Origin of the sequence: Kosakonia sp. 1610 (genome assembly GCF_050435845.1) — a bacterium.
In the GTDB taxonomy this organism is placed as follows: Bacteria; Pseudomonadota; Gammaproteobacteria; order Enterobacterales; family Enterobacteriaceae; genus Kosakonia; species Kosakonia cowanii.
Genome location: NZ_JBNDKZ010000008.1, coordinates 1 through 57,671, shown reverse-complemented (window position 1 = coordinate 57,671; position 57,671 = coordinate 1). Strand labels below are relative to the sequence as shown.

General features: G+C 56.2%; 51 protein-coding genes (1 of these 51 running past the window's edge). 30 read left to right on the top strand and 21 right to left on the bottom strand.

Going from position 1 to position 57,671, the window contains the following annotated elements; translation table 11 throughout:
- The 4 genes in view from ABIC80_RS18875 to ABIC80_RS18860 are tightly spaced (at most 9 nt apart) and all read left to right on the top strand, a layout consistent with a single transcriptional unit that may run on beyond the window.
- Positions 1 to 521 carry the final stretch of a baseplate J/gp47 family protein gene (locus tag ABIC80_RS18875; protein ID WP_429178210.1) on the top strand. The gene continues 712 nt to the left of window position 1, outside the view, so only the last 521 of its 1,233 coding nucleotides appear in the window; its start codon lies beyond the left edge, outside the window; it ends in the stop codon at positions 519 to 521.
- Entirely contained in the window at positions 518 to 1,105 is a 588-nt protein-coding gene (locus ABIC80_RS18870) for a DUF2612 domain-containing protein (protein WP_429178208.1), read from the top strand. Before ABIC80_RS18875 ends, ABIC80_RS18870 begins: the two co-directional genes overlap by 4 nt.
- A 1-nt stretch (position 1,106) precedes the next feature.
- Complete coding sequence (locus ABIC80_RS18865) at positions 1,107 to 2,297, top strand: phage tail protein (RefSeq protein ID WP_429178206.1); 1,191 nt, start codon at positions 1,107 to 1,109, stop codon at positions 2,295 to 2,297.
- Between the two features lie 9 nt (positions 2,298 to 2,306).
- Entirely contained in the window at positions 2,307 to 4,643 is a 2,337-nt protein-coding gene (locus ABIC80_RS18860) for a hypothetical protein (RefSeq protein WP_429178204.1), read from the top strand.
- A gap of 15 nt (positions 4,644 to 4,658) precedes the next feature.
- Here the strand turns inward: ABIC80_RS18860 and ABIC80_RS18855 are convergent, their stop codons facing one another.
- The 3 genes from ABIC80_RS18855 to ABIC80_RS18845 are packed head-to-tail and all read right to left on the bottom strand — an operon-like array spanning position 4,659 to position 7,416.
- Entirely contained in the window at positions 4,659 to 6,140 is a 1,482-nt protein-coding gene (locus ABIC80_RS18855) for a glucosyltransferase domain-containing protein (protein ID WP_429178202.1), read from the bottom strand.
- Entirely contained in the window at positions 6,140 to 7,057 is a 918-nt protein-coding gene (locus tag ABIC80_RS18850) for a glycosyltransferase family 2 protein (protein ID WP_429178200.1), read from the bottom strand. The genes ABIC80_RS18855 and ABIC80_RS18850 overlap by 1 nt, the downstream gene beginning before the upstream one ends.
- Complete coding sequence (locus tag ABIC80_RS18845; RefSeq protein WP_429178198.1) at positions 7,054 to 7,416, bottom strand: GtrA family protein; 363 nt, start codon at positions 7,414 to 7,416, stop codon at positions 7,054 to 7,056. The genes ABIC80_RS18850 and ABIC80_RS18845 overlap by 4 nt, the downstream gene beginning before the upstream one ends.
- A gap of 113 nt (positions 7,417 to 7,529) precedes the next feature.
- Here ABIC80_RS18845 and ABIC80_RS18840 point away from each other — a divergent pair, with 113 nt between their 5' ends.
- The 3 genes from ABIC80_RS18840 (at position 7,530) to ABIC80_RS18830 (ending at position 9,032) form a co-directional block, all read left to right on the top strand.
- Positions 7,530 to 7,769: a DNA polymerase V gene (locus ABIC80_RS18840; RefSeq protein ID WP_429178196.1), complete on the top strand. Its 240-nt coding sequence runs from the start codon at positions 7,530 to 7,532 to the stop codon at positions 7,767 to 7,769.
- A 1-nt stretch (position 7,770) separates the two neighbouring features.
- Positions 7,771 to 8,157: a S24 family peptidase gene (locus ABIC80_RS18835; protein ID WP_429178194.1), complete on the top strand. Its 387-nt coding sequence runs from the start codon at positions 7,771 to 7,773 to the stop codon at positions 8,155 to 8,157.
- Between the two features lie 407 nt (positions 8,158 to 8,564).
- Complete coding sequence (locus tag ABIC80_RS18830; protein ID WP_023479051.1) at positions 8,565 to 9,032, top strand: Hsp20 family protein; 468 nt, start codon at positions 8,565 to 8,567, stop codon at positions 9,030 to 9,032.
- A gap of 76 nt (positions 9,033 to 9,108) precedes the next feature.
- On the opposite strand, the gene ABIC80_RS18825 is transcribed toward ABIC80_RS18830, so the two are convergent.
- Positions 9,109 to 9,291 (bottom strand): YnfU family zinc-binding protein, encoded by a 183-nt coding sequence (locus ABIC80_RS18825; RefSeq protein WP_023479047.1) that lies wholly within the window; start codon positions 9,289 to 9,291, stop codon positions 9,109 to 9,111.
- A gap of 339 nt (positions 9,292 to 9,630) precedes the next feature.
- Between ABIC80_RS18825 and ABIC80_RS18820 the strand changes: the two genes are divergently transcribed.
- The 3 genes from ABIC80_RS18820 (at position 9,631) to ABIC80_RS18810 (ending at position 13,542) form a co-directional block, all read left to right on the top strand.
- Positions 9,631 to 9,852 (top strand): hypothetical protein, encoded by a 222-nt coding sequence (locus tag ABIC80_RS18820; RefSeq protein WP_023479079.1) that lies wholly within the window; start codon positions 9,631 to 9,633, stop codon positions 9,850 to 9,852.
- A gap of 280 nt (positions 9,853 to 10,132) precedes the next feature.
- Positions 10,133 to 11,536 carry a glycoside hydrolase family 1 protein gene (locus ABIC80_RS18815; protein WP_429178192.1) on the top strand — a complete coding sequence of 468 codons (1,404 nt, stop codon included), beginning with the start codon at positions 10,133 to 10,135 and terminating at the stop codon, positions 11,534 to 11,536.
- 122 nt (positions 11,537 to 11,658) lie between these two features.
- A complete protein-coding gene (locus tag ABIC80_RS18810; protein ID WP_429178190.1) occupies positions 11,659 to 13,542 on the top strand; it encodes a glucose PTS transporter subunit IIA in 1,884 nt (627 codons plus the stop codon).
- Positions 13,543 to 13,690: 148 nt separating this feature from the next.
- On the opposite strand, the gene ABIC80_RS18805 is transcribed toward ABIC80_RS18810, so the two are convergent.
- Complete coding sequence (locus ABIC80_RS18805) at positions 13,691 to 14,095, bottom strand: H-NS family nucleoid-associated regulatory protein (protein ID WP_023479043.1); 405 nt, start codon at positions 14,093 to 14,095, stop codon at positions 13,691 to 13,693.
- 859 nt (positions 14,096 to 14,954) lie between these two features.
- Here ABIC80_RS18805 and ABIC80_RS18800 point away from each other — a divergent pair.
- Positions 14,955 to 16,046, top strand: coding sequence for an NADH:flavin oxidoreductase/NADH oxidase (locus ABIC80_RS18800; protein WP_429178189.1), 1,092 nt, complete (start codon positions 14,955 to 14,957; stop codon positions 16,044 to 16,046).
- Between the two features lie 59 nt (positions 16,047 to 16,105).
- Here the strand turns inward: ABIC80_RS18800 and ABIC80_RS18795 are convergent, their stop codons facing one another.
- From ABIC80_RS18795 to ABIC80_RS18785, 3 genes are all read right to left on the bottom strand, one after another.
- Positions 16,106 to 16,303: a hypothetical protein gene (locus tag ABIC80_RS18795; RefSeq protein ID WP_042717826.1), complete on the bottom strand. Its 198-nt coding sequence runs from the start codon at positions 16,301 to 16,303 to the stop codon at positions 16,106 to 16,108.
- Between the two features lie 93 nt (positions 16,304 to 16,396).
- The gene (locus ABIC80_RS18790) at positions 16,397 to 18,106 is read right to left on the bottom strand and encodes a pectate lyase (RefSeq protein ID WP_429178366.1); all 1,710 of its coding nucleotides are present in this window, start codon (positions 18,104 to 18,106) and stop codon (positions 16,397 to 16,399) included.
- A gap of 63 nt (positions 18,107 to 18,169) precedes the next feature.
- Complete coding sequence (locus tag ABIC80_RS18785; RefSeq protein WP_042717828.1) at positions 18,170 to 18,871, bottom strand: oligogalacturonate-specific porin KdgM family protein; 702 nt, start codon at positions 18,869 to 18,871, stop codon at positions 18,170 to 18,172.
- A 779-nt stretch (positions 18,872 to 19,650) separates the two neighbouring features.
- Here ABIC80_RS18785 and ABIC80_RS18780 point away from each other — a divergent pair.
- Positions 19,651 to 20,205, top strand: coding sequence for a helix-turn-helix transcriptional regulator (locus ABIC80_RS18780; RefSeq protein WP_429178188.1), 555 nt, complete (start codon positions 19,651 to 19,653; stop codon positions 20,203 to 20,205).
- Here the strand turns inward: ABIC80_RS18780 and ABIC80_RS18775 are convergent.
- From ABIC80_RS18775 to ABIC80_RS18755, 5 genes are all read right to left on the bottom strand, one after another.
- On the bottom strand, positions 20,202 to 21,134 hold the full coding sequence (locus tag ABIC80_RS18775) for a nucleoside recognition domain-containing protein (RefSeq protein ID WP_042717832.1): 933 nt from the start codon (positions 21,132 to 21,134) through the stop codon (positions 20,202 to 20,204). The two genes, ABIC80_RS18780 and ABIC80_RS18775, sit on opposite strands and share 4 nt — an antisense overlap.
- A gap of 130 nt (positions 21,135 to 21,264) precedes the next feature.
- On the bottom strand, positions 21,265 to 21,363 hold the full coding sequence (locus tag ABIC80_RS18770; RefSeq protein ID WP_042717833.1) for a YoaK family small membrane protein: 99 nt from the start codon (positions 21,361 to 21,363) through the stop codon (positions 21,265 to 21,267).
- A 118-nt stretch (positions 21,364 to 21,481) separates the two neighbouring features.
- Positions 21,482 to 21,901 carry a winged helix-turn-helix domain-containing protein gene (locus ABIC80_RS18765; RefSeq protein WP_094419584.1) on the bottom strand — a complete coding sequence of 140 codons (420 nt, stop codon included), beginning with the start codon at positions 21,899 to 21,901 and terminating at the stop codon, positions 21,482 to 21,484.
- A gap of 62 nt (positions 21,902 to 21,963) precedes the next feature.
- The gene (locus ABIC80_RS18760) at positions 21,964 to 23,199 is read right to left on the bottom strand and encodes an EAL and HDOD domain-containing protein (protein ID WP_429178187.1); all 1,236 of its coding nucleotides are present in this window, start codon (positions 23,197 to 23,199) and stop codon (positions 21,964 to 21,966) included.
- Positions 23,200 to 23,810: 611 nt separating this feature from the next.
- Complete coding sequence (locus tag ABIC80_RS18755) at positions 23,811 to 26,063, bottom strand: TonB-dependent siderophore receptor (protein ID WP_429178185.1); 2,253 nt, start codon at positions 26,061 to 26,063, stop codon at positions 23,811 to 23,813.
- A 251-nt stretch (positions 26,064 to 26,314) separates the two neighbouring features.
- Here ABIC80_RS18755 and fes point away from each other — a divergent pair, with 251 nt between their 5' ends.
- The 3 genes from fes to entF are packed head-to-tail and all read left to right on the top strand — an operon-like array spanning position 26,315 to position 31,661.
- On the top strand, positions 26,315 to 27,514 hold the full coding sequence (fes, locus tag ABIC80_RS18750; RefSeq protein ID WP_429178183.1) for an enterochelin esterase: 1,200 nt from the start codon (positions 26,315 to 26,317) through the stop codon (positions 27,512 to 27,514).
- Between the two features lie 33 nt (positions 27,515 to 27,547).
- A complete protein-coding gene (locus ABIC80_RS18745; protein WP_429178181.1) occupies positions 27,548 to 27,763 on the top strand; it encodes an MbtH family protein in 216 nt (71 codons plus the stop codon).
- Between the two features lie 10 nt (positions 27,764 to 27,773).
- Positions 27,774 to 31,661: an enterobactin non-ribosomal peptide synthetase EntF gene (gene entF, locus ABIC80_RS18740; RefSeq protein WP_429178179.1), complete on the top strand. Its 3,888-nt coding sequence runs from the start codon at positions 27,774 to 27,776 to the stop codon at positions 31,659 to 31,661.
- A gap of 488 nt (positions 31,662 to 32,149) precedes the next feature.
- On the opposite strand, the gene fepC is transcribed toward entF, so the two are convergent.
- The 3 genes from fepC to fepD are packed head-to-tail and all read right to left on the bottom strand — an operon-like array spanning position 32,150 to position 34,937.
- The gene (gene fepC, locus ABIC80_RS18735; protein WP_042713302.1) at positions 32,150 to 32,947 is read right to left on the bottom strand and encodes an iron-enterobactin ABC transporter ATP-binding protein; all 798 of its coding nucleotides are present in this window, start codon (positions 32,945 to 32,947) and stop codon (positions 32,150 to 32,152) included.
- Complete coding sequence (gene fepG / locus ABIC80_RS18730; RefSeq protein WP_429178177.1) at positions 32,944 to 33,936, bottom strand: iron-enterobactin ABC transporter permease; 993 nt, start codon at positions 33,934 to 33,936, stop codon at positions 32,944 to 32,946. Before fepG ends, fepC begins: the two co-directional genes overlap by 4 nt.
- On the bottom strand, positions 33,933 to 34,937 hold the full coding sequence (gene fepD / locus ABIC80_RS18725; protein WP_429178176.1) for a Fe(3+)-siderophore ABC transporter permease: 1,005 nt from the start codon (positions 34,935 to 34,937) through the stop codon (positions 33,933 to 33,935). Before fepD ends, fepG begins: the two co-directional genes overlap by 4 nt.
- A gap of 112 nt (positions 34,938 to 35,049) precedes the next feature.
- Here fepD and entS point away from each other — a divergent pair, with 112 nt between their 5' ends.
- The gene (gene entS / locus ABIC80_RS18720; RefSeq protein WP_128483442.1) at positions 35,050 to 36,285 is read left to right on the top strand and encodes an enterobactin transporter EntS; all 1,236 of its coding nucleotides are present in this window, start codon (positions 35,050 to 35,052) and stop codon (positions 36,283 to 36,285) included.
- Between the two features lie 317 nt (positions 36,286 to 36,602).
- Here entS and fepB read toward each other — a convergent pair whose 3' ends face one another.
- Entirely contained in the window at positions 36,603 to 37,529 is a 927-nt protein-coding gene (gene fepB / locus ABIC80_RS18715) for a Fe2+-enterobactin ABC transporter substrate-binding protein (protein WP_429178364.1), read from the bottom strand.
- A gap of 218 nt (positions 37,530 to 37,747) precedes the next feature.
- On the opposite strand from fepB, the gene entC reads away from it, so the two are divergent.
- From entC to ABIC80_RS18680, 7 genes are all read left to right on the top strand, one after another.
- Positions 37,748 to 38,923: an isochorismate synthase EntC gene (gene entC, locus ABIC80_RS18710; RefSeq protein WP_429178174.1), complete on the top strand. Its 1,176-nt coding sequence runs from the start codon at positions 37,748 to 37,750 to the stop codon at positions 38,921 to 38,923.
- Positions 38,924 to 38,932: 9 nt separating this feature from the next.
- A complete protein-coding gene (gene entE / locus ABIC80_RS18705; RefSeq protein ID WP_429178172.1) occupies positions 38,933 to 40,531 on the top strand; it encodes a (2,3-dihydroxybenzoyl)adenylate synthase EntE in 1,599 nt (532 codons plus the stop codon).
- A 10-nt stretch (positions 40,532 to 40,541) separates the two neighbouring features.
- Positions 40,542 to 41,393, top strand: coding sequence for an isochorismatase (locus ABIC80_RS18700; RefSeq protein WP_023479247.1), 852 nt, complete (start codon positions 40,542 to 40,544; stop codon positions 41,391 to 41,393).
- Positions 41,393 to 42,148, top strand: a complete 756-nt coding sequence (gene entA, locus ABIC80_RS18695) for a 2,3-dihydro-2,3-dihydroxybenzoate dehydrogenase EntA (RefSeq protein ID WP_429178170.1) — start codon at positions 41,393 to 41,395, stop codon at positions 42,146 to 42,148. Before ABIC80_RS18700 ends, entA begins: the two co-directional genes overlap by 1 nt.
- Positions 42,148 to 42,561: a proofreading thioesterase EntH gene (entH, locus tag ABIC80_RS18690; RefSeq protein ID WP_124969240.1), complete on the top strand. Its 414-nt coding sequence runs from the start codon at positions 42,148 to 42,150 to the stop codon at positions 42,559 to 42,561. Before entA ends, entH begins: the two co-directional genes overlap by 1 nt.
- Before the next feature lie 165 nt (positions 42,562 to 42,726).
- Positions 42,727 to 44,832, top strand: coding sequence for a pyruvate/proton symporter CstA (cstA, locus tag ABIC80_RS18685; protein WP_094420533.1), 2,106 nt, complete (start codon positions 42,727 to 42,729; stop codon positions 44,830 to 44,832).
- Positions 44,833 to 44,846: 14 nt separating this feature from the next.
- The gene (locus ABIC80_RS18680; protein WP_000460621.1) at positions 44,847 to 45,044 is read left to right on the top strand and encodes a YbdD/YjiX family protein; all 198 of its coding nucleotides are present in this window, start codon (positions 44,847 to 44,849) and stop codon (positions 45,042 to 45,044) included.
- 42 nt (positions 45,045 to 45,086) lie between these two features.
- Here ABIC80_RS18680 and ABIC80_RS18675 read toward each other — a convergent pair whose 3' ends face one another.
- Positions 45,087 to 45,830 (bottom strand): 3-oxoacyl-ACP reductase family protein, encoded by a 744-nt coding sequence (locus ABIC80_RS18675; protein WP_200135591.1) that lies wholly within the window; start codon positions 45,828 to 45,830, stop codon positions 45,087 to 45,089.
- 107 nt (positions 45,831 to 45,937) lie between these two features.
- On the opposite strand from ABIC80_RS18675, the gene ABIC80_RS18670 reads away from it, so the two are divergent.
- Entirely contained in the window at positions 45,938 to 46,531 is a 594-nt protein-coding gene (locus ABIC80_RS18670; RefSeq protein ID WP_233631707.1) for a TetR/AcrR family transcriptional regulator, read from the top strand.
- Between the two features lie 359 nt (positions 46,532 to 46,890).
- Here the strand turns inward: ABIC80_RS18670 and ABIC80_RS18665 are convergent, their stop codons facing one another.
- Complete coding sequence (locus tag ABIC80_RS18665) at positions 46,891 to 47,190, bottom strand: hypothetical protein (protein ID WP_429178169.1); 300 nt, start codon at positions 47,188 to 47,190, stop codon at positions 46,891 to 46,893.
- A 40-nt stretch (positions 47,191 to 47,230) separates the two neighbouring features.
- Between ABIC80_RS18665 and fic the strand changes: the two genes are divergently transcribed.
- Positions 47,231 to 48,307, top strand: a complete 1,077-nt coding sequence (gene fic, locus ABIC80_RS18660; protein WP_200135762.1) for a protein adenylyltransferase Fic — start codon at positions 47,231 to 47,233, stop codon at positions 48,305 to 48,307.
- Between the two features lie 489 nt (positions 48,308 to 48,796).
- Here the strand turns inward: fic and ABIC80_RS18655 are convergent, their stop codons facing one another.
- Positions 48,797 to 49,885, bottom strand: coding sequence for an oxidoreductase (locus ABIC80_RS18655; protein WP_429178167.1), 1,089 nt, complete (start codon positions 49,883 to 49,885; stop codon positions 48,797 to 48,799).
- 162 nt (positions 49,886 to 50,047) lie between these two features.
- On the opposite strand from ABIC80_RS18655, the gene ABIC80_RS18650 reads away from it, so the two are divergent.
- The 4 genes from ABIC80_RS18650 (at position 50,048) to ABIC80_RS18635 (ending at position 55,113) form a co-directional block, all read left to right on the top strand.
- Complete coding sequence (locus ABIC80_RS18650) at positions 50,048 to 51,553, top strand: sugar ABC transporter ATP-binding protein (protein ID WP_367163433.1); 1,506 nt, start codon at positions 50,048 to 50,050, stop codon at positions 51,551 to 51,553.
- Positions 51,546 to 52,541 carry an ABC transporter permease gene (locus ABIC80_RS18645; protein WP_023479978.1) on the top strand — a complete coding sequence of 332 codons (996 nt, stop codon included), beginning with the start codon at positions 51,546 to 51,548 and terminating at the stop codon, positions 52,539 to 52,541. The genes ABIC80_RS18650 and ABIC80_RS18645 overlap by 8 nt, the downstream gene beginning before the upstream one ends.
- 18 nt (positions 52,542 to 52,559) lie before the next feature.
- Entirely contained in the window at positions 52,560 to 53,624 is a 1,065-nt protein-coding gene (locus ABIC80_RS18640; protein WP_023479928.1) for a sugar ABC transporter substrate-binding protein, read from the top strand.
- 244 nt (positions 53,625 to 53,868) lie between these two features.
- Positions 53,869 to 55,113: an LVIVD repeat-containing protein gene (locus ABIC80_RS18635; RefSeq protein ID WP_429178165.1), complete on the top strand. Its 1,245-nt coding sequence runs from the start codon at positions 53,869 to 53,871 to the stop codon at positions 55,111 to 55,113.
- Between the two features lie 33 nt (positions 55,114 to 55,146).
- On the opposite strand, the gene mtnK is transcribed toward ABIC80_RS18635, so the two are convergent.
- Entirely contained in the window at positions 55,147 to 56,346 is a 1,200-nt protein-coding gene (gene mtnK, locus ABIC80_RS18630; protein ID WP_429178164.1) for an S-methyl-5-thioribose kinase, read from the bottom strand.
- A 102-nt stretch (positions 56,347 to 56,448) separates the two neighbouring features.
- Between mtnK and mtnA the strand changes: the two genes are divergently transcribed.
- Positions 56,449 to 57,456 (top strand): S-methyl-5-thioribose-1-phosphate isomerase, encoded by a 1,008-nt coding sequence (gene mtnA / locus ABIC80_RS18625; protein ID WP_429178162.1) that lies wholly within the window; start codon positions 56,449 to 56,451, stop codon positions 57,454 to 57,456.
- Positions 57,457 to 57,671: the final 215 nt, after the last annotated feature.

Genomic DNA, 57,671 nt, shown 5'->3' with positions numbered 1-57,671 from the left:
CGGTAGAGAAGGGGATTACTGATTACTCGCTTCTTCCCCACTCGCTCTACGTTTGTGCTTACGGCGGCGCAGCGGCAGACATAGCGAAAGCTATCTGGCAGAAGTTACCACCGGGACCGTCGATGAATGGCAATACGACCTATACCGTGGTTGATGACGTCAATTATGTGCAGCCATACCCGGAATATGAAATCAAGTGGCAGACACCGGCGGCCGTCAGCGTCTATTTCAAGGTTGAGCTGGCAGCTAATAATGCCTTGCCTGGTGATATCGTCTCCAGAGTTCGCGCTGCCATCCTTGGCTCATTCAATGGCGAGGATGGCGGCACAAGAGCCCGTATAGGGTCAACTATCTATGCTGGCCGCTACTATGCGGGCGTGCAGGCTATTGATACCGATAACGTCGACATTTTCAGTATCACAATCAGCCGCGACGGCACCACTTACCAAACCTCGGCATCTTTCGGCATTGATGAAGTGCCGACACTGGATGCCTCAAACATCTCGGTGACACTGGCATGATAAACGTCGCGGACACCATCCTGACGCAATATGCCGACAGCCCGAAACTCAAATCCCTGATTTACTCGTTCAACTCAGCCGTAGGCATTGAAGGCTTTCTCGATGATTTCTATGACGTGATATGGAACATCCAGACAGCTGATACCTACGGCCTGGACGTGTGGGGAAAAATCGTGGTTGTCAGCAGACAGCTGACGGTAACAGAGAACAAGATTTACTTCGGCTTTAATGAGGCGTCATCAGATCCGATTCTTGTAGACGACCCTCAGCCATTCAACCAAGCACCTTTCTACTCTGGCGAGCTTCTTACCTCGACCGTAACCCTGACCAACGACATATACCGCAAGCTCATCATGATGAAGGCCGCGGCAAATATCAGCGACTGCACCATCCCTAACCTGAACAAGTTGCTGATGTTCATGTTTGGCGACAGTGGCAAATGCTACGTGCGGAACGATGGCGAGATGGTCATGAGTTACGTTTTCGAGTTTCAGCTTTCTCAGGCTGAACTTGCGATTGTTCAAAGCTCAGGTGCGCTTCCTGCCCCGATCGGGGTAACGGTCAATATCGTTCAGCAGGTATGAAATGAACTCTTCTGATATCCCTTCAAGAATCACTAAAGCATTTGGTGTGAACGGGCTGAAAAATGCCATCCCTGTTGACTCAAGCTCTTCCACAGACAACAACGGTGTGGCGACATTTGATAAAGGCTTTCCCCCTGTCACCATGCAGCCTTTGAGCGCTGGAGGTATCCCGCCATCAGGAAAGGACATGAATGGTGTGCTGTATTCAACCACGATGCAGCAGCAATGGCAGAACGCAGGTATGACATACCCATTCAGTCAGTCATTTTCCGATGCGGTAAGCGGTTATCCTAAAGGAGCTATCGTCCCAAGCTCAGTTTATACGGGGCAGTGGTTAAACCTGAATGAAGCTAACGGGACCTCACCTGAATCTCCAACCGGCGCCAATACCGGGTGGGTTCCCATCAATAACTACGGCGTAACTCAAATCACGATGACATCCGGCAGTGTCGTAATGTCATCTCTCCAGGCCGCAAAAGACAGAATCATTATCAGCGGCACACTGACTGCAAACGTGAATCTGATTTTCCCGGCGTGGATAAAATCTTGGGTAGTGCATAACAATAGCACGGGAAATTTCACGATCACCTGCAGAACCGCATCAGGAGCTGGAGTTGTCGTTATTCCTGGTCTTGTATCTCGTATTTTTTGCGATGGCGTAAACATAACGGACGAAACGCTAAATCCTAACAACGATATGGTTGGGGCAGTAGTAGGATTCGCAATGAACTCAGCCCCAGAGGGATGGCTTGCAGCGAATGGCACCGCAGTAAGCAGAACGACATACTCAAGACTCTTCTCTCGAATCGGTACGACGTACGGCGCAGGGGATGGAGTGAACACATTTAACCTCCCTGATTATCGAGCCGAGTTTCTGAGAGGTGTTGATAGTGGAAGGGGGGTTGACTCAGGGAGGGCCGTAGGTAGCGCGCAGTCTCAGCAAACATTTAACCATTCACACCTGCTTCCGACCACGTCAGGGACAGGCGGCGATGGGCCGATGACTGCCGTTTTCACAGATGATACATCTGCCATGACCTATTACCCGTCAGGAACAAATAGCTACAACCCGAGCCCTGCAGCCAATACAACCCTGAGAACCTACACAGCAAACGCATCTGCAGCTCTCGCCGCATTTGGCGATGAGACGCGTCCACGAAATATCGCAGTCCTCTACTGCATTAAATTTTAAGGTCTAATCATGTCATTTTCCGACACTTCAAATGCAAAAAGATACGCATCTATAGCGGAAGTGGCTGCAGCTCAGGCAAAGGTTTATGCCTCTGAGCTTGAAGGCGCGCCTGACTATGCTGCTCAGGCTGCGGCATCTGCAGCTGAAGCAGCTGCATCAGAAAGCAATGCCGTAGCCGCAGAGTCTATTGTCAATGGCCTTGCAATATCAGCCAGCGAAGCAGCAACAAGTGCGGCAGCGTCTGCAGCTTCGGCGGGCAATGCTTCATCGGCGGCGATAGGGCGATCCGTTAAAGTCCCGGATGGTGAAACGCTGGGCGACCTTCCTGCGGCAGCTGACAGGCAGAGCAGCCTTGTTTATTTTGATGAACTGAGCGCGGCTACGGTAAAACCCATTTCAGACTTTGCCATTCTTGATGAGAACGGGAAAATACCGGTATCGGTAATCCCCGCCATTGCCCTGACGGAGCCATTCGTTGTTGACAATCAGGACGAAATGCTGGCCCTTAATGCTCAGGTCGGTGATATCGCAAAGCGCACAGACCTTGGTTATTCTTTCTGCCTCGCGTCAGAGCCATCTTCAGCGCTGTCTAACTGGGTTCAACTTACCGATGACGTTCTTGCGCAGCTTGGACAATCAACCGGAGCTGCGAGCGTTGGTGCGTTAAATGACGCAGGAAGCCCCACCACTGTTCAACTGGCTCTTAATGCAAAGGCCAATAAGGCAACGCTATTAGCCCAGACTGGCGCAACTACCATTGGAGCATCAGATAGCTCAGGAAGCCAGACAACGGTACAGGGGGCGCTTGGCTTAAAAGCTGACTCGTCAGCATTAGCATCCACAGCAGGAGCAACACTTTTAGGCACTGCTCACCGTGGAACCCTGGATTTAGATCTGAATGCTATCGACCGCAGGCCTGACGGATATGGCAATGACCCGGCAGCGGTGCTGGCTAGCGGCCCGGACGTACAGATCAATACCAACCTGTCCAGGACGACCCCTATCCTACCTGGCAATTATCAGGTAGTGCATGGTGTAGGTGGTAGTATCACCATGACGGCTGTAGCCCGCGCTGTTAATGCGGAATTTAAAAAAGGATTCACGGTCTGCGGATTAAGGATAATTGGCAACGTCGTAAATGGGCCGTCCAAAGACAACGTTGCATATGGAGTGCAACTGGAAGACAGTGAAAATTTCCAAATCCTTGGACTGGATGCAAAACAGTTCACTGGGGCCACGGAAATTCTTCGCTGCAACGATTTTGTAGTCAGGGACGTATACGCAAGGAATATGCGATATCATGATAACGTTGCGGCAGGCGGTTATGGGGTTCTCCTGGCTGGTTGTAAACGTGCGCTGATTGATGGCATAAACTTTAGAGCTAGCGCTGCGGAAGGAGATTTAGGGCGCCATTCACTATACCTATCTGTTGACTCGCTCGGTAACTTCTGCGAAGACATAGTTGTAAAAAACCTTATCGCTTCATATGTCAATATCGATAACCGAGATATGCCTGCCGCTGTTGTTCGTCGCAGCAACAGATGCATGATCGACGGTTTTAATATCAGTGGCTCAAACGGCGGGATAGGCCTTAATGCAGATAATGGGGTCATACAGGATTTTCAGATCCGCAATGGCCACATGAAAATCATTCAGTATGATGACAATGCGGTTTACGGAATCTCAGGTGGTGTTGACAACCAACCTGGCACCGTTATGGGTTTAAGAGTCGATAATTTCACTTTCGAAGGGGAAGTAAAATCCGGTGTCACACCAGCCGCAGTGCGTCTTCATGCGCTGGCTGTTACTTGCCGTGATAGCTATTTTACTAATACTCGCATTAAAAGCCATGGCAACTCAAACCCAATCCTTGTAGCAAGCGGTGTATTCAATGTCACATTCGATGGTGTAAAGGACTTTGTATCTGCTGGCTCGGCTTCCGCTGCACTTATAAGATTTATGGGCGGCAACAGCAATATAAAAGTATTTAATCTTGATACAGCTAGGCCGATTTTTGCTGGCCTTGAAAATGTAACAGACCTTACAGTCAACTGGACCAGGAGAGCAACAGTAACTATCACATCAGGGACAGCGGTTATCAGCAATGATACCTATGGCATTCTTTCAACGGTAAATCCTGGAGCGAGTGCGATTACTATTAACCTAGCCTCACATGTGACACAGGATGCAGCACTGACAGCGAGAGTTGTATCCAGAACTGCAAACCAGTTTGTCATTGCAACTACATCTAGCAAAACTCTTGGCATAAACGCATACACAATAGCGGGAGCGTCTGTAACACCATCTACGTCATCCATGACGTTTGATGTTGTCCTTAGCTCATGATCTGCAAATCAACTATTACTTCAGTATCCTGAATCCAATTTCGTCGTTTAATCGGTAAATCATTATCAGCCTATCTGAGTAAACTACTTTGCTCGCATCCATTCTTTTGTCTCTATCCCAAAAATCCGTGTTAGATGGAGGATATGAAATTACTCCATATTGTTTCATAAGGCTGTGTTTGAATCTTCCATTTGCAAAAGATGAGTAAACGAAGTCTCTCAGGAATGGTCTGGAAGAAATTGAGCGTTCAACACTAGGAGGGTATGAAGGACCGCCAAAGATGTAAACCTTCATACCCTTCCTATATCCATTCTCATATAGCTTCTCTGCAGCATACGACGCAACAAATCTATCCAGTCTCTGCATGTCGTTTACAGCACCGGAAACAGTTGATGATAATGAGAATGAGCAAAGAATAAGCACAACGGGTAAAAAATATTTCCACTTGAAGCATGAATTATCAAGCAACCAGCAAAAATAAACAAAAAAGAAACCAAAGGATATCATGACACGTGAAGATGCTACAGGGTTCTGTAATAGCAGCATTATTCCAGCAGTTAACGAGAAAAGAATAACTGGTGCAATTGAAATAACTAAAACAGAAGTTGTAGGAAGCCTTTTCTTTTTAGATAACAGAGCCCCAAGAACTATTGAAGCCAGCATTGAAGCCCAAGTAACTAAACCGTTTAGTCCCTTCATGGCATCTCTATAAATTGCAAAGAAGTTACTTGAATTTTCCCCAATACGTTTCAAACCCTCAAAGCTAAATGAAACTAAGTTTTCATGACTTTGAGTGTATTCGCTTAGCGAGATAACGTGCTTCACGCAAATCTTGTATAGTATTGCTGAGATAATAATGGAAATCGCACATCTCAAAACATAATTCGCCTGACTCCTTATATACTCCCCCCTATATAATTTGGAGCATATAATTATTAAAATTGTAGAAAATATAACATTTACAGATGCTTGATATGTAGTGAATACTACAAAACCAAGAATAACTCCGCATAAAAAGTTTTTTATTCCTGAATTCAATAGAGTTATTGAGAAAATAACGGCAGATAGTGCAGAAAGCCCCATTATGAAGGAGTCATGCCTAAACAACATGTTACCTATCCAGAATGGGCTTGTTAAAAGAGCCATTGCTGAGATAGCTACCATGGCATGTGATTTAATAGCTATTTTCTCTACAACAATCAATGCTGAAAGCACGATACAGAAAGTTGATGCTATCAAAGTAAAAGGGAATGTATCTAGCAACACGCCATCACCAAATACCTTCATCCCAGATGTGCTTAATGAGAAAAGCCACATGATGACACTGGCAAGTGGCCTGGCATTATCCTCCCAGGCTGTAACGCCAGTATCAGAACGAAGCCAGTCGTCAATAATGTAATTTTCATGAATGATAAATGGTAAAATATAAATCAATGACATGAAAGCTACTGCCGCCAATGCCCACCTATAATTCCACACAAAAGACTTACTAATCATTATATTTTACCTTTTAGTATGTATCTTGGTCTTTTCTTGACTTCAACATAAATCCTTCCGATATACTCACCTAAAACGCCAATTCCTATTAATTGAATGCCACCAAGGAATAGCACGGAAACAAGCAGAGACGGATACCCTCGCACAGCATTTCCAAATACGAGAGTGTCGAAGATCATCCACGCGCCGTAAAGGAACGCAGCGCCGGCAACGATCAGGCCAATGTAAGTCCACATGCGCAACGGGAAGGTTGAGAAGCTGGTAATACCCTCAAGAGCCAGATTCCACAGCTTCCAGCCATTGAATTTCGTGCTGCCGGCCACTCGTTCTGCGCGGGCATATTCAACGACATCAGTGCGGCCACCAACCCAGCTCAGTACACCCTTCATGAACAAGTTACGCTCAGGCATGAGCTTAATATTTTCCACAACCTCGCGAGACATGAGACGGAAGTCACCAACGTTTTCTTCGATCTTCGGGTTGCTGATTTTGTTGTGCAGCTTGTAGAACCATTCAGCAGTCTTGCGCTTCAGACGACCATCAGTGGAACGGTCAGAGCGCTTGGCAAGCACCATATCTGCCCCGGCCTGCCATTTCTCTATCAGGTGCGGAATAACCTCGATAGGGTCCTGCAAGTCTACGTCAATCGGAATAACCGCTTCACCGGTGGCATGGTCCAGGCCGGCAAAAAGTGCAGGTTCTTTGCCGAAGTTTCTGGTGAAGGAGATTGGTACAATAAGCGGGTCAGCCAGAGCGATAGCGGTTATAACTGCTTCTGTTGCATCTTTGCTGCCGTCATTAATGAATACGATCTCGACCTCATGCTGCTGAAGTTCTTCAAATTCCCGCACCGTTTTATAGAAAATAGGAATTGCTTCCTCTTCATTAAACACCGGAACAACCAGAGAAATTTTCATTTCGCATCCCTAAAGACAATGAATTTCGAATAGACAAAACCGCACACCAGACTGATGGCAGAGAAGACAATTAGCGTGATGATTGGTGCGAGCCCAGATTTATCGGCAGCCCAACCTACAGATGCACTCAGAGCCCCCATGAATCCGACATAGAGCATATATCGGAGCGTAGTGGTTTGAGATTTGAATGTGAACCGGGCATTGGCAAAGAAGCTGAAACTGACCGCAACAATAAAACCGGCGAGGTTAGCCAGCGCCTGGTTAGTGTGCAGGGCATAGATGCATACGGCGAATGAAACCCAGTGGATAAGCGTATTTATGACGCCAATGGAAGCGTATCGCGCAAATAAATTTAACATTATGCAAATCAATCAATTCAGAGGATTTCGGAGTTTATCACCTTGCATTCACTTGATCGACTCGCAAAAGTAAAGATACTGTATATACAAACAGTGTTTTCGGGAGGTAAATCATGCCACGCAGAGATGATATCGAGACAGCATTCAGGCAGGCCATAGTGATGGAGCCTAGCGGGAGACGCACGGTTACTACGGCAGATTTTGTGAAGGTTTTACTCACGTTTAACTGGGACTGGACGCCGCGCGAGGCTAACCAATGGATCGAGAGCTACGTCAGCACGTTCAAAGATATCTCTCAGCAAGAGGGCGAACTCCGCACATTCATGATGTACAACCCGAACGGAGGTCTCTGATATGGGGTTCCCTTCGCCAGCTGCTGACTACATGGATGAAAAGATATCCCTCGACCATGAGCTGATCCGCGTACCGTCCGCGACATACTTCCTGCGCGCGGCGACTGAGTCCCGACGTGAAGCGATAAAGAAGGGGGCTTTGCTGGTTCTGGACACCTCGGCAACGCCAGTAGATGGCTCTCTGGTTATGTGTCACCTGGATGAGAAGCTTCGGATGCTGCGGCTGCGCCTTCATCCTCGACCGAAACTGGAAGAGCTGGACCGGCCCGAAATAACCTATGCAATGACAGATGAAGATTATGACGGCCGCCTGGTTTTCAAAGGCGTGATCACGTACATCATCAACGACGCGCGCACCGGCGAGTTCGATGACAATCCAGTGATGTGATGGAGAGTGCAAGCCGATGCCTTAGGCATTGGTTTGCTTTCTCTGTGTCGCATTTGTGTCACACCTCGAAGGCGAGAGAGTATGCGAGACGTAACTGGATGACACGCAGTGACACAAACCGGTTGCGAGCGCGGTTTTATTTACGTGATAACAGACAGTTAAATCATGTCCTACGTTCTTCTAAGCCGTAGGTCACAGGTTCGAACCCTGTAGGGCGTACCATCTTCCCGCCGATCCCGGCATCGCGTACTCCTCTCCCCACCGCTTCTTCTGCACACTGCACAGCCGCAAAAAAAAATTTTTTACCTGCTCTTGAAAAACGTGCCGATGGCATTATTTTTATTAGCGGACAAGCAAGGCTTGCCTTTAACTTGAGCTTTTGAATTGATTATTCAGGAGGTTAACTTATGGCACTCAGAACCTTGTCAGCACTCCCTGGCTTTTCAGATTCGCTTTTTGCCGATCGCTTTAACCGTATTGATTCGCTTTTTAGCCAGCTCACCGGCAACACGCCTGTGGCGGCGACACCTGCTTACGATCTGAAAAAAGTTGATGCCAACAACTACCTGTTGCATGTCAGCGTGCCTGGCTGGAAGGAGGAGGAGCTGGAAATCGAGACGGTAGGGGGCAACCTGCATATTTCCGGTAAGCGCAGTGAAGAAGCTTCCGAGGAAGAGCAGGGGTGGATCTATAAAGGCATACGCCGCGCGGATTTCCGCCTGAGCTTCTCGCTGCCCGATCATGCCAAAGTGAGCAACGCGAAATTAGAGAGCGGCATTCTGGAGGTCTCCATTTATCAGGAGATCCCGGAGAGTGAAAAACCACGCAAAATCGCTATTGAGAATAGTCAGAAGGTGATTGAGCACCAGGCATAATCGTGACGTTTTTTTAATCAGATGCTAAGGCCCGCCCATGCGGGCCTTATTTCTATCACCGAAGGTGATAGCGCACTCAGCTTGTTGCCTGAGCGAGAGCGTTCTTATCTTGATGGAAAATTTTGCTGCAGTGCGGGCACATTAACATTGCCCCTTTCTGGACGCGGGAGAAACTGTGTTCGGAATGTTGTGAGCAGTGAGGGCAGGAACATTTTACGAGGTAGTTACGGCGGCTTTTGGCATCTTTGCGTTGTGACATAGATTTTTTCCTGATGAATGGCCGGCAACCATACACGATTCTGCTGCGCATAGCTCGATATCATTATCTTAACTAATAACTTAGCCGCTCAGGTGCCTCCAGGATAAATCCCAATATTAAGCAAGGTTTTTAATATAACGCTATGATTTGAATAGCTATCATCATTAACCCCTATTAACCCTGATACTGTTTCTGCGCCGCTCTTCCCGAGCGGCTTTTTTTTACCTCTTTAATCGCCAGGCGGCACTTTTATTCACATCTTAAAGGGATGTGATTGCATCCTGCTGCACCTGATGGTGTTATATCCGACCACTGGAAATGAAATCTGAGGAGCAAACAGTGTTAGAAGGATATTTTGATCTCGATGGCGCGACCGGTAATGACGCGCTGGAAAACAGAAAACGGTTACTGGCCGTACAGGCAGCACTGGAAATTTCGAAGGCGGCTGTCTCTGCAACAACGGCAAATTCCGGTATTCGCAGCCAGATGGATTTACGTAATGTCTCGCAGGAAGTCGCTACGCTTGCCGATGCGATTCAGGATGCGTTAGAAGCAGATTAACGCTTTAGCCCCGCATTGATGAAGCAGCCCGAATGGGCGTCTTCATCAATTTATCGTGATTTTCCTCTCCCCGTCATCCTTGATTATCATCACATTTCCCGTTTTGAGCGCTTGAGCCAGATAATGGGATTCGTTATAAAAGTCCACCCGGATCGTCATCAATAAACCGAGCGAAACCTGATCCCCTTAATGCCTGCCTGGCGTTAAGGGAATCAGGTTTTTTTTCGCCTGTCGTTCGACGTTCCGCGTCGAGGCGCTATGACAACAAGGAGAGAGAGCGATGAAAATGGTATTTCCCGACGGGTTTTTATGGGGGGGAGCGGTCGCCGCCAACCAGATCGAGGGGGCATGGAATAAGGGGGGGAAAGGTGTCTCAACCGCCGATCTGCAACCTCAGGGAATCGATGGCGAAATTGCAGTGCGCCCGGGCACAAACGGCAACCTCAAAGATATCGCCATCGATTTTTACCACCGTTACCCGCAGGACATAAAACTCTTCGCTGAAATGGGATTTACCACCCTGCGCACCTCGATCGCCTGGGCGCGAATATACCCGAATGGTGATGAAACGGAGCCGAACGAAGAGGGGCTGGCATTCTATGATCGGCTTTTCGATGAGATGGCACAGTATGGTATTCAGCCGCTGATCACTCTTTCACATTATGAAATGCCCTTTGGTCTGGTGAAAAAATATGACGGCTGGAGCAGCCGGCAGGTTATCGAACTTTTTGAACGTTACGCCCGTACGGTATTTACCCGTTATCGTCATAAAGTGAAATATTGGCTCACCTTTAACGAGATCAATATGGCGCTGCACGCCCCTTTTACCGGCACCGGCCTGATGGGAGAGCGCAGCAAGCAGGAGATCTATCAGGCGCTTCATCATCAATTGGTCGCCAGTGCGCGGGCCGTCAAAGCCTGTCATGAAATTATTGCGGAGGCGAAGATTGGCTGCATGCTGTTGGGGGCGGTGCGCTACCCCATCAGCTGTAAACCGGAGGATCTTTTGCAAGCGCAGCAGGAGAACCGCGAGTGGCTTTTCTTCGGCGATGTTCAGGCGCGGGGGCAGTACCCGGCGTGGATTGCGCGCTATTTTCGTGAAAATGGCATCACGCTGCATGTGACACCGCAGGACAGGGAAGATCTTAAAGAGACCGTCGATTTTATCTCCTTCAGCTATTACATGAGCGGTTGCGCCGCCGCCAGGCCCGACCTCTATCAACGCGGTCACGGCACGCTCCTCAATATGATCCCCAACCCCTTTCTCTCTGCGTCGGAGTGGGGGTGGCAGATCGACCCGAAGGGTCTGCGTTTTCTGCTCAACGAACTCTACGATCGCTACCGCAAGCCGCTCTTTATCGCGGAGAACGGCCTTGGGGCGAAAGATGTGCCGGAGCTGAATGGCTCGATTGAGGATGACTATCGCATTCACTATCTTCACGCCCACCTGGTAGAGGTTCGCGAGGCGATTGAAGATGGTGTTGAACTGCTTGGTTACACCTGCTGGGGGCCGATAGATCTGGTCAGCGCCGGAACGGGGCAGATGTCAAAACGCTACGGCTTTATCTACGTCGATCGCGACGATGGCGGTAACGGCAGCCTGAGGCGTCAGCGCAAGAAGAGCTTTTACTGGTATCGCGATGTGATCCACAGCAATGGCGCCACGCTGAGCGAGCCGATTTAAGCCATAACCCTTATTACGCTACAAACGGTCGTCGCTGCATGCGATGGCCCTTTTGCTCACTCGTCAACGGACAGCGGCGACAAACGACGTTTCAGGTTGTTTGATAAAACGGAAGAAGAAGAATGAATAGCACGGTTCTGGCAGACAATATTCTGCGGATGGTGGGGGGCGAAAGTAACGTCGTAACGGTAATCCACTGCGCGACGCGCTTACGATTCACCGTTATCGATAATCGCAAAGTCAAACTGGCGGAGCTCAGGGCACTGGATGGCGTGCTCACCGTCGTGAGTGAAGGCGATCGGTTACAGGTCGTGATTGGCAATCGCGTGGCGAAAGTGTTCCACGCCCTGAGCGTGCGTTGCGGTTTAAGAAGTGATGAAAAAAAGGTCGAGCAGCATGAAAGGGCGGGCTGCGCGCAACTGATGAAATGGATCGATGGTCTGGCCGATATAACGATGCCGCTGTTGGGGATCATGATGGCCGCCGGGATCCTGAAAGGCATTCTCATTATGTGTGTCGATGCCGGCTGGTTAAACCCCGGCAGACAACGCGCCGCGACCCTGTTTGCCATTGCCGAAAGCCCTTTTAACTTTCTGCCGCTATTTCTCGCTATCCTCTGTGCGCGTAAATTTAAAGCCAATCTCTTTATTGCCGTCGCGATGGCGGGCGCTTCTCTTTCGCCGCTGGGCATGGGGATTTCGGCAGGCGGGCAACAAGAGGCTTTTCCAGGGCTACCGTTCAGGGTGATGAACAGTAGCGGTGCGGTGATCCCGGTCATTGTCGGCGTCTGGTTAATATCGCGCATTGAGCAGGCCATCGATCGCTATGTTGCCGCGGCAAAACGCGCGATAGTGACGCCCTGTTTCCTGCTGCTTATTATCGTGCCCTTAATCGTACTGCTCCTCTTTCCGGTGGGAGTAAGCATAAGCCAGGCCATTAGCGCGCTATTTAGCGCGCTTTATAACGTCAGCCCCATTTTTACCTGCGCGCTAATGGCGGCCGCCTGGCCGCTGCTGCTGCTGTTCGGTCTTCACCAGGCATTTATTGTGCTTTTTATTAATGATATTTCGGTGATGGAGCAGAGTTTTTTGGTGGCGGCGTGCGGCCCGGCAATATTTGCCTGCTCCGCTATGTTGCTGGCGGTCAATCTGCGTACGCGTAACAGTAAATTGAAAGCGTTGACCCGCAGCGCAATTATTCCTTCGCTTTTCGGTCTCAGCGAACCGGCTATTTATGGCGTAACGTTAAAACGTAAGAAAATGTTTTTATGCGTGCTGGTGGTCGCGGCTTTTGGCGGCGCAATGGTTGGCTACGGTAAAAATTCCGCTATCGCCATGGCAATGCCAGGGCTGCTGACAATCCCGGTTTTTTATGGCGAGGGCTTTATCACCTATATTGTTGCGTGCAGTCTCGCATTTGTAGGCAGCCTGGGATTAATCCTGCTGACAGGGATTGAGGAGAGTTCGCTACCGGTGAACTGGGGTGAATCCCCGGACCGGGAAAATATAGCAGTAAAGCGTCCTCCACCTGCTGCGAAACCGGTTTCTGATATTACGGAGCAAATTATCGCCCCGGTTTCAGGTGAAGTGATCTCACTTGCCCAGGTCAATGATGGGGTCTTTTCTACTGGCAGCGTTGGGCCGGGTTTCGCAATTATTCCCGATGAAGGACGCGTTTATTCACCGGTGGATGGTTATATCGCCAGCACATATGCCAGCAGGCATGCAATACGCATCTGCTCGGACGCCGGGGCAGAGATCCTGATTCACGTCGGGATTAATACCGTACAGCTGGCGGGAAAATATTTTTGCGTCGAGGTACAAACGGGAGAGGTGGTAAAACAGGGACAACTATTAATGACATTCGACCTGCTGGCTATTGCCGCTGAGGGCTATGACACGGTAACGCCCATCATCATCACCAATAGCGAAGCCTGGCGCTCATTAGGTGCCAGCGAAAAACCACGCTCGCGTAGCGGTGAGCGGAGCTCTGCATTATCGATATAACGTTTTGACGGCAGGGATAGCGGGAAAACTGCACAGGCGGTATTTGTCACAATGCTGATAAAAACTGGCGTGATGCCGTATTTGCAAAGGAGATGAGGACGTTGCAGAGCAGATAAAAAAGAGGGCGATATTATTATCGCCCTGCCTTTTAGATGGAGAAGTCTTCCAGCTTTTTGCCTTCTTCCAGCGCCTTAGCGATGACTTTCGGCGTACGGCCCTGGCCGGTCCAGCTTTTTTCAGTACCGTCTTCGTCAATATACTTATATTTAGCAGGACGCGGTGCGCGAACAGATTTGGTTTTAGTCGCCTGACCTTTCAAAGAGGATAAAAGTTCGGTTGGGTCGATACCTTCATCCAGCAACTTCTGACGGAATGCCGCCAGTTTAGCTTCTTTCTCTTCCTGCTCTTTACGTAAAGAAGATTCTTCTTCGCGGCGTTCTTCTACAACCACGGACAATTTTTCAAGCATTTCTTCCAGCGTTTCGAGCGTAACTTCACGCGCCTGTACTCGCAGGGTGCGAATGTTATTTAACGATTTAAGTGCTTCTGACATGATGTCACTCCGTGTGCGGGTAAATGAAAATCGATCGGAATTAATTTTTAGTGATAAAGAGATAAAAATCAACTTAGGATTATGTGTTTTATCAAATAGCGTGAGGAAATTGCAACCCTTGATGTTGGGTAGCTCTGTTGTACTAAGAAATTTAGTAAGATTGCGGCCTGATAAAGGCAGGGTCATTTAAGGGTTATTTTTAACTTAAGCCCTGGTTGAAGCTTAAGCAGTATTAAGAAAATAGCTTATAGGTTAGAAGGGCAGCGATTTCAGCGACACTGTAGGATTACTTAAACATTGCGCATGCGCTTTGTTCAACGACGTCGCAATAAGCGACAGAAAGTTTCACTTATATCCGTCATAACTGAGAATATTCTCACTTAGCGGCAAAATCTTACTTTCAGATCTTTCTCCGCTTCGAAACGGCTCAGGTTAATGCGCAATAGACAGCACTAATACTTCACGCTGCCAGAGTTGTGTTATTTGCTCGCCGCCGTTTAATCACCATTGCAATAAAGATCGCTATATGGTTGCGCTGATGCTGAAAAAATTCAGGTGATCTTCTGCCTTGCGCAGGCGGTTAAAAAATGACTCACGGCAATAATAACCCTCTCTGCGGCGGGATATCCTCCTCCTGCGCATCGCGATATATGTGCTTTTATCGCAAATTCGGAAAATTATTTTCAACTTAGCTTTCATAACGTTAACCAGACCATTGATTGCCTGAATATTGTTCAGCCTGCCGCTAACGGCACATCCCGCCAAAGACAAGCTATGGTAATTGGCTGACAGTTTCTTCTCTTTACTGCGCGCGGATGCCTGCAATTGCGCAGTGAACGAAGCCGGAAAAGGATGAGATATGAGCAAATTATTTTCAGAAGTGACGCTCGGGCGTGTGACGCTCGATAACCGTATTGTGATCGCACCGATGTGTCAGTATTCGGCTGACGAAGGTAAAGCGACCGCCTGGCATCGCATTCATCTCGGCAACCTGGCGCTCTCGGGAGCCGGTCTGCTGATTATTGAAGCGACCGCCGTTGAGCCGGAAGGGCGCATTTCGCCTGAGGATCTCGGGCTGTGGGATGATGCCACCGAAGAGGCGCTGCGCGTGGTGCTGGACGATATCCGCCGCTATTCGCCGATCAAAATCGGTATTCAGCTCGGTCACGCCGGGCGTAAAGCCTCTACCAGCGCGCCGTGGCTTGGCGGTAAGCAACTCTCGCTGGACGAGGGCGGGTGGGAGACACTCTCCGCCTCTGCGCAGGCATATGACGAAACAGAACGCCCACCGCACGCGATGAGCAAAGCGGATCTGGCGCGCGTTAAGCAGCGTTTCGTCGACAGCGCGCTGCGTGCGGTGAAGCTTGGCATTGAGGTGATCGAGATCCATGCGGCGCATGGCTATTTACTGCATCAATTCCTCTCTCCGCTCTCTAATGAACGCGACGATGAATATGGCGGCAGCCTTGAAAACCGCCTGCGTTACACCGTGGAAGTGTTCCGCGCAGTGCGTGAAGCGGTTCCGGCTTCCGTTGTGGTCGGACTCCGCCTGTCGGCTACCGACTGGGTGGAGGGGGGCTGGGATATCGAACAATCCGCAGCGCTCACCGAACAGATTGAAGCGGCCGGCGGCGACTATGTGCACGTCTCCAGCGGCGGGCTCTCTCCGCTACAGCAGATCAGCGTAAAGGCGGGTTATCAGGTGCCGTTTGCCAAAGCGCTGCGTGAAAGTACAAAGATGCCGGTTATTGCCGTAGGGCTGATCACCGAAGCAGAGCAGGCGGAAGCGGTTCTGCAACAAGGCGAGGCGGATCTGGTGGCGCTGGCACGCGGCATGCTTTATGACCCGCGCTGGCCGTGGCACGCTGCCGCAAAACTGGGCGGTGCCGTCAATATTGCGCCGCAGTATCAGCGCGCGGAGCCGCACGGTATTAAAGGTACGGTGAAATAGAAACAAACAGGCGAGTTTGCCGCTGTGGCAAACTCGCCTGTTGTGATTAATGGGCGTGGCTACACGCCTTTACTGACCAGCTCCGCGGCTTTGAGAAACACCTCTTCCTCAACGCCATCTCCCCGGTCCCGTCCTTGCCGCTCAATTTCACGCACAATATTGTCCCGACTGAGAGGCTCGCGCGCCGCAACCAGGCCAATCACCGCTGCACCAATGGCTAATCCAATGAGTCCCGTGAGCTCATCATTGAACTTCATACCCTGTCCTCCCTTCTTGCCCCTCCCAAAAATAGCACAACCTGCTTCATTTGTAGCCAGCCTGCCGGTAAAGGGGAAAGGGAGTAACGTTCTCTACTTTTTGCCGTTCGGCTTCAGTTGCTCGCCTTCCTGCAACTTGAACAGCTCATCATCACGAGTGGAATAACGTACGCTGCCATCCGCCATCAGATAGGCACCTTCGGTGAAACCTGCCCCATTCAGGAAGGGGGCAACGGCATCTGACTTACCGCGATGCGCGGCCTCCAGCGCCAGCAGGGCATAGGGGGCGATGTTGTCAATATTGGCGTAAACATAGCGGCGATCGTCGATGAAGAAGTTATTCAGCCGTTTGCTGGCTAAAATATTGTCGGCGACCTTATCCGCCAGCGAGAGATAGCGTTTATCACCGGTTGCCTGCGACAAATCAATCAGCGCAAAAATAGTGTACGGCTCGCTGTTTTGCGTCTGCAGATTGAGCTGGCTGTTTTTCCCGCCCGGTTCACCAATATCGCCAAGCCCCTGGCCGCGCGCAATGCCGCGTGCCACTTTCCATATCTCATCATCCTGCGCCAGCGTCCAGGCGCGGGCATAAGAGAGCAGAAATTCGTTGCCCGCCGGGTAGGGCTTCAGCTCGGTGCCCTTTTTACCGTAATAACCGTCACGCTTCAGGTGGTAACCCGAGAGATCGGTGCCGTTGGCCAGCATTGGCCGGAAAGTGTTGGTTTTCTCATCGTAGGCGTAGTGGGCAAACGCCTTCAGGCCATCCAGCGTCCATTTTTTAAGGTCATCCCCTTTATTGCCCAGCGATTTTGCCAGCGCCAGCTGCATTAACGCATTCTCCGAGTAGAGAGTGCTGGTTCTGCCTTTCAGCATCATGTTGCCTTCCAGCGCCGCAGCGCCAAACTCCGGGCCAAACTGACGCTGCGCGCGGTCGCCATACTTCGAATTGGTATCGCTGTCGTCGGTGGTTTCAGCGCGTTTCAGCGCCTGGGTGAATTGATAAACGCCAAGCCCGGTCTTTTTATCGCGCGGCAGCACATACTGCTCTGCCAGCCTTGTTGCCCAGGTCAGCGCGCCTTGTTCGCCCTCATATTGATAAAGCATGGCGGCAGAGTAGATCAGGTCATTACCGGCATTGAGGAAACTGAGCCCTTTGGTGGCGAAAAACGGCGGCTGCTGTTCAAATTCGCTGGCCCATAATTTGCCCATTGGTTTGCCATATTCACCGTGGCGACTGGTTTCGAGTATCTTCCAGTCATAAACATGTGCATTCCAGAAGGCGCGAATAAAACGCGCCGTCGCCGCTTTGTCGACAGAGAACATTAGCGCATACCAGGGATAGGCATTTTTCAGCTCATGCACCTGCTCTTTTTCGCTCGGTCCTTCGGGCTGTAGCGTATTGAGATCGATAAAGCGATGCCCGCCCCACAGCAGTAACCCGCTCTCATCCTGATAATGCTGGAAGTAGTAACGGACATTATCCTGCGCACGTTTCTTATACTTTGCATCACCGGTTAACTCACTCAACCCAAACAGCACGCGCATAAAATTTTGCTGCGCAGAGAAGTTCGACAACACCGCCTTTCTGCCATCCGGGAAGACCCACTCCAGCTGCTTGCCGGTTCGCGGATCGACGCCATCGGCCAGCAGGGGAACATCCGGATGCTGTTTATCGCTGGCTTTAGCAATAACCGCATCAGCGAAAGCTTTTACACTCTCCAGCCGCGCATTTTCTTGCGCCAGCGCGTGAGTTGAAAATATTGCCGCGATGCTTACCGCAAGCGCAACACTGCTCTTTTTCATCATTAGGCTGTTCCTTATAAAAATAGGGGCTTCAGGAGAAACCCCTATTTAGCGATGCGGTTATCAGAAATTATATTTCACCCCAACGCGATAACGCGTCTGGCGTTCATCGGTATATTTACTGCCGGAAACATTACCAATCGCGGCGTAAGGCGACCAGTTTTTATCCAGCTTATAGGTCAGTTTGACATCGTGGGTCCAGTCATAATTCTCGTTATCCGCAATCAACACGCCCGCAGAGGTGGCATGTTTATAGTCGAGTTCATAATCGAGTTGATAATCTTTAAATAGCTTCCAGGAGATCGCTGCCGTCAGGTTGTAGCCGTTCTCGCTGGTCTGTTTATTAGTACCGATATTATTGGAGTTACGCTTAAAATAGGGGCGATAACGCAGGGTCGCGCTAACATCGCTGTCAAAGTTCACTTTGCCGCGCAGGTAAGGGCGGTAGTTGTTAGCAGACGAGCTGCTGTCCAGTGAGAAACCCGGCTCCAGCTGGAAAGTGGGGTTGATCTTGTAGACATAGCTGGCCACCACTTCGGTGCCGTTACTCAGGGTCTCGTGGTAGGCTTTATCTTTATCCTGCGAGCCTTTCCATTTCCCCTCCAGCGACAGACCAAAGCCGTTAGCGAAACGGTGAGACATTAATAAGCGGTCTTTGTGATTATTCCCTCCGCTGTCATTCATTTCGTGGCGATAATCAAAGGTGACGGCGTGGGTAGCAAGAGTGATAAAAGGTAATGTGGCTATTAATAATGTGCGCAACATAAAATCCCCTATTATTTTTCTCAAAGGTACAAGATGTTCTCTGCATTAACGCAGACGGTTGTTATAAACATGGTTCGCATGAAAAAGCCGGATCTAAGCCGGAATTATTAGCAAGCTTAATAATGATTTTTAATATAATAAGGCATTGATAATTACCGCATAAAAAATGCCAGCCTGTTTACTATAAATGGGTGTGTGGTGCCGGGTGCCTCCCGGTGAATTGGGGGCCGATAACCCCAATCCGTCCATAAAAATGAAACGTTACTGAGCGTGAACGTATATCAGCATGACCCCGCCGCTGAGGGGGATTCACCACACAAAATACGGTGTTAAATAGCGTTAGCGCTCTTCAGAGATAAATTCTGTAAAACATGCTCTCTAAAAAGTAGTTCGTGGAACACACTTTTACACAATTTGAAATAGTGTTTTGAGACTGCGATCGAACATTTGATATGCATGATTATTTTAATTTTTGAGTTTTTTTAAAGATAATCCTGGTCTTTTAAACTTCATAAATAACAATGAGTTATCTATTTTTGCTGGCTTTTGTGATTTCAGGTTTTTTTATGGGTGGCCACAAGCGGAATAAATTTATTCCTGGCGTAAATTCTCTGCCGCAGGAAAAAAGTAGCGTCGGAATTCACACTCCGGAAAGTTAAACGAAGCCTAAACGAAGTGAAGAAGCTATATTGCGTTGATTCAGGACATCCCTAACACTCAGGAAAAAAATAGCCTGCGCGCCTCGCAGGATAAATAAGATAATAACCTCTGGAGCTATCATGACACTCTACGGAAAGGATCGCCTTTTCATCTTTGGTATTGAGCAAATCATCCGGCAATTGCGTAAGGAGAGGAACGAGCCATATCAGAGTAGCGAACTGGCGATTTATGTCACCGCCGGGATGGATATTGTGGAGATGTACGGGCTCTTTTTCTCCCGTCCGCCGACGCACTATGCGATTTTTATCTCCGCCGAGCGCCATTTTGACTCCCTGAGCTTGCTCTTCCCGGGGATGGTAAAACTCTGCCTTGCGGAGAATCTGCGGGTTGACGAGCTGCGTCAGGCGTTGGCCGTCATGAACATGCTCTCCAGGCAGAATAGTCCGCCCGGTTATCGCCACGACAGCTTCAAGTTTACCCGCGCCGAGCAGCAAATCATGCGGCTGATCCTCGGCGGTCACTCCCTTGACGACATTGCCCGTATCCGTGGCGTCAGCCCCACGACCATCAGCGTGCAGCGTAACAGCCTGATGAAACGCACCGGCACTAAAAGCCTGCAGGCGCTCTGCTCTCTCTACAGCGCGATGCGCAGTGACGGGGCGCTGGCCTCCTAAAACAGTAACGCGTGCAGCAGCGTGCGCAGCAGAATGCCCACAATCGCCCCAGCAAGCGCGAAGCGGAAGAGGCGTACAAAGCGGCTGGCGATACCGAGAAAAATCCCGATCCCCGGCAGATCGAGGGTTTGTACCAGAAAGCCTGCCGAGGCGTTAATCTGCGCCGCCGTCAGTTGGCCGTGCTGCGCCATTTCGGATGCAACGCCAAAGTAAGCAGTACCGCCGGCCAGACATTTGGTCAGCGTCAGCAACACATAGACCGTTGAGATGTGAAAGAAAGACATCAGCGGCGTCAGTAGCGACGTCAGTGCTTCCACCACGCCCGCCGCTTTTAAAATGCCGACCACCGTCAGCGACAGCAGCAGCATGGGCAGTGAGCCCAGCGATAAGCGAATCGCATCTGCCCCCGCGCCGTTAATCACCGCAATCAGCCCGGCGCGCGGCTTCTCCTGCGAAAGCTCGCCCTCTTCGTCACGCAGCGTGGCGCTGGAGAGCCTGCGACCGGCAAGGTAGTAGGTAAACGACGAAGCTGCCAGCCCGCCAATCAGCGAAATGCCAATCGCCGCGCCCCAGTGCAGACCAAAGGGGGTGAGAGGGTAGAAGACATTGGCCTGGCCCATGGCAAAAACCATGGCCAGCGTGGCGGCGAGATGACGATCGGAGGTTCCGCGCCGCTCCATAATCGCCAGCGCGGCGAGCGGAGCAGCAAAGCTGACAAAGTTAAGCTGAATAAGGGCAAAAATGCCCATTCCGCTAATACCAAAAGGTTTGAGAGCCGGGGAGGTGAGGCGGACAATCGCGTCCAGTACGCCCTTCTCCTCGAGGTACTTCATAATGATGAGCATCACCACCATGATCGGCAGCAGAGTATAAAGGGCAACATCTACGGATACCCGACCCGCCGACATGATGATTTCGATGATATTCATTAACTGCTCCGGTGGACTTGCGTGCCCGGCATTCTACACCCGCCAAAAGGCGAGCAGGATCACAAATTAAAGTGGTTGAACGACCAGTGATGCGCGGTATTGAATAACGCAGCCGGGAGGCCTCTTAATATTAAACGCCCGGTGTGGCGTAGCCGCCGACAATAAACCAGGTCAGAAATGCCACGGCGACAATAAATACCAGCACGGGAAACGCGATACCAATTCTCATAAAGCCTCATTCAATTTTGCCAGCAGGGGGAGTGGAGGGCGCCGCATCGCCTGCGGCGGCACAACGTTAGCATAAATGGCCGGATAAGGCGGATAAAAATAGGGGGCTTCGTCAGCCATTAACGCGTCACGCCCGCACGTGAGGCGTGTTCACCGGCGGCAAAAAAGGTCTGGCGGCAGTAGAGTTGCAGCACTTTCTCTTCGGGGATCAGGTAGCCTTTACCTTCGACGCGCAGAATAAAATCCTCAGGCAGATCAAACGCTGCCAGCTTACGCTTCAGGTTATTCATCACCTGCCACAACCGCTGGCTGGAGCAGCTCAGGCCATTGTTTTCCCACACCTGAGTTTGCAGCGTTCTGTCTGCCACCACGCGACCGACGGCGTGCGTCAGCAGAAAGTGAAGCAGGTTGGCCATGGTCGCGCGTAAATAGTCAGCCTTACCCGGCGAAGCGTAGTTAATCAGGCGTTTTTTAAACGGCAGATATTCCACCTCATGATCGTTGCCGAGGCGGTAGCCATATACCGAGAGTGATTCCATCGTGTTCGTCCAAAGGGATGCGTTCTGCTAATTACATCGGCCTTTTGACGCAGAAACTAAAATTAGCGGCGGGTTGAGGGGATCGCCTGCGTCCATTCGGTCGCGGTTTTGACCAGCTCCGCCACCGTGCCGCGATGAAAACCGAGGCGATGGCCGAGCTCGCTCACCTCTTCCCATTGATGGTTTTCATACAGCTCAATCAGGCGCAAATAGGGATAGAGCGGCCCTTTTTGCGCTTTCAGCGCCATCATCACATTGTTGGAAATATCAATCTGGCAAATCAGATCGGCCATCGGCATTTCAAAAATGCTGTCGAGTTGCGAAAAAAGACCGACGATAAAGGCATCATCCGCCGAGTGGCGCGTAATAGAGTGTGACGAGGCAAGCTCGCAGAACCTGGCGCGTATCAGGCTCTGCTGATAGATCTCGCCAATCTCCTCTTTATTTACCGAGGTCAGGCAGGAGACCAGCACGAAGCGGCGCAGCTCATTGGCACCGAGATAAAAAATAATGTCTTTTAACGACTGGCTGCGGACGTTTTTAATTCCGCGCGCGTTAAAGACAATATTTTGCGCATAGCGCATCAGCTTGAAGGAGAGGGCGAGATCCTGTTTTAACAGCGCCTCGATGCGGGTGAAATCGGGCTTATCGGCATTCACCTCTTTCATTAGCCGGAGGGTGATTGCCTGGTTCTGAATCAGCTTGTTCGCCGCATGGATCACCGGGCGGCTGAAGAAGTGGCCCTGAAAAAGGGTGCAGCCGAGGTTTTTGTAGCACTCATACTCCTGCTGGGTCTCCACCTTTTCGGCGAGAAACAGCGTGTTGCGCAGTAGATGAGCTTTGCCCTTGATATAACCGCCAATCTCCTCCGGCGTATTATTGCGCACGTCGAATTTGATAATGTGAATAAAGGGCAGGAAGTCGTTCCACGTATCACCGAGCGCAAAATCATCCAGCGCAATGCGAAAACCCTGCGCGGAGAGTTTTTTGATGCTTTCCAGCAGCAGCGGCGTGGGCTCGGCGGTTTCGAGGATCTCAACAATCACCCGATCTTTCGGCAGCGTTTCCGCCATTCCCTGTACCAGCAGTTCATAGGGGAAGTTGACGAAAATCGCACTGTACTCTTTTAACCGCCCCAGCGGTGCGCCAAGAAACTGTTCAACAATAATTTGCGCAGTGGCGTACTCCGGTGTGACGTCAGGAAACCGGTTGGTCATACTGTCCCTGAACAGCAACTCGTAGCCGACTGTGTTCATATTTGCATCAAAAATCGCCTGGCGGGCGACAAAAGAGAACATTCGATACTCCACTCACAGATGCCTGCAAATTATAGAAACGTCGGTGGCGCGCAAACCTGAACCGGGCGAACTTTTGCTATTTTTCCAGCGCCTGAAAGGCAAGCCTGGACGAAAACCGCAAAGACGCAAGTCGGATAGGGGAAAGGCGGTATCTTTTGTAAACTTCTGCAGAATTTAAGTCAAATTCCGCAGTGCAAAATAATATCTGCTGCTGCATTTTCAGGCAACTAAAGCAAAAAATCAGCACACTTGCGGCGATCGTGCTGAGAGACAGGCTTTAGCCGGGTCATCATTTTTACGCCGGTAAACAGGTTGACGACTGCGTGAAAAAGCGTCGTGACGCTCATCACACCAGCAGATGAACAGCAGCAAGAAAGTATGATCGATATCATATATTCACGTACAGGTATTATTTTCCTCTTGTTAGGAATTTTCCGATGGCTTATTGTTATTTCACCCCAGCAAAGAGCTAACGCCACCTTAGAGTGAGTGCCGGAGATAAGCGCCGGGCGGGGTATAACAGTGTCCGATATTCCACACCCAGGTAATCAGTAATAAAAGGCCCCGCCAGCAATGACGGGGCCTTCTCTTTTTAGCCGTTCAGGCTCTCATCAGAAGTGGGTGTTGATGCCCATAAACCAGGTACGGCCCGATTCGTTATAGGTCTCTGCGCCCGCGCCATACATATAGCCGGTAGTGCCGCCGGTGCTCTGGGCATTGCCCGCGCGCCAGTGGCGCTTATCAAACAGGTTATCGACGCCGGCGGTCAGGCTGACGTTTTTGTTCACGTCCCAGGTGCCGCTAAGCCCCACAATGCTGTAGGGGCTCACTTCGTTGGTCGCAGAGCCGGTCACGCGCTGGCCTTTGTAGTCATACTTCTTCGGCTGCTGTTTGCCGTACCAGGTAAAGGTCGATTGCAGAGAAACATCCTGCGTCACCTGCCAGCTCAGCGTTGAGTTCAGCGTATATTCCGGAATGATGGAGAGCCGCTCGCCGGTGGTTTTGTTCTTGCTTTGCAGCATATAGGTGAAGTTGTTGCTCCAGGCCACCGTTTCAGAAACCGGCACGTTCAGCGTACCCTCCAGCCCTTCAACCACCGCTTTCGGCACATTTTCCCACTGGTAGATATCGGTTTTGGTCGCGCCCGCCGCCGTTTGCGCCATCGGCGAATAACCCGCCTCAATCTTATTGCGGTAGTCGTTACGGAACCAGGTCACACCGGCAAGCCAGTCATCATGTTTGAACTCAAGGCCAATCTCTTTATTGATACTGGTCTCCGCTTTCAGGTCGTCGTTACCCATCATGTAACAACCGACGCCGTTGCCGCTGGCGTAGCACCCCTGGCCCTTGCTGTAGAGAATGTAGTTCGGGTTGGTCTGGTAGAGGCTCGGTGCTTTATACGCGCGGCCAATGCCCATTTTCAGGGTGAAATCGTCGCCTAATCCCTGCGAGAGGTTCAGCGACGGGCTCCAGTTATCGCCAACGATGGTGTGATGATCGAAGCGCAGCGCCGGGGTCAGCATGGTGCTGTCCGTCAGCTCCATATTGTCTTCGGCAAAAATGGAGTAGATATCGGCACTGGAGTAGGGGCTGCGGTTGGTGCTGCTCAGCCCGCTAATCGCCCCGCCCTGGAAGGCCTGGGTATTGGAGGCGAGATCTTTCATCCGCTGCTGGTTCCACTCGGTGCCCAGCGTCAGGGTCTGGTTAACCAGCAGATCCAGCGGCAGGTTCACCTCGTTGTGCAGCATCACATCGGAGAGGTCGATATCGGTGAATTTATTACTGTTGAACAGCCCTTCCAGCCCGCCCGCCAGACCTTCGCCCAGACGCGAGTTACGCGTGTGCTCATACTGGATCCAGTTGCTGGTGGTAATGCCGTTATCCCAGCCACCATTCCAGGTGACGGAGTAGTTCTGGCGATAGAGACGGTTGGTCTCTTTGCCGTAGTTCTTGCGCACGTAGTTATTGCTGCTGCTGTCGTTATTGGTGTTTTGCGTATCGCCCGCGTAGAGGTTGCCCTGGCGGCTGTAGCCCGCCTGGAACTCCAGCGACTGCATCGGCGCGAAATCCCAGCGCACCACGCCATTAATATCTTTATTGATCGAGCCTTCGCGCCCGGCGGCAAGGGTATTAGCGTAAATTCCGGTGCGTTCAGACTGGTGATCGCGGTTGATATCCCACGCATCGGCCTGGGTTTTCGCCAGGTTGCCATATAGGCGGAAGCTGACATCATCGCCCAGCGGGCCGCTGAGGCTAAAGTCGGTGCGTTTGGTGGCGCCTTCCGCTTTATGCTCCGGCGCGTTGACGTAGGCGTTCCATGATCCATGCCACTCCTGGGCGCTATCTTTTTTGGTGATGATATTCACCACACCGCCCGCTGCGCCGTTACCGTAGCGCACGGCCGCCGGGCCGCGGATCACTTCGATGCGCTCAATCATCTCTGCCGGCACCCAACTGGTGTCGCCGCGGCTATCTCGCTCGCCGCGCCAGCCTAAGCGCACCGAGTTACGGCTGGTGACCGGTTTGCCATCCACCAGGATCAGGGTGTTTTCCGGGCCCATACCGCGAATGTCGATCTGGCGGTTGTTGCCGCGCTGGCCGCTGGTGGCGTTGCCGGTTAAGTTAACGCCCGGCATCTTGCGGATAATTTCCGACACATCACGGGCTGGCGGGTTCTTACGAATTTGATCGGCGGTGATGGTCGACACGCCGGGTGCCTGGAGGTTTTGCTGTGCCGCCGTGACGACGATAGTGTCTCCGCTGCTGGCGTCGCTGCTTTTCTCCTCCGCCGCCATCACGGGCATTGCCGCGCCGTAGATCCCGAGGTTGACCAGCAAGGTCAGGGATTTCATCTTCTTATTCATTATGTTACCTGCGTTCCTTTGCCGTATCCCCGTAACTCTCCATTCCCGGGGGAGAGGAGACGGCAGTGATGAAGCCCGCGCGCGGCAATTCTCTCAGCCCTGAGAAAAAGGCCTGCGACAGGCAGAGTTAGGTGAAAGACGCGCTTCCCACAGCGCGCCAATACGCTATTGCAAATAAGAATAGTTATCAATAATATTATCTATAAATTTTGATCGATAAAAATAAGTCCGCAGCGATTTGGGGTTAAACCGTGACGTCAACGACGGGAAGCGATGCCTGGTGGGCGTCAAAACAGGGGCCGGAGTGGGTTAAAACCGCCGACGGGCGCTATGAAGTGACCTTCTGGTGGCGCGATCCGGCGGGGTCAGAGCAGACTTCGCGCCTGCACCGGGTCTGGATCTACATCACTGGTGTTACCGATCACCATCAACAAGCGCAGCCGCAATCACTGGCACGCATCGCCGGAAGCGATGTCTGGTGCTGGAAAACCACCCTCGAAGCGGGCTGGCGCGGCAGCTACTGCCTGATCCCCTCTGAACAGGATAACGATTTCGCCGACGCCGTATTCGCCAGCCTGCCGCCAGATCGCGCGGCGCTGCGTGAAGGGTGGCGCAAACTGCTGCCGCGTGCGGTTTCCGACCCGCTGAATGCGCAAAGCTGGCGCGGCGGACGCGGCCATCCGGTCTCGGCGCTGGAGATGCCCGGCGCACCGCCTCAGCCCGGCTGGCAGGCAACTGATACCGCTTTTACCCCTCCTCATCTGCTGCACTGGCAGAGCCCGCGGCTGCACAACCGCCGCCGCGTCTGGGTCTATGTCACTGGCGAGGTACAGGATGCTGAACGCCCGCTAGCGATCCTGCTCGACGGTCAGTTCTGGGCCGAGAGCATGCCAGTTTGGCCTGCGCTGGCAGCGCTGACTAACGCCCGCCAGTTGCCGCCCGCGGTCTATGTGCTGATTGACGCCATCGATAATGCTCAGCGCAGCCAGGAGCTGCCCTGTAATGCCGATTTCTGGCTGGCGGTGCAGGAGGAGCTCTTGCCGCAGGTACGCGAAATTGCCCCCTTCAGCGATCGCGCCGATCGCACGGTGGTGGCGGGGCAGAGCTTCGGCGGCCTCTCCGCGCTCTATGCCTCGCTGCACTGGCCGACGCGCTTTGGCTGCGTGCTGAGCCAGTCCGGCTCTTACTGGTGGCCCCATCGCGGCGGCGAGGGTGAAGGGCTGCTTATCCAACAACTCAAACAGGGTGAAATAGGCCCGCAGGGGCTGCGCATCGTGCTTGAAGCCGGGGTGCGCGAGCCGCTGATTTTTCGCACTAACCAGACCCTTTTATCCCTTTTACAACAAACACAGCAGCGGGTTTTCTGGCGTCAGGTTGACGGCGGACATGATGCGCTTTGCTGGCGCGGCGGGCTGACGGCGGGGTTAATCACCCTCTGGCAGCCGCTCTAACGCCGGGGCGCTTTTCCACGACAGGAGTTTGCTATGGAGTTCACCAACCCCTTCGATCATCCGCAAGGGCGGTTTTATATTCTGCAAAACAGCGCGCAGCAGTGCAGTTTGTGGCCCGCGCAGTGCGCTCTGCCCGCAGGCTGGCACATCATCTGTGAGCCGCAATCGCAGGCGGCCTGCAACGACTGGCTGGCAGCACACTGGCAGAGCTTAACCCCGGCGCACTATGCGCACCCTCACGCGCAATAAGGAGCGGAAGATGAGCGAACGTTTACCGCTGGTCGCCGCCCAGCCGGGGATCTGGATGGCAGAAAAACTCTCCTCGCTGCCGAATGCCTGGAGCGTGGCGCACTATGTTGAGCTTGAGGGCGATATCGATGCCGTGCAGCTCAGCGAGGCGATTGTTACCGGCCTGATGCAGGCTGACACGCTGCGCATGCGTTTCACCGAAGATAACGGCGAAGTGTGGCAGTCGGTCGATGAGACGTTGACCTTTGCCGCGCCCGCGATTGCCGACCTGCGCCAGCAGGGCGATGCACACAGCGCCGCGCTGGCGTTAATGCAGGCCGATCTGGCGCAAAACCTGCGTGTGGAGAGCGGCAAACCGCTGGTGCACCACCAGCTGATGCGCGTCGGCGAGCGGCGCTGGTACTGGTATCAGCGTTATCACCATTTGCTGGTCGATGGTTTCAGTTTCCCCGCCATAACCCGCCAGATTGCCGCTATTTATAGCGCATGGCGACGTGGCGAGCCGACGCCCGCCTCGCCGTTTACCCCTTTTTCTGAGGTCGTGGAAGAGTATCAACGATATCAGGGCAGCGATGCCTTTACGCGCGATGCCGCTTTCTGGGCAGAGCAGCGGCGCGCGCTTCCGCCGCCGGTGTCACTCTCCAGCGAACCGCTGCCAGGGCGCGCGGCAACTACCGATATTCTGCGCCTCAATGTCGCCCTGGAGCGCGCTGCCTTTCGCCGCCTGAGCCAGGCGATGGCAAACACGACGCCCGCCGATCTGGCGCTGGCGTTAGTGGCGCTGTGGCTGGGTCGGCTGTGCGGACGCACCGATTATGCCGCCGGGTTTATCTTTATGCGCCGCATGGGATCGGCCGCGCTTACCGCCACCGGCCCAGTGCTTAATGTGCTGCCGATGGGTATTCATCTTGATGGCACGCAAACGCTGCCGGAGCTGGCAAGCGACCTTGCCCGAACGTTGAAAGCGATGCGCCGCCACCAGCGTTACGACGCAGAGCAAATCGTGCGCGACGCCGGGCGCGCGGCGGGGAGTGAGCCGCTGTTCGGCCCGGTGCTGAACGTCAAACTGTTTGATTACCAGCTCGATCTTGACGGCATCCAGGGCATTACCCACACCTTAGCCACCGGGCCGGTCAACGATCTGGAGATCGCGATCTTCCCGGATGAAGCGGGCGGGCTGTCGCTGGAAGTGCTGGCGAATCGCAGCCGCTACGACGAGGCGACGCTCAACACCCACGTTGCGCGCCTTGCCCAGCTGTTGCAGCAGTTTGCCGACAATCCGGCGCTGCGCTGTGGCGATGCGGAACTCTTAACCGCGAAAGAGGCGGAAAAACTCACACAGATCAACGCCACCGCCGTGTCGCTGCCCGCCACAACGCTGAGCGAGCTGGTGGCACAGCAGGCGGTGAAAACGCCCGATGCCCCGGCGTTATCCGATGCCCGCTGGCGCTTCAGCTACCGGGAGATGCGCGAGCAAGTGGTGGCGTTGGCGAACCAGCTACGCGCGCTGGGCGTGCAGCCTGGCGACAGCGTGGCGGTTGCGCTGCCGCGCTCGGTTTTCCTGACGCTCGCGCTGCACGGCATTATTGAAGCGGGTGCCGCCTGGCTGCCGCTCGATACCGGCTATCCCGACGATCGCCTGCGCATGATGCTGGAGGATGCCCGCCCGCGCCTGTTAATCACCACCGACGATCAGCATGCGCGCTTCGCCGATATTCCTGGGCTCGCGCACTTCTGCTACGACGCGCCGCTGGAGAGCAATGGCGCTGAGCCGCTCAATCTGGCCCGCCCGGAGCAGACGGCTTATATCATCTTCACCTCCGGCTCTACCGGGCGACCAAAAGGGGTGATGGTTGGGCATACCGCCATCGTCAACCGCCTGCTGTGGATGCAGGCAGCCTATCCGCTTAGCGCTAACGACGTGGTGGCGCAAAAAACGCCGTGCAGTTTTGATGTGTCGGTGTGGGAGTTCTGGTGGCCGTTTATCGCTGGCGCCAGCCTGGTGATGGCCGAGCCGGAGGCGCACCGCGATCCGCAGGCGTTACAAGCCTTCTTTGCTGAAGCGGGTGTGACGACGACCCACTTTGTACCGTCGATGCTGGCGGCCTTTGTTGCCTCGCTGACGCCGGAAAGCGCGCAGCAGAGCTGCCGCACGCTGAAGCAGGTTTTCTGTAGCGGCGAAGCGCTGCCCGCCGATCTCTGCCGCGAGTGGGAAGCCTTAACCGGCGTGGCGTTGCATAACCTCTATGGCCCGACGGAGGCGGCGGTGGATGTCAGCTTCTATCCGGCGTATGGCGAGACGCTGGCGCAGGTGCGCGGCAACAGCGTGCCGATTGGTTACCCGGTGTGGAACACGGGGCTGCGCATTCTGGATGCGATGATGCGCCCGGTGCCGTTCGGCGTGGCGGGCGATCTCTATCTCACCGGCATTCAGCTGGCGCAGGGCTATCTTGGTCGCCCGGATCTAACTGCCAGCCGCTTTATTGCCGACCCCTTTGCGCCGGGCGAGCGTATGTACCGCACCGGCGATGTCGCCCGCTGGCTGGAGAATGGCGCGGTGGAGTACCTGGGGCGCAGCGACGATCAGCTAAAAATTCGCGGCCAGCGCATTGAACTGGGCGAGATTGACCGGGCAATGCTGGCACTGCCGGATATCGCTCAGGCGGTGGCCCATGCCTGCGTCTTTAATCAGGCGGCGGCGAGCGGCGGCGATGCCCGCCAGCTGGTTGGCTACCTGGTCTCTTCATCTGGTCAGCAACTGGATACGGCTGCACTGCTGGAGCAGTTGCGCGCGCAGTTACCGGCGCATATGGTGCCGGTGCTGTTAATGCAGCTGAGCGCGCTGCCGCTCAGCGCCAACGGTAAGCTCGATCGCAAAGCGCTGCCGCTGCCCGCGTTACAAGCAGAGCAGGGCGGTCGCCCGCTCAATGCCGGGATGGAAACGCAGGTAGCGCAGGCCTTTGCCGCGCTGCTGGGATGTGAAGTGAATGATGCGCAGGCGGATTTCTTCGCCCTTGGCGGCCACTCGCTGCTGGCGATGCGGCTTGCCGCGCAGCTTAGCCGACAGTTTGACCGTCAGGTGACACCGGGGCAGATCATGGTCGCGCCGACGGTGGAGAAACTGGCCGCGCAGCTTGAACAGCCGCTCTCAAACGAGCAGGCCGGGCGGCTTGGGCTGGAAGCGGTGTTGCCGCTGCGCGAAAGCGCGGGGCCGACGCTCTTCTGCTTCCATCCGGCCTCCGGTTTTGCCTGGCAGTTCAGCGTGCTGGCGCGCTATCTTGCGCCGCGCTGGTCGATTACCGGCATTCAGTCTCCGCGCCCGGATGGGCCGCTACAGCAGGCAGCAACGCTGGATGAGGCCTGCGATCAACAGTTAGCGACGCTACTGGCGCAGCAGCCGCACGGGCCCTATTACCTGTTCGGTTACTCCCTTGGCGGGACGCTGGCGCACGGCATCGCGGCGCGGCTGCGCCAGCGTGGTGAAGAGGTGGCGTTCCTCGGACTGCTCGATACCTGGCCGCCGGAGACGCAAAACTGGGCAGAGAAAGAGGCCAACGGCCTTGATCCCGCCGTGCTGGCGGAGATTGAGCGCGAGCGCCAGGCGTTTCTCGCCGCGCAGCAGGGGCATGCCTCCAGTGAACTTTTCTCGCAGATTGAGGGGAACTACGCCGATGCGGTGCGCTTGTTGACCACTGCGCACAGCGTGCCGTTTGATGGTAAAGCCACGCTGTTTGTCGCCGAGCGTACACTGCCGCCCGGCACCGACCCGCAACGCGCCTGGGCACCCTGGGTGCGCGAGCTGGCGGTGTACCGTCAGGATTGCGCCCATGTCGATATCATCTCCCCGCAGGCGTTCGGGCAGATCGGGCCGGTTTTGAGGGAGTTGTTAGAGAGATAAAAACCATGTACGCCTTATCCGGCCTACCAAAACGCGCTTACAGCGACACCGGTGTAGCTTTTATCTGCGGTTTCACAGCGAGGGGTTGTGTCCCCGCTGAAATCGGCGAACCGAAGCGTGAATGACAAGGTCTGGACGCCATGGATGGCGGACAGAGGCGAACCGAGACAGGATGTCGAGTCGAGCCGGCCGCAGTCAGGCACGCGGGAGGTGAGCGCAGTGCGAAGCACCGATTTCCTCGCGGGGCCGCGGGGATTGATAAGGGGAGCGCGGCCGCTTCCCTTATCCCGTTCACCGCATGAAAGATTAATGAAACTCCCCAGCGCCTGGTGAACGGAATCATTCCACCAATACCACATGAAAATCCCATTGCCGGATGGCGCGTTACACGCTTATCCGGCCTACAAAACCACTTTACCGAAGCCACTGAAACCGCGTAGGCCGGATAAGCGTCAGCGCCATCCGGCAATGGGATTTGCCAACAACGTTCAACCGCTGCGCCCTAGCGGCACCACCAATGGTGTATGCGCTACCGGATCGTCAATGATCATGCAGCGCAGCCCATACACCTCCTCGATCAACCCGGCGGTGACAATCTCTTTCGGCGCGCCCTGCGCCACAATCTTCCCGTCGCGCAGCGCAATCAAATGGGTGGCGTAACGGCATGCCTGATTCAAATCATGCAGCACCGCCGCCAGCGTATACCCCTGCTCGCGGTTCAGCTCGCTGAGCAGCTCCAGCAGATCGATTTGATAACTGATATCAAGCCAGGTGGTTGGCTCATCAAGCAGCATAATCGCCGTCTCCTGCGCCAGCACCATGGCGATCCACGCCCGCTGGCGCTGGCCGCCGGAGAGCGTATCGACGCTCTGCTGCGCCAGGCTCTCCACGCCGGTGGCTTTCATCGCCCGCTTCACCGCTTCGTCATCCTCTTTGCGCCAGCGGGTAAAGAGCGGCTGATGCGGGTAACGCCCGCGCGCCACCAGCTCCTGCACCGTAATATCGCCAGGCGTGGTGGCGTTCTGCGCCAGCAGCCCAATGCGCCGCGCCACCTCTTTGCTGGCAAAACGCTGGATCTGCTCGCCGTCCAGGTAGACATGCCCTTCGCTCGGTGTCATCAGGCGGCTGAGGGTGCGTAAAAGGGTCGACTTCCCGCAACCGTTCGGGCCGATGATGGCGGTGAAATGACCATCCGGAATGGCGACGCTCAGCTGCTCGGCAATCACTTTTTTGCCGTAGCCCAGGGTTAACGCTTCGCCGCGCAGACGGGGAGATAAGGCGCTCATTTCTTGCGGGACTCCTGAATTAACAAGGCGATAAGGTAAATACCGCCGAGGCTGACGGTGACCACGCCAACCGGTAGCTGATAAGGCGTAAAGCCGCGCTGGGCGATCATATCCGCCAGCAGCAGCAGCAGTGCGCCGCAGAGCGCCGACTGGGTTAGCCCCCAGCGCGCCGTGCCGCTCAGGCGGCGGGCAATATGCGGTGCCACCAGCGCGATAAAGGAGATCGGCCCGGCAAGCGCCGTGGCGGCTGCGGTCAGCGCCACCGCTACCAGCATCAGCAGCAAACGCGAGCGCTCAACGTTGACACCCAGCGCGCAGGCGCTGTCGTCGCCCATCTCCAGCAGCCGCATGCGCCGCGCCAGCAGGGCGGCGAAAAAAAACATCGCCAGCATAATCGGCACCGACGGCAGCGTTTTTGCCCACGTCAGACCATTGAGCGATCCGGCGTTCCAAAGCCCGGCGGAGAGCGCCGTTTCAAGCGACGCTTTCAGCAGCAGCCAGGTGTTGAAGGCCACCAGCATTGCGCGTACGCCAATGCCGACAATAATCAGGCGGAAGGTTTCAATGCCGTTGCGCCAGGCCAGCAGCCACACCAGTAGCGAGGTAAGGATGCCGCCCGCCATCGCTGCCAGCGCAATCGCCGTCAGATGCTGGCCAAACAGCACCATCGCCACCAGCACACCGCTCCAGGCTCCGGTGTTAAAGCCCATGACATCCGGGCTGCCGAGCGGGTTACGCATCAGCGACTGGAAAATCGCACCGCTGACGCCAAGCGCCGCGCCAACCACCAGCGCCATTAACACTCGCGGCAAGCGCCACTCCATCACCACCAGCTGCATTGCGCGCGGCGCAGTACCGCTTAGCGCGTCGAAAACCTGCGTAAAGGTGAGCATCACCGTACCGCTGCGCAACCCCCAGGCTGCGAGCAGCAGGGCGGCGATAACCATCAGCAGGCAGTTGGCCACTAAACGGCGGGAGGGAGCGATCATAAGCCGCCTCCGCGCGCGCGGCGCACCAGCAGGATCAGCATCGGCGCGCCGATAAAGGCGCTCACCACCGAGACGCGCAGCTCGCCCGGCACGATCACACGGCCAATGATATCGGCAAACAGCAGCAGAGCAGGGGTGGCAATTAACGTGACGGGAAGCGACCAGCGGTGATCGGCCCCAACCAGCCCGCGCGCGAGGTGGGGCATCATCAGACCGATAAAGGCGATTGGGCCGACGACCGCCGTGGCGCTGCCGCAGAGTACGGTTATCGCCAGTAAACCCAGCAACTGGGTGCGCGCCACTTTGCTGCCAAGCGCCGTCGCTGTATCGCTGCCGAGGCTCAGGCTGTTAAGTGCGCGGCTCAGCATCAAGGCGACGCCCGCCGCCAGCAGCACCGGGATCAGCACCACGCGCAGAGTTGCCAGCGTGCGAATATCAAGGGAACCGGCCTGCCAGAAACGCAGTTGATCGTAGACATCAGCATTGAGCAGCGAAATGCCGCTGGAGAGACCATCGAGCACGGCGGTGAGCGCCACGCCCGCGAGTGTTAAGCGCACCGGGCTAAGCTGGCCGCCGCCCTGGCTGCCGGTAAATGCCACCAGTAGCGAGGCGGCGAATGCGCCGCAAAAGGCGAACAGCAGCTGCTCCGTTGGCGTGGTCGCGCCGAGCAGCGCGGCGCCGAGCACAATGGCGAAACTGGCGCCCGCATTGACGCCTAAAAGGCCCGGGTCGGCCAGCGGGTTGCGCGTCAGGGTTTGCATCAGCGCACCGGCAAGGCCGAGCGCGCCGCCGGCGAGTAAGCCTGCCAGCGTACGGGGTAAGCGCGCATCGCGAATGATGGTGCAATCTGCGCTGTGGCAAGCGCCAAAAAGGGCGTCGGAGATGACTGCGGCAGGCATCGGTTTTGCGCCAATAAACAGGCTCAGTGCCGCAGCAAATATAAGCAGTATCAATAGCCCGACGAGAACCAATAAACGCGCCGGGGAAGCAGAAAACGACATAAAAATCCCAATTTTGATAATGATAGTAATTATCGTTATCGATCCTGTTTTGTTATGTTACCATGCGCAGCCTGAGATTGGACACAGAAAGTATGGAATACAAGGTCTTGTAATGAAGCAACACTCCTGGCTGCTGAATCTCAGCCTGCTGCGGACACATCCGGCTTATCGCGCCGTTTTCCTCGCGCGTTTTATCTCAATCTTATCGCTGGGCTTACTGGGCGTAGCTGTGCCGGTGCAGATCCAGGCGATGACCCACTCCAGTTGGCAGGTCGGTCTTGCCGTGACGCTGACCGGCGGCGCAATGTTTGTCGGCCTGATGCTCGGCGGTGTGCTGGCGGATCGCTTTGAACGTAAAAAGCTGATTCTGCTGGCGCGATCCACCTGCGGTATCGGCTTTATCGGCCTCTTTCTCAATGCACTGTTACCCGCGCCGTTGCTGTCGGCGATCTATCTGCTTGGCGTGTGGGATGGCTTTTTCGGCGCGCTCGGCGTGACGGCGCTGCTGGCGGCAACGCCTGCGCTGGTCGGGCGGGAAAACCTGATGCAGGCGGGGGCGATCACCATGCTCACCGTGCGCATCGGTTCGGTGATTTCGCCGATGGTTGGCGGCCTGCTGCTGGCCTCCGGCGGCGTGGCGTGGAACTACGGTCTGGCGGCGGCGGGCACCTTTATCACCCTGTTGCCACTGCTGACGCTGCCCGCGCTTCCGCCGCCGCCGCAACCGCGCGAACATCCGCTTAAATCCCTTGCCGCTGCGCTGCATTTTCTGCTGCGTAACCCGTTAGTTGGCGGTATTGCGCTGCTCGGCGGTCTGCTGACGATGGCCAGCGCCGTGCGCGTGCTCTATCCGGCGCTGGCGATGAGCTGGCAGATGTCGGCAGCGGAGATTGGCGTGCTCTACGCCGCGCTGCCGCTCGGTGCGGCCATCGGCGCATTGACCAGCGGCAGGCTGGCGCACAGCGAGCGGCCCGGCATCATCATGTTGCTGACCAGCGTCGGTGCGTTTATCGCCATTGCGCTCTTTAGCCTGATGCCCGTCTGGCCGCTCGGCGTGCTCTTTCTCGCGCTCTGTGGCTGGCTGACGGCGGTGAGTTCACTGCTGCAATACACCCTGCTGCAAACCCAGACCCCGGAAGCGATGCTCGGGCGCATTAACGGCTTATGGACGGCGCAAAACGTCACCGGCGACGCCATCGGCGCGGCGCTGCTGGGCGCAATGGGATCGATGCTGACCCCCGCCGCCTCGGCGAGCTTTAGCGGGCTGGCGTTAGCGATAGTGGGATTAGTGCTGGTTCTCATACTCGGCGAGCTGCGCCGTTTCCGACAGGTTCAGTCCGGCGCATAAAACGCACCGGTGGCGTTAACGTCACCGGTGCTTCAGCGTTACGGCGATCTGATCACCCCTTGACTACAAACGGGATGCCTTCACAGGCCGGATAAGTCACGACTCTTATCCGGCAATGCCGTGGATTTCGTAGGCCGGATAAGTGCCAGCGCCATCCGGCAAGGGTGAGGATTTTGTAGGCCGGATAAGCGCCAGCGCCATCCGGCAGGGGTGAGGGGTTCGTAGGCCGGATAAGCGCCAGCGCCATCCGGCAGGGGGAGGATTTTGTAGGCCGGATAAGCGCAGCGCCATCCGGCAATCAGGCTTGCGCCAAACCCTCAGCCAAACAGTGCAGACAAGCGCTGCAACACGCGGGTTGCGCTGTAGTAATCAAGCCGGAAAGTCTCGGCACCCAGCGCATAAACCCGCTTATTACTTACCGCGGGAAGGTGCGCCAGCAGCGGGTTAGCGCTCAGGGCGTCGGCCTCTTTTTGGTCGCCGGCGAACAGGAACAGCGCTTCGCCATTCAGCCCGGCGGCGAGGTTTTCACCGCCGAGTTGCACGATGTCATGGCGCTTACCCTGGCTCTGGCTCGCCTGAATGCCCGCCGGCAGCGGCGCGAGGGTAAAACCGAGCTGCTGCATTAGCTGGCCCTGCGCGGAGTCACGGGTCCAGAGATTCGCGCTGTGCGCGGCGGGGGTATAAACCAGCGCGCTTACCGGCTGCGGCGGCAGTTTCATGCGCGATTTTGCCGCCGCCAGCTGCTGGTTGAACTCAGTGATGCGCGCCGCGGCCTGCTGCTCGTGGCCGGTGATCTCGCCAAGCTGAGTAAGCAGCGCCTGCCAGCTCTTATCGTCGTAATTGATGATTAGCGTCGGCGCGATGGTCGAGAGCTGATCGTAGAGCGCCAGCGCCGAGTCTCCGCCGGTAGCGCTGATCAAAATCAGATCCGGCATCTGCGCGGCAACCGCTTCGGCATTGGCTTCGCCGATGTAGAGACGCGCAACGTTGCGCTGTTTGGCAATGTCGCCCCACTGGCGCAAAAAGCCCTGATCGTCGGCGAAACGGTTATTTGGCGTCGTTGCGCCGCTGGCGACCACTGGCGCATCAATCGCCAGCAGCGAGCCGGTGAGGGTAACGCTTGTGGAAACAATGCGCTGCGGCGCGCTGGCAAGCTGATGCTCGCCGCGGCTGTCGGTCACCTGGCGCGGCCAGTCGGCGGCGCAGGCTGAGTTAAGTCCTAAAACGAAAACGCCCACTAACAGAGCGTGTTTACGACACCAGCTAAGAAAATTCACAACGTGAGTCCTGTTTCTGTTGAAGTTAATGCTTCTCATTTTCATCGTTGAGCGTCATGGATGCAAGTTGTGGCAGTGTGAGAGGAGATTCTGCTGTTGACATCACCGGCAATAACTTTTTATCTTACTGCACCAAACAAAAATGATAATCATTCTTAATACATTTATCATTGCCGGAGGATGATATGGATACGTCATTGGCTGAAGAGATCCAGCTGTCTGCAACGACACTGGCCGCCGATCAATTTTTCTTTATGTCGCCGTACCGCAGTTTCACCACGTCGGGGTGTGTTGCGCGTTTCTCAGAGCCAGCAGCGGGGGGCGATGCGCCAGATAGCGCCTTCCAGCAAAAACTGGCGCAGGCGTTTGCCGATGCCAAAGCGCAGGGCATCGCGCGGCCGATTATGGTCGGCGCTATCCCGTTTGATACCACGCAGCCTTCGGCGCTCTTTATCCCTCAACGCTGGCAGAGCTTCTCCCGCCCGGAAAAACAGCGCGCTGCGCGTTACTTCAACAGCGGCGCGATGCCGAATGTGAAAGCGCAAACAGCGGTGCCGGAGCAGGATCTGTTTATGGAGATGGTGGCGAATGCCTCCGCGCGCACCGCAACGCCGGAAGTGGACAAAGTGGTGCTCTCACGCCTGATTGAGATCGCAACTGACCGCCCGGTCGACAGCGGTGTGCTGCTTGAGCGCTTAATTGCGCAGAACCCCGCCAGCTTCAACTTCCACGTTCCGCTGCCCGATGGCGGTGCGCTACTGGGCGCAAGCCCCGAGCTGCTGCTGCGTAAAGAGGGCGATCACTTCAGCTCTCTGCCGCTGGCCGGTTCGGCGCGCCGTCAGCCTGATGACATGCTCGATCGCGAAGCGGGCAACAAACTGCTGGCCTCAGAAAAAGATCGCCATGAACACGAACTGGTGACCCAGGCGATGAAAAAAGTGCTGCAGCCGCGCAGCCGCATGTTGACCTTGCCGTCGTCGCCGCAGCTGGTGAACACGCCGACGCTGTGGCACCTGGCAACGCCGATTGAGGGCACGGCAAAAGAGGGTGAAAACGCCCTGACGCTTGCCTGCCTGCTCCATCCGACACCCGCGCTGAGCGGCTTCCCGCACCAGATTGCGAAGAAAATTATCGCCGAGCTTGAGCCGTTTAACCGCGAACTCTTCGGCGGCATTGTCGGCTGGTGCGATGCGGAAGGAAACGGCGAGTGGGTAGTTACCATTCGCTGCGCGCGCATCCGCGACAACAACGTCCGCCTGTTTGCCGGAGCCGGGATTGTCCCCGCGTCGTCGCCGCTCGCTGAATGGCGCGAAACCGGCGTCAAACTGACCACCATGCTGAACGCCTTCGGTTTGCATTAAGGAGCCACAGTGACCATTCCTTTTAGCCGCTGGCCGCAAGAGTTTGCCCGTCGTTACCGTGAAAAGGGCTACTGGCAGGATCTGCCGCTGAGCGATATTTTGACCCGCCACGCCGCCAGCGAAGCCGTTGCGGTAATCGACGGCGATCGCGAGCTGAGCTACCGCCAGCTGCATGCCGCCTCGGACAACCTCGCCTGCGCATTGCGCTCAATGGGCATTACGCGCGGCGATACCGCGCTGGTGCAACTGGGCAACGTCGCCGAGTTTTACATCACCTTTTTCGCCCTGCTGAAACTCGGCGTCGCGCCGGTGAACGCGCTCTTCAGCCATCAGCGCAGCGAGCTCAACGCTTACGCGGCGCAGATCAAACCCGCGTTGCTGATTGCCGATCGCGCCCACGGGCTGTTTGCCGATGGCGCTTTCCTCCGCACGCTGGAAAACGATCACCCGTCGCTGCGCGCTATTTTGCTGCGCGGCGAGTCGCTGGAGCAGGCGATTGCCCGCCCGGCAGATAACTTTTCCGCTGCGCCAACCCCGGCAGATGAGGTGGCCTTCTTCCAGCTCTCCGGCGGCAGCACCGGTACGCCGAAGCTGATCCCGCGCACGCACAATGACTATCTCTACAGCATTGTGCGCAGTAATGAGATTTGCCATTTCACGGCGCAGACCCGCTACCTTTGCGCCTTACCGGCGGCGCACAACTACCCGTTAAGTTCGCCCGGCGCGCTCGGCGTCTTCCTTGCCGGTGGCTGTGTGGTGCTGGCGAGCGACCCGAGCGCCACGCTCTGTTTCCCGCTGATTGAAAAACACCGGATTAACGTCACCGCGCTGGTGCCCCCGGCGGTCAGCCTCTGGTTGCAGGCGATTGCCGAGTGGGGCAGCAATGCCCAGCTGGCGTCGTTGAAATTGCTTCAGGTGGGCGGCGCGCGGCTCTCAGCGACGCTGGCAGCGCGTATTCCGGCGGAGATCGGCTGTCAGCTCCAGCAAGTGTTTGGCATGGCCGAAGGGCTGGTGAACTACACCCGGCTCGACGATCCGCTGGAGCGCATCATCAACACCCAGGGCCGCCCGATGTCGCCGGATGATGAAGTGTGGGTCGCCGATGAGAACGGCAACCCGCTGCCCGCAGGCCAGACCGGACGCCTGATGACGCGCGGTCCCTACACCTTCCGCGGCTACTTCAATAGCCCGCAACACAACGCCAGCGCTTTTGATGCTGAGGGTTTTTACTGCTCCGGTGATCTGATTGCTATTGATGAGCAGGGCTACATCACCGTGCAGGGACGGGAAAAAGATCAGATCAACCGCGGCGGCGAGAAGATTGCCGCCGAGGAGATCGAAAACCTGCTGTTGCGCCATGACGCGGTGATCCACGCTGCGCTTGTGAGCATGGAGGACAGCCTGCTCGGCGAGAAGAGCTGCGCGTACCTGGTGGTGAAAACCCCGCTGCGCGCGGTGGCGATCCGCCGCTTATTGCGCGAGCAGGGCGTGGCGGAATTTAAGCTGCCGGATCGCGTCGAGTGCCTTGAAGCGCTGCCGCTGACGCCGGTAGGAAAAGTTGACAAGAAACAGTTACGCCAGTGGTTAGCACAACGCACCCCGGCGTAAAGGAGAGAAGATGGCAATCCCAAAACTACAGGGCTACGCGCTGCCCGCAGCGGCTGATATCCCGGACAACAAAGTGAACTGGTCGTTTGAGCCCGCCCGTGCGGCGCTGTTGATCCATGATATGCAGGACTATTTTGTTAATTTCTGGGGCGATAACTGTCCGATGATGCAGCAAGTGGTGGCGAACATCGCCGCGCTGCGTCACTTCTGCAAGCAGCACAATATTCCGGTCTACTACACCGCGCAGCCGAAAGAGCAGAGCGATGAAGATCGCGCGCTGCTGAACGATATGTGGGGGCCGGGTTTAACCCGCTCGCCGGAGCAGCAGCAGATCGTCAGCGAACTGGCACCGGACGAGGCCGACACCGTGCTGGTGAAGTGGCGTTACAGCGCCTTTCACCGCTCGCCGCTGGAGCAGATGCTGAAAGAGACCGGCCGCAACCAGCTGCTGATCACCGGGGTCTACTCGCATATCGGCTGTATGACCACCGCCACCGACGCCTTTATGCGCGATATCAAGCCATTTATGGTGGCCGACGCGCTGGCAGATTTCAGCCGCGAAGAGCACTTAATGTCGCTCAACTATGTCGCCGGGCGTTCCGGTCGCGTGGTACTGACGCAAGAGCTGCTGCCGCTACCGGCAAGTAAAGCGGCGCTGCGCGAAATCATCCTGCCGCTGCTGGATGAGTCTGATGAGCCGCTGGATGACGAAAACCTGATTGATTACGGCCTCGATTCGGTGCGCATGATGGCGCTCGCCGCCCGCTGGCGCAAAGTGCATGGCGATATCGACTTTGTCATGCTGGCGAAAAAACCAACCATTGATGCCTGGTGGGCGCTGCTCGCGCGCGGGGTGCAGTGATGGCGAGCCTCGATTTCAGCGGACGCAGTGTCTGGGTGAGCGGGGCAGGGAAGGGGATCGGCTATGCCACTGCGCTCGCTTTCGTTGAGGCGGGCGCACAGGTGACCGGCTTCGATCTCGCCTTTAACGGCGAGCACTATCCGTTTGCCTGCGAAACGCTGGATATCGCTGACGCCGCGCAGGTCGCCGCCGTCTGCGAGCGCCTGCTGGCAAACAACGCGCCGCTGGATGTACTGGTCAATGCTGCAGGCATTTTGCATATGGGCGCAACGGATGCGCTCTCTGACAAAGAGTGGCAGCAAACCTTTGCCGTCAACGTCGGCGGTGCCTTTAACCTCTTTCGCCAGACGATGGCGCACTTTCGCCGCCAGCAGCGCGGGGCGATTGTCACCGTCTGCTCTGACGCCGCGCACACGCCGCGTATCGGCATGAGTGCTTATGGCGCCTCGAAAGCGGCGCTGAAAAGCCTCGCTCTGACCGTCGGTCTTGAGCTGGCCGCCAGCCACGTACGCTGTAATATCGTTTCGCCGGGTTCGACGGATACCGATATGCAGCGCACGCTGTGGGTAAGCGACGATGCGGAGCAGCAGCGCATTCGCGGTTTTGGCGAGCAGTTTAAGCTCGGCATTCCGCTGGGGAAAATTGCCCGTCCGCAGGAGGTGGCGAACACCATTTTGTTCCTCGCCTCCGATCTCGCCAGCCACATCACATTGCAGGATATCGTGGTGGATGGCGGCTCGACGCTGGGGGCCTGATGATCTGGAAACGTCACTTAACGCTGGAGGCGCTGAATGCCACCAGCGATAACACCCTGATCGAACATCTGGCGATTACCTACACCCGCATCGGGGATGATTTTCTCGAAGCGGAGATGCCGGTTGATAGCCGCACGCACCAGCCGTTTGGCCTGCTGCACGGCGGCGCGTCGGCGGCGCTGGCGGAAACGCTCGGTTCGATGGCTGGTTTTATGATGACCAGCGACGGTCAGTGCGTGGTCGGCACCGAGCTGAACGCCACCCATCACCGCGCGGTGGCGCATGGCAAAGTGCGCGGCGTTTGCCAGCCGCTGCATCTTGGCCGCCAGAATCAGAGCTGGGAGATCGTGGTGTTTGATGAACAGGGGCGGCGCTGCGCAACCTGTCGCCTCAGCACCGCTGTGCTTGGCTAACCCTTCGCCCTCCGGCTCAGGAGGGCATTCTTGCGATCCCGTTAACACAATCAGCCAAATGCCGTGCGGCAGGCCGCCTTTCCTGTGTTTCAAAGTTGTTAAGTTCTTTGAGTTGATATAGAAACAAAATGTAACATCTCTCTGTCTCTCAAACGGATAACCGCTATGAACAACCCAGGGAAATACCTTGTTTGGGGCGCGCTCTCGCTTGTTGGCGCGTTTGCCCTCGGCTATATCGCTCTGAATCGCGGCGAACCGATCAACGCACTCTGGATCGTGGTCGCAGCCGTCTGTATTTACCTCATTGCTTACCGTTTTTATGGTCTCTATATCGCCAAAAATGTGCTGCAGGTTGACCCGACGCGCATGACCCCGGCGGTGCGCTACAACGACGGCCTCGACTATGTGCCGACAGACAAAAAAGTGCTGTTCGGTCACCATTTTGCAGCGATTGCAGGCGCAGGCCCGCTGGTAGGCCCGGTGCTGGCGGCGCAGATGGGTTATCTGCCCGGCATGATCTGGATCCTCGCAGGCGTAGTGTTAGCCGGTGCGGTGCAGGATTTTATGGTGCTCTTTATCTCCACCCGCCGCGATGGGCGCTCCCTTGGCGAGATGGTGAAGGCAGAGATGGGGCCAACCGTCGGCGTGATCGCGCTGGTGGCGACCTTTATGATCATGGTGATTATCCTCGCGGTGCTGGCGATGATTGTCGTCAAAGCGCTGACCCACAGCCCGTGGGGCACCTATACCGTGGCCTTCACCATTCCGCTGGCGGTATTTATGGGCATCTATATTCGTTACCTGCGCCCGGGGCGCATTGGCGAAGTGTCGGTGATTGGCCTGGTGCTGCTGGTGTTCGCCATTATCTCCGGCGGCTGGGTCGCCGAAAGCCCGACCTGGGCACCGTGGTTTGATTACACCGGCGTGCAGCTCACCTGGATGCTGGTCGGTTACGGTTTTGTCGCCTCGGTGCTGCCGGTGTGGCTGCTGCTGGCCCCGCGCGACTACCTCTCCACCTTCCTGAAAATCGGCACCATTATTGGCCTGGCGATTGGCATCCTGATTATGCGCCCGACGCTGACGATGCCCGCGCTGACCAAGTTTGTCGATGGCACCGGCCCGGTGTGGACCGGTAATCTCTTCCCGTTCCTCTTTATTACCATCGCCTGCGGTGCGGTCTCCGGCTTCCACGCGCTGATTTCCTCCGGCACTACACCGAAGATGCTCGCCAGCGAAGGGCAGGCCTGCTTTATCGGCTACGGCGGCATGTTGATGGAGTCGTTTGTGGCGATCATGGCGCTGGTCTCGGCGTGCATTATCGATCCGGGCGTCTACTTTGCGATGAACAGCCCGATGGCGGTGCTGGCACCGGCGGGCACTACTGATGTGGTGGCATCTGCGGCACAGGTGGTGAGCAACTGGGGCTTTACCATTACGCCGGATGCGCTGCGGCAGATTGCCGATGAAGTGGGCGAGCAGTCGATCATCTCGCGGGCGGGCGGGGCACCGACGCTGGCGGTCGGCATGGCCTATATTCTGCACGGCGCGCTCGGCGGCCTGATGGATGTCTCCTTCTGGTATCACTTTGCGATTCTGTTTGAGGCGCTGTTTATTCTGACGGCGGTGGATGCCGGAACCCGCGCGGCGCGCTTTATGTTGCAGGATCTGTTGGGGGTCATCTCTCCGACGCTGAAACGCACCGAGTCGCTGCCCGCCAACCTGCTTGCCACCGCGCTCTGCGTGCTGGCGTGGGGCTACTTCCTGCATCAGGGGGTGGTCGATCCGCTGGGCGGTATCAATACGCTGTGGCCGCTGTTTGGTATCGCCAACCAGATGCTGGCCGGTATGGCGCTGATGCTCTGCGCGGTGGTGCTGTTTAAGATGAAGCGCCAGCGCTACGCATGGGTGGCGTTAGTGCCAACGGCCTGGCTGCTGGTCTGTACGCTGACCGCCGGCTGGCAGAAAACCTTCAGCCCGGACAACAAAGTGGGCTTCCTGGCGATTGCCAATAAGTTCCAGGCGATGATCGACAGCGGCAATATTCCGGCGCAGTATACCCAGTCTCAGCTGGCACAACTGGTGTTTAACAACCGCCTCGATGCCGGGTTAACGCTCTTCTTTATGGTTGTGGTGGTGGTACTCGCCTTCTACTCGCTGAAGACCGCGCTGGCGGCGCTGAAAGCGGATCACCCGACGGCGCAAGAGACGCCGTATGAAGCGATGCCGGACAACGTTGATCAGGTTGTGGCGCGCGCCAAAAACGCGCACTAAGCGAAGGAGCAGATATGTTCGATACGCTCTCAAAAGCGGGCAAATACTTAGGCCAGGCGGCAAAGATGATGATTGGCGTGCCGGATTATGACAACTACGTTGAGCATATGCGCGTCACTCACCCGGACCAGACGCCGATGACCTACGAGGAGTTTTTCCGTGAGCGCCAGGATGCGCGCTACGGCGGCAAAGGCGGCGCACGCTGCTGTTAACGACAAAAGGCGGCACACTGTGCCGCTTTTTTTTGCCTGCCGTCAGGCGTTGGTTCCGCCATCCACCACAATATCCGCGCCGGTAATATGCTTCGCCGCCGGGCTGGCAAGAAACGCCACCGCTTCGGCAATATCCTGCGGTTCGCCATAGTGGCCTAACGCCGTGAAACTGCGCTGCTCGTCTGCCTGCGCGCCATCCGCCGGGTTCATATCGCTGTCCGTCGAGCCGGGTTTCACCATATTGACCGTGATGCCGCGCGCGCCCAGATCCCGCGCCAGCCCGCGCGTCAGGGAATTAAGCGCCGATTTGGTCATGGAATAAATCGTGACGCCTTTAAACGGCACCTGGTCGGAGAGGTTACTGCCGATGTTAATGATGCGCGCGCCATCCGGCAGGTGTGCCAGCGCCGCCTGGGTGGTATAGATCACGCCGCGAATATTGACGTTAATCAGCGCGTCGATATCTTCCTGCGACATCGACTCCAGCGACCCGCCGCGCGCAATTCCGGCGTTATTGACCAGGATATCCAGCCCGCCCAACTGCGACACCGCTTGTGCAACGGAGTCCTGCGCCGCCTGCGGATTGGCGCTGTCCGCCTGAATAGCAACGCCGTTGCGCCCAAGCGCGCGGATCGCTTCGGCAACCGCTTCGGCTTTCTCTGCCGATTTTTCATAAGTGATGGCGACATCCGCCCCGGCGCGCGCCAGCGTTAAAGCGATGGCTTTACCGATACCCCGGCTTGCGCCAGTGACCAGCGCGCGTTTACCTGACAGTGAATATGACATGATGACTCCTGGATTATGTGTCGATTGATACATAATTAAAATAATCAGGCTTCCATCTATTCGTCAATATTATTAATATACCGATCAGCACAAAATGTGAGGAGCTGATGATGAGCCGGGGAAGACCGCGCGAGTTTGATCGAACAGAAGCGCTGAACAAGGCGATGTTGCTCTTCTGGCGCAAGGGGTATACCGCCACCTCGATGAGCGATCTCTATGAGGCGATGGGTATCAAGTCGCCGAGCCTTTATGCGGCGTTCGGCAGCAAAGAAAACCTCTACGACGAGGTGTTGCAGCACTACGAGCAGTGTGTTGCGCCGCTGATTTGGGGCGATATGGAGCAGGAGCCCTCGCCAAAACGCGCTGTCGCAAGCTGGCTTGAACGCTCAGCCGAAATGCTGACGCGCTGCGATCTGCCGCACGGCTGTATGGTGACGCTCTCGGCGGTCGCCAGCGAAGGCAACGATCGCCTTGGTCAGCGCGTACAGGCTATGCGCAACGGCGGGATGGCGTTACTGAAAGCGCGTCTGGCGCAGGCACAAGCGCAGGGCGAACTGCCCGCCGATACCGATATTGATGCCCTGACCCGGCTTTACACCAGCATCCAGCAGGGGATGTCGATCCAGGCCCGCGACGGCGCCAGCCGCGAAACGCTGCTCGGTATCGCCCGCATGGCGATGGGGCTATGGCCAACGGAATAAAAACGGGTGAGTTGTAGGTCGGATAAGCGTGAGCGCCATCCGGCGATGAGTGCGGTATGTTGCCACGGTGGACGAGGTTCTGTAGGCCGGATAAGGCGTAGCCGCCATCCGGCAATGGGCCTGGCATATGGCTTTGGTGGAATGGTTCCGTTCACCAGGCGCTGGGGAGTTTCATTAATCTCTTATGCGGTGAACGGGACAAGGGAAGCGGCCGCGCTCCCCTTGTCAATCCCCGCGGCCCCGCGAGGAAATCGGTGCTGCGCACTGCGCTCACCTCCCGCGTGCCTGACTGCGGCCGGCTCGACTCGACATCCTGTCTCGGTTCGCCTCTGTCCGCCATCCATGGCGTCCAGACCTCGTCATTCACGCTTCGGTTCGCCGATTTCAGCGGGGACACAACCCCTCGCTGCCATATTGGAGATAAAAGCAAAGACGGTGTCGCTGATACATTGCCGGATGGCGCTGGCGCTTATCCGGCCTACGCCGTTCCAGCGGGCTCCGTTTTGGTAGGCCGGATAAGGCGCAGCCGCCATCCGGCATGTGATCCCGGCTCCATTTCCGGATAGCGTGAAAGCACGTATGCTGCCAAAAATGTTAAATACGTCGATAAAAACACATTTATTAAACATGTCATCGTGACAGGTCGATTGCATCGACATATTATCAGCATATGTCGATAAAAATGGATTTTGTAAACATATGAGCTGGGATCCGACCATACCCTTTAACGCTTTACCGATGCTGCCGCCCAACGTGGAGGAGATTGAGACCCGTAAGGTGCTTAAGGCCTGCATAACTGCACGTGCCGCTCTGGCAGAGTTGAAAACGGCAGGGGAGTTAATTCCCGATCAAGGTTTATTGATTAACCTCCTCCCTCTGCTTGAAGCCAAAGACTCCTCGCGCATCGAAAATATCGTCACCACCAGCGATCAGCTCTTCCAGTATGCCGATCAGGCCGAGAACGCCGATCCCGCAACAAAAGAGGCGTTACGCTACCGGACTGCATTGCACGATGGCTTTACTTACCTGAGCAGCTACCCGTTGTGTACTAACACTGCCATCGCCATTTGCACCACGCTGCGCGGCGTAGAAACGGATATTCGTAAAACCCCCGGAACGGTATTGCGCGATCAGAACAGTGACGTGGTTTATACCCCGCCGGTAGGTGAAGCGGCTATTCGCGATCTGCTGGGGAATTGGGAACGTTTCATCCATGCCGATGATGACCTGGATCCGCTGATAAAAATGGCGATTTCACACTACCAATTTGAGTGTATTCACCCCTTTCCGGACGGGAATGGCAGAACAGGCCGAATCCTGAATATTTTGTACCTGATCCAGAGTGAATTGCTCTCGCTGCCCATCCTTTATCTCTCCCGGTTTATCCTGGAAAGGCGCGATCACTACTACACGCTCCTGCGTGACGTGACCGCCGAAGGCCGCTGGGAGGCGTGGATCTTATTTATGCTGGAAGCGATAGAAAACACCGCGCGCTGGACCAAGAAAAAAATCGCCATCATTCGTGAACTGATGGTAGATACGACACAATTTGTGCGTGAACGACTGCCAAAAATCTATACCCATGAGTTGATGCAAATACTTTTTGCACAGCCCTATTGTCGGATAGATAACCTTGTAAAAGGGCAAGTGGCTAAGCGCCAGACTGCATCGCTCTACCTTAAGCAGCTGGCAGATATAGGCGTGCTGGAGGAGATGAGCGTGGGTCGCGAAAAGCTCTACCTCAATACCCGATTGCTGCAGGAGTTAGGCAATTAATTGCCGCAAGTCAGCTCTCGCACGCTGTCTCCTGCCGGATGGCGCGTTACACGCTTATCCGGCCTACCAAAACGCGCCTACAGCGACACCGGTGTAGCTTTTATCTGCGGTTTCACAACGAGGGGTTGTGTCCCCGCTGAAATCGGCGAACCGAAGCGTGAATGACAAGGTCTGGACGCCATGGATGGCGGACAGAGGCGAACCGAGACAGGGAGCGAGTTCCGGAACGGGCGAGCAAGTCGAGTCGAGCCGGCCGCAGTCAGGCACGCGGGAGGTGAGCGCAGTGCGAAGCACCGATTTCCTCGCGGGGCCGCGGGGATTGATAAGGGGAGCGCGGCCGCTTCCCTTATCCCGTTCACCGCACATGAGATTAATGGAACTCCAGAACCCGTAGTGAACGGAATAATTCCACCAATCCAACATGCCATGCACATTGCCGGATGACGCGTACCGCTTATCCGGCCTGGGTGATTGGCGCATTTTTGTGATTTACCGCGCGAAGGTCTCCACCTTCTCAAACGCCGCATAGAGTTTGTCGGTGGTGACAGCCACCGGCAGCGCATGGATCGACTCCACCGGGCGCAGAGTATGGGCGATCACCTTATCCAGCTCGGCGCGGTTATGAATATCGACCTCCAGCTCTGCAAGCGTAGTCGGCAGGTTGAAACGCTGATAGGCCGCAATAAGCTGCGCCAGCACGTCGTCCTGGCCGAGCAGGGCGCTCTGCACCAGAATGCCATAGGCGACTTTCGTGCCGTGCAGGAACTTCTCCGTTTGCGGCAGCACCGTCAGCCCGTTATGCACCGCATGCGCTGCCGCCACGCGGGTATAGCGCTCGCCAAGCCCGCCTACCATGCCGCCACCAGCGATAATCGCATCCACCACATCGCGAAACGCCTGCGTTACTTCCCCGCGCTGTTGATCGGCCAGCGCCGCTTCACTGCTCTCCAGCAACACATCGCGGATCGCCAGTGCGTTGTTAATGCCAAGACGCACCGTCAGCGATAAGTTTTCCGGCTGCGGTGCCAGCACGACCGCTTCATACCACTTCGCCAGCGTATCGCCGATGCCCGCCAGCAGGTACTCCACCGGGGCATCAAGGATAATTTGCGGCTCGACCAGCACCAGAAAGTTAGCGTCATCGAAGATCTCAAAATGGAGCGCCTGACCGGCGTCGTTATACCAGACCGAGAGCGGCGTCCACGCTGCGCAGGTAGCGGCAATGGTCGGGATCGCCACCACCGGCAAGCCGAGACGGCGCGCGACCGCTTTTGCGGTATCCAGCAGTGCGCCGCCGCCAACGCCGATTACCACGCTGCGATCCGCGCCCGCCTGCTGAGCCAACTCCGCTACATCGTGCTCGCTGCAGTGGCCTTTAAACAGCAGATGCGTGGCGCCAGGCGCGTTAAATGCTTGTGGCAGAAACGGTTTTGCGGCGGCAAAGGCGCGCTGACCATAGATCCACACCGCGCGGGAAAGCTGTTCGGCAGAGTAAAAATCCTCCAGCCGCGCAAGGCTGCCTGCGTGGGAGTAGTAGTTGGCGGGGCCGGGTACAACGCGGATATCGGTGCTGCTCATATGAGGTGTCCTTAAAGGTGATCGCTAACCCGATGTTATGTCTGGACATCCGGATGGCTAATATTATTTCGCTTTAACTTATGCCTTTTCTGTCGTTGCCAGTCAAGCGAGGCTGTGAAAAATTCGCTAAATCAATCTATTAATCGCAGGTATTCACGCGCTATGGGAAGCAACCTCCTCGAAATGCGTGGCATGCGCCTCGCCTTTGGCGGCTTCAACGCACTGTCGAATGTCGACTTCACCTTGCGGGGCGGTTCAGTCCATGCCTTAACCGGCGCAAATGGCGCAGGCAAATCGACCCTGATGGCGGTGCTGTGCGGCACTTATGACCATTACGAAGGGGAGATCGCCATTAACCATCAGGTGGTGCCGATCCGCTCCCCGCGCGACGCGAAACAGCTCGGCATTCACCTGGTGCAGCAGGAGGTAGACGTTGCGCTGGTGCCGGGGCTAAGCATCGCCGAGAACATCATGCTGGATAAGCTGGCAGAGGGCGGGCACCGCTTTCGCTGGGGTGAGATCCGCCGCCAGGCGCGCGACGCGCTGGCACAGCTCGATGTAGCGTTTGACGTCACCCGCGCCATCGACAGCTGCACGCTGGCGGAAAAACAGCACATCTTACTGGCACGGGCGCTCTCCCATCACTGCCGCTTTTTGATCCTCGACGAGCCAACCGCGCCGCTTGATCAACACGAGAGCGAACGCCTGTTTACGGTGGTCAGACGCCTGCAACAGCAGGGGATCGGCGTGGTGTTTATCTCCCATCGCATTCATGAGGTGAAGGCGATTTGCGACACCCTGACGGTGCTGCGCGACGGCAGGCTGGTGGAGTCCGGGCCGATGACGGCGCTCAGCGGCGAAGAGATTGTTGAGAAGATGCTCGGTCATGAACTGAGCGATATCTACCCGCCCGCGCGCCCGCCGCACAGCGACGAACTGCTACTCAGCATTGATGGCCTGCACGACGAAGGGCTGCTGAAAGATATCTCGCTGCGGCTGCGTAAAGGCGAAATCCTTGGCATCGCTGGCCTGGCGGGCGCGGGCAAAACCGAGCTGTGCAAAGCCCTGTTTGGCGCGAGCAAAAGCCGTGTTACGCGCGGCGAGCTGAACCATCAGCCGTGGCGCCCGCGCGATCCGGCTGATTCGGTGACGCGCGGCATGGCGCTGGTACCGGAAGAGCGGCGCAAAGAGGGGATCTTTATCGATGAGCCGGTCAGCATGAACCTCGCCGTCAGCGCCGATCGCACCTTTTCGCGCTGGGGGATCTTTGCCCATCACCAGGCGTGGCGCTGGGCGCAAGAGGTGATTGCCCGCGTCGGCGTGCGCGCCAGTGGCCCAGGCCAGATGCTGCGCCGTCTCTCCGGCGGCAATCAGCAGAAGGTGGCGATTGGCAAGTGGCTGCGCGGCCAGGCGAACGTGGTGATTTTTGACGAGCCGACCAAAGGCGTCGATGTGAAGGCGAAAACCGACCTCTTCCAGCTGATCGACGGGCTGGCGCGCGAGGGCAAAGGCGTGATTTACGCGTCGGGTGAATTCGCCGAGCTGGTGGGTTTGTGCGACCGGATTTGTGTGCTGTGGGATGGGCGCATTGTGGCAGAAGTGCAGGGCGAGGATGCCCGCGAAGAGACACTCCTTTACTATTCCACCGGAGGAACGGCCCGTGAGTAAGGCCCTTTCAGTCAGTGCGGCGGCATCCCCGCGGCAGCAATTTTTCGATTTTCTTTATAAGTGGGGCATGTTGCTCACCGTGGTGGCGCTGGTAGCCATTTTTGGCATCGCCTCGGACAACTTCCTCGATCCCAATAACATCATCAATATCCTGCGCTCGATCGCTATCGTCACGGTGATTGCCGTTGGCGTCTCGATCTCGCTGACCATTGGCGGGTTTGATCTCTCCGTCGGTTCCACCGCCTCATTGGCTAACGCGCTGGTGATCTCGCTCTTTGTCTGGCACGGCTTTGACACGACGGAGGCGATCCTCGTGACGCTGGCGCTCTGTACGCTGGTCGGCCTGTTTAACGCTTTTCTCATCGTCGTGCTGCGCATTCCCGACATGCTGGCGACGCTCGGCAGCCTGTTTGTTATTCAGGGCGTGGCGATGACCTACAGCTATGGCGGGTCGATTACCGAAAACATGGTGCTGCCGAGCGGTGATATGGCGGAAGGGACCATTCCGGCAGCGTTTTCGCTGCTCGGCCAGGTGCCGACCATCGTCATTATCATGCTGGTGGTTACCGTGGTGGCGCAGCTTGGCCTCTCACTGACCACCCACGGTCGCCGGATGTACGCCATTGGGGGCAACCCGGAAGCGGCGCGCCTCTCCGGCATTCGCACTACGCGCTACAAAGTAGCGGCGTATGTGATTGCCTCGCTGCTGGCGGGGCTTGGCGGGATTCTGCTCGCCTCGCGCATCGGCTCCTCGCAGGTGAATGCGGGAGGCGGGTATTTAATGGATGCGGTCGCTGCGGCGTGGATTGGCTTCTCGCTGGCGGGCTCGGGGAAACCGAACGCGCTCGGCACGCTGGTCGGGGCGGTGATCCTCGGCGTGCTCTCGAACGGGCTGGTGATGCTGTCGGTGCCCTATTACGCGATGGACATTATTAAGGGGCTGGTGCTGGCCGGTGCTCTTGCGTTGACTTACTTCCAGCGTCGTTAACTTTCAGGGGAAACAGAGATGAAAAAAATTGCACTTTCACTGCTGGCGCTGGGATTACTGAATGCGCTGCCGGGCCACGCCGCCACGCCTGCGCCGGTTCCGGAAGCCATCGCCAACCATAACGGCCCGGTGCGTATTGCGCTGATCCGCAACCTCGGCTCTGATGACAACACCACCCAGTTTGTCGCCGGTGCGTTGCAGCAGGGTAAAAAACTTGGCTTTAAAATCAGCACCTTTTTAAGCAACGGTGATGACGCCAAATTCCAGGACTTCGTTAATCAGGCGATCAGCCAGAAGTATGACGGCATTATCCTTTCGCAGGGGCGCGATCCCTACTCGACGGATCTGATCAAAAAAGCGGTCGCCGCCGGGATCAAAGTGGCGGTGTTTGATACCGCCGTTAAGGGCGAAATTCCCGGCGTTACCGTGACGCAGCAGGATGACGCCTCGCTGACCAAACTCTCCTTCGGCGAGCTGGTGAAAGATTTCAACGGCAAAGCCAACATTATCAAACTATGGGTCGCCGGTTTCCCGCCGATGGAGCGCCGCCAGGCGGCCTATGCCGAGCTGCTGAAAGCGAACCCGGGGATTAAAGAGCTGGAGTCGATTGGTGCCGTCTCTTCCGATGTGCAGGGCGACACGGCTAATAAGGTGGGCGCGGTGCTGGCGAAATACCCGAAAGGGCAGATTGATGCCATCTGGGGCACCTGGGATGCCTTCAGCCAGGGGGCCTATAAAGCGCTGAAAGAGAATGGCCGCACCGAGATCAAGCTCTACAGCATTGATGTCTCGAACCAGGATCTGCAACTGATGCGCGAAGCGGGCAGCCCGTGGAAGGTGAGCGTGGCGGTAGATCCGAAGCTGATTGGTGCCACCAATGTGCGCCTGATCGCTAATAAGATTGCCGGTGAACCGACGCCTGCGACCTATGATTTTAAAGCCGCCGCCATTCCGCAGGCGCTGCTCGCCAGCCAGCCTGGCGCGGTGAATGTGGCGTCGCTCGGCAAAATCATTCCCGGCTGGGGCCAGACGCAGGACTTTATTGCGCCGTGGTTTGCGACGCTGGAAGCGAAGAATAAATAGTTTGCAACACGAGCCGATTTTGTAGGCCGGTGCGGCATTGATTGCCGGATGGCGCTAACGCTTATCCGGCCTACAAGGGCGTATCGCAACAAGCAATTGCGGCGAACCTGTAGGCCGGATAAGGCAACGCCGCCATCCGGCGGTGCGCTGGTGCGGCATTGATTGCCGGATGGCGCTTCGCTTATCCGGCCTACAAAAGCGTATCGCAATAAGCAATCGCACCGGCCTTTAACAAGGATAAATCATGGCAACTGAACTTCCACGCCCGGACTACAGCCGCAATATGCGCTTGATTGGCCACAGCGACCAGGGCGGTCGCCCCGACGGTGTCCAGCTGATGGTGCACCGCGGCTTTGCCTATATCGGCCATATGGTATCGCAGGGCTTCTCAATTGTGGACGTCCGCGATCCAAAGAACCCGAAACCCGCAGGCTATATCGCCGCGCCGCCCGGCACCTGGAATGTGCATCTGCAAGCTCACGACGATCTGCTGCTGGTGATCAACGCCCGCGATCTCTTTGCCGACGCTCGCTTTGCCGATGAAAAGGTTTACTACACCCGCTCGGTTGGCGAGACCGTAAGCGATGTGCAGGATAAAGGCTGGAGCGCCGGGCTGCGCATTTTCGATATCTCCACGCCGGACAAGCCGCGCGAAATCAGCTTTCTCTCGCTTGAGGGTATCGGCATTCACCGCATCTGGTACGTCGGCGGGCGCTGGGCTTATGTCTCGGCGCTGATCGACGGTTTTACCGACTACATCTTCCTCACCATCGATCTGAACGATCCGCGCAAACCTGAGGTGGCCGGGCGCTGGTGGCTGCCGGGAATGAACCAGGCAGCAGGTGAAACGCCGGGGTGGGAAGAGGGCAAACGCTACGCGCTGCACCACGCGATTATTGCCGGAGATACCGCTTACGGCAGCTGGCGCGACGGCGGCCTGACGCTGCTGGATGTGAAAGATTGCACCCAACCGACGCTTATCAGCCACCGCAACTGGAGCCCGCCGTTTGGCGGCGGCACCCATACCGCGCTGCCGCTGCCGGATCGCGATCTGCTGGTGGTGCTGGATGAAGCGGTGCTCGACAATCAGGAGGATGGCGAGAAGCTGATCTGGCTGTTCGATATTCGCGAGCCCGCTAACCCGGTCAGCATCTCAACCTTCCCGCAACCGGATGAGATCGATTATGTGGCGAAAGGGGCGCACTTCGGCCCGCACAACCTGCATGAGAATCGCCCCGGCAGCTTTATCAGCTCAACGCTGATTTTCGCCACCTACCAGAATGCCGGTGTGCGCGCCTACGATATCTCCAACCCCTATCGCCCGGTTGAGACCGGCGCGCTGGTGCCTGCGGCACCGGAAAGAATGATGGATACCCGCCCCGGTCGCCCGCGCGTGATCCAGTCCTGCGATGTGTTTGTTGATGCGCAGGGGATCATCTACAGCACCGACTACAACGGCGGGTTGTCGATTATTGAGTATCTGGGGTGAGCGAAGCGCCGGAGGGGCGCTTCGTTATCGGGATTACGAGTATTGCCGCACGCGGGCAATTAACTCATCGACGCTATCAATGCGATCGGCAATCACAATCAGCGCTTTGCCAAGGGAGAGGGCATGGCGCAGGCAGGCGTGGCGCATCTCCTCATCTTTGATGGTGTCGATATCCGCCACGTGCGACAGCCCAACGCTGCGGCGGATAAGCTCAGTGCCGCAAAAACCAATCGCATCGGTCCACACTTTTTTCAGAAATGCCGAGGCGTAGCCCGGCTGCGCCAGCGCCGCGTCCTGCGTTTTCTCGGTTGCTAACGCCTGGAAGCGCTCGGCAAAGGTTGCCCACAGGGTCTGAATATCGATCAGCCGCTGCTCGCGCGCCGCCGCCGCATCACGAATACCGAGATGGCCCGGCAGGCCGCAGTAGTTGAGCAGCAGGTTGCCGATGGCGGTACCGATATCAAAGCCAACCGGGCCGAAATAGCCGAACTCGGCGTCAATCGCTTTCAGGCTACCGTCGGCGACAAAGATCGAGCCGCTATGAATATCGCCATGCAGCAAGGCTTCAGCGTGAGAGAAGAAGCGGTGCTTAAGCGACGCGACTGCGACTTTCAGCTGCGCGTCATCGCGCAGGGCGGCGACATCCGCTTCCAGCTCGGCCGGGTAGTTATTGCGCTCGTGGATCTGGTAGGGATCGTTGAAGAAGAGATCTTCGGTGATCTCGCACATCGCCGGATTAATAAATTTCGCCACCTGCGCTTTTTTCACATGCGGGTGGAGGTAAAAATCGCTGGTGTGAAACAGCGTCTGCGCCAGGTATTCACCTAACTGCGAGGCTGCCTGCGGATAATAGACATTACGAATCAGTTCGCCGCGCCAGATGTGGTGATCGGAGAGATCTTCCATCACCATCACCGCCAGCTCCGGGTCAAAATGAAGGATATTGACCGTGTGCTGCGGGCAGTGCTTGTAGTGTTCGACCAGTGTTTGCGCTTCGAGACGCGCGCGATCGAGCGTTAGCGGCCAGGATTCACCGACGCAGCGCACATAGGGCAGCGCCTGTTTGACGATGACGCGGCTTGTGCCGTTGCGGTCGAAAATTTTGAATACCAGATTGAGGTTACCGTCGCCCACTTCCTGCGCGTCAACCAGTTCGGAGGGATCGCGAAGGCCGCCAAATTGTTGTGCATAGGCCACGGCATCACGGGCGGAAAAGGTATGGTATTGCGACATTGCCTCGATCCTCTTTTTGCGATTTAAGCCATTTAGACGTCTATACATCCGCTTTGCATCCTGACACAATACGCCACATTAACGCAACAGGGATTTAACGATATGCCGTCATTACAGACCACCAGCCTGCGCATCGCCGAAAATCGTTTATTTATTCTCGACCAACAGGCGTTACCGCAGGAGAAACGCTGGCTCGCCGCCGATTCGGTAGATGACCTTGTCGGCCATATTCACGCGTTGCGCGTGCGCGGTGCACCGCTGATTGGCCTCTCTGCCAGCCTGTTGCTGGCGCTGCTGGCCGCGCGCGGTGAGAGCCGTGAACAGCTGGCGCAGGCGCTGGAAACCCTGCGCGCGGCGCGCCCGACGGCGGTGAATCTGATGAACAATCTCGACCGCATGAAGCAGGCGCTGGCGCAGGAGAACTGTGCCGATGCGCTGATGACGGAAGCGCTGCGGCTGGTGGAAGAGGATAAACAGCTCTGTGACAACATCGCCCAGGCGGGTGCTGCGCTGATTACACCCGGCAGCCGCATTTTGACCCACTGCAACACCGGCGGGCTGGCGACGGCGGGCGTCGGCACGGCGCTCGGCGTGATTGCGCTGGCGCATCAGCAGGGCAATATCAGCAATGTGTGGGTGGACGAGACGCGCCCGCTGTTGCAGGGCGGGCGGCTTACCGCCTGGGAGCTGGGCGAGCTGGGCGTGCAGTATCAACTGATTACCGATTCGATGGCCGCCAGCCTGATGGCGAAAGGGGAGGTGGATGCGGTGTGGGTTGGCGCGGACAGGATTGCCGCCAATGGCGATGTGGCGAACAAGATTGGCACCTATTCGCTGGCGGTGCTGGCGAAGTTTCACAACGTGCCGTTTTATGTCGCCGCGCCGCAAACCACTCTCGATCCCCATTGCCCGAACGGTGAGGCGATCCCGATTGAGCAGCGCGCCGCCACGGAAGTGACCGGCGTGGCGGGGAGTTTTGGCGCGGTGCAGTGGGCGCCGGAAGATGCGCAGGTGTACAACCCGGCGTTTGATGTCACCCCCGCCGCGCTTATCAGCGGTTGGGTGCTCGACAGCGGCGTGGTAACGACGGCCGCGGATCTTTTTGTGTAGTGCATAAAACGTTGCCGGATGGCGCGTAAACGCTTATCCGGCCTACGCCGTTTCAGTGCATCCTCACCCGTAGACCGGATAAGGCGCAGCCGCCATCCGGCAATGATGTTTCAGCGGCCTCGCATCCGTAGGCCGGATAAGGCGCAGCCGCCATCCGGCAATGGGGTTTCAGCCGCTCCGCACCCGTAGGCCGGATAAGGCGCAGCCGCCATCCG

Coding starts and splice junctions, on each gene's coding strand:
- ABIC80_RS18870 (WP_429178208.1), top strand. CDS start 518: ATGATAAACGTCGCGGACACCATCCTGACGCAATATGCCGACAGCCCG.
- ABIC80_RS18865 (WP_429178206.1), top strand. CDS start 1,107: ATGAACTCTTCTGATATCCCTTCAAGAATCACTAAAGCATTTGGTGTG.
- ABIC80_RS18860 (WP_429178204.1), top strand. CDS start 2,307: ATGTCATTTTCCGACACTTCAAATGCAAAAAGATACGCATCTATAGCG.
- ABIC80_RS18855 (WP_429178202.1), bottom strand. CDS start 6,140: ATGATTAGTAAGTCTTTTGTGTGGAATTATAGGTGGGCATTGGCGGCA.
- ABIC80_RS18850 (WP_429178200.1), bottom strand. CDS start 7,057: ATGAAAATTTCTCTGGTTGTTCCGGTGTTTAATGAAGAGGAAGCAATT.
- ABIC80_RS18845 (WP_429178198.1), bottom strand. CDS start 7,416: ATGTTAAATTTATTTGCGCGATACGCTTCCATTGGCGTCATAAATACG.
- ABIC80_RS18840 (WP_429178196.1), top strand. CDS start 7,530: ATGCCACGCAGAGATGATATCGAGACAGCATTCAGGCAGGCCATAGTG.
- ABIC80_RS18835 (WP_429178194.1), top strand. CDS start 7,771: ATGGGGTTCCCTTCGCCAGCTGCTGACTACATGGATGAAAAGATATCC.
- ABIC80_RS18830 (WP_023479051.1), top strand. CDS start 8,565: ATGGCACTCAGAACCTTGTCAGCACTCCCTGGCTTTTCAGATTCGCTT.
- ABIC80_RS18825 (WP_023479047.1), bottom strand. CDS start 9,291: ATGTCACAACGCAAAGATGCCAAAAGCCGCCGTAACTACCTCGTAAAA.
- ABIC80_RS18815 (WP_429178192.1), top strand. CDS start 10,133: ATGAAAATGGTATTTCCCGACGGGTTTTTATGGGGGGGAGCGGTCGCC.
- ABIC80_RS18810 (WP_429178190.1), top strand. CDS start 11,659: ATGAATAGCACGGTTCTGGCAGACAATATTCTGCGGATGGTGGGGGGC.
- ABIC80_RS18805 (WP_023479043.1), bottom strand. CDS start 14,095: ATGTCAGAAGCACTTAAATCGTTAAATAACATTCGCACCCTGCGAGTA.
- ABIC80_RS18800 (WP_429178189.1), top strand. CDS start 14,955: ATGAGCAAATTATTTTCAGAAGTGACGCTCGGGCGTGTGACGCTCGAT.
- ABIC80_RS18795 (WP_042717826.1), bottom strand. CDS start 16,303: ATGAAGTTCAATGATGAGCTCACGGGACTCATTGGATTAGCCATTGGT.
- ABIC80_RS18790 (WP_429178366.1), bottom strand. CDS start 18,106: ATGAAAAAGAGCAGTGTTGCGCTTGCGGTAAGCATCGCGGCAATATTT.
- ABIC80_RS18785 (WP_042717828.1), bottom strand. CDS start 18,871: ATGTTGCGCACATTATTAATAGCCACATTACCTTTTATCACTCTTGCT.
- ABIC80_RS18780 (WP_429178188.1), top strand. CDS start 19,651: ATGACACTCTACGGAAAGGATCGCCTTTTCATCTTTGGTATTGAGCAA.
- ABIC80_RS18775 (WP_042717832.1), bottom strand. CDS start 21,134: ATGAATATCATCGAAATCATCATGTCGGCGGGTCGGGTATCCGTAGAT.
- ABIC80_RS18770 (WP_042717833.1), bottom strand. CDS start 21,363: ATGAGAATTGGTATCGCGTTTCCCGTGCTGGTATTTATTGTCGCCGTG.
- ABIC80_RS18765 (WP_094419584.1), bottom strand. CDS start 21,901: ATGGAATCACTCTCGGTATATGGCTACCGCCTCGGCAACGATCATGAG.
- ABIC80_RS18760 (WP_429178187.1), bottom strand. CDS start 23,199: ATGTTCTCTTTTGTCGCCCGCCAGGCGATTTTTGATGCAAATATGAAC.
- ABIC80_RS18755 (WP_429178185.1), bottom strand. CDS start 26,063: ATGAATAAGAAGATGAAATCCCTGACCTTGCTGGTCAACCTCGGGATC.
- ABIC80_RS18745 (WP_429178181.1), top strand. CDS start 27,548: ATGGAGTTCACCAACCCCTTCGATCATCCGCAAGGGCGGTTTTATATT.
- entF (WP_429178179.1), top strand. CDS start 27,774: ATGAGCGAACGTTTACCGCTGGTCGCCGCCCAGCCGGGGATCTGGATG.
- fepC (WP_042713302.1), bottom strand. CDS start 32,947: ATGAGCGCCTTATCTCCCCGTCTGCGCGGCGAAGCGTTAACCCTGGGC.
- fepG (WP_429178177.1), bottom strand. CDS start 33,936: ATGATCGCTCCCTCCCGCCGTTTAGTGGCCAACTGCCTGCTGATGGTT.
- fepD (WP_429178176.1), bottom strand. CDS start 34,937: ATGTCGTTTTCTGCTTCCCCGGCGCGTTTATTGGTTCTCGTCGGGCTA.
- entS (WP_128483442.1), top strand. CDS start 35,050: ATGAAGCAACACTCCTGGCTGCTGAATCTCAGCCTGCTGCGGACACAT.
- entC (WP_429178174.1), top strand. CDS start 37,748: ATGGATACGTCATTGGCTGAAGAGATCCAGCTGTCTGCAACGACACTG.
- ABIC80_RS18700 (WP_023479247.1), top strand. CDS start 40,542: ATGGCAATCCCAAAACTACAGGGCTACGCGCTGCCCGCAGCGGCTGAT.
- entA (WP_429178170.1), top strand. CDS start 41,393: ATGGCGAGCCTCGATTTCAGCGGACGCAGTGTCTGGGTGAGCGGGGCA.
- entH (WP_124969240.1), top strand. CDS start 42,148: ATGATCTGGAAACGTCACTTAACGCTGGAGGCGCTGAATGCCACCAGC.
- cstA (WP_094420533.1), top strand. CDS start 42,727: ATGAACAACCCAGGGAAATACCTTGTTTGGGGCGCGCTCTCGCTTGTT.
- ABIC80_RS18680 (WP_000460621.1), top strand. CDS start 44,847: ATGTTCGATACGCTCTCAAAAGCGGGCAAATACTTAGGCCAGGCGGCA.
- ABIC80_RS18675 (WP_200135591.1), bottom strand. CDS start 45,830: ATGTCATATTCACTGTCAGGTAAACGCGCGCTGGTCACTGGCGCAAGC.
- ABIC80_RS18670 (WP_233631707.1), top strand. CDS start 45,938: ATGATGAGCCGGGGAAGACCGCGCGAGTTTGATCGAACAGAAGCGCTG.
- ABIC80_RS18665 (WP_429178169.1), bottom strand. CDS start 47,190: ATGTCGATGCAATCGACCTGTCACGATGACATGTTTAATAAATGTGTT.
- fic (WP_200135762.1), top strand. CDS start 47,231: ATGAGCTGGGATCCGACCATACCCTTTAACGCTTTACCGATGCTGCCG.
- ABIC80_RS18655 (WP_429178167.1), bottom strand. CDS start 49,885: ATGAGCAGCACCGATATCCGCGTTGTACCCGGCCCCGCCAACTACTAC.
- ABIC80_RS18650 (WP_367163433.1), top strand. CDS start 50,048: ATGGGAAGCAACCTCCTCGAAATGCGTGGCATGCGCCTCGCCTTTGGC.
- ABIC80_RS18640 (WP_023479928.1), top strand. CDS start 52,560: ATGAAAAAAATTGCACTTTCACTGCTGGCGCTGGGATTACTGAATGCG.
- ABIC80_RS18635 (WP_429178165.1), top strand. CDS start 53,869: ATGGCAACTGAACTTCCACGCCCGGACTACAGCCGCAATATGCGCTTG.
- mtnK (WP_429178164.1), bottom strand. CDS start 56,346: ATGTCGCAATACCATACCTTTTCCGCCCGTGATGCCGTGGCCTATGCA.
- mtnA (WP_429178162.1), top strand. CDS start 56,449: ATGCCGTCATTACAGACCACCAGCCTGCGCATCGCCGAAAATCGTTTA.